Source organism: Xanthomonas sp. LMC-A-07 (assembly GCF_030208825.1).
Classification (GTDB): Bacteria; Pseudomonadota; Gammaproteobacteria; order Xanthomonadales; family Xanthomonadaceae; genus Xanthomonas; species Xanthomonas campestris.
Genome location: NZ_JARVTF010000008.1, coordinates 346,030 through 403,700, shown reverse-complemented (window position 1 = coordinate 403,700; position 57,671 = coordinate 346,030). Strand labels below are relative to the sequence as shown.

Sequence of the window (57,671 nt, the reverse complement as noted above, 5' to 3'; positions counted from 1 at the left end):
CGTCCGTGTCGATGGCGCCGCAGTATGGCAGATGCGCTGGCTGCTCCTTCCTTCAGATCATCCAGCCCAGGGATGCAGCAGCCCACGCGTTGGGCCACGCGCCTGCATTGCTAGACTCGTGGCACTGCAAATGGAGCGCGCAGCGTGGAGATGGAAACCCTGAAGGCCGCGCGGCGGCCGCCGGTGTTCGGTGGGCTGTCGTTGCTGGCGGTGCCGGTGGGTGGTGGTGTCGGGATCATTGCCGCCGCCGGCTACGGCGGCTACGGCGCGGCGATTGCCGGGCTGATGGTCGCGGTCTGCGTCGCGGCCGTCATCGGGCTTGCGTGCCTGATGCTGTCGCGGCTCAACAACGAGCGCTATGTGCCGCTCGCATGGGCCGGTGCGGTGCTCAGCGTCATTCCCGGCGTGATGCTGCTGGTCCTCATCGTGCTGCGAGGTTGACGCTGATTGCATCAGGCCTGCATCACCGCCGTGGCGGCAGCACCGCCAGCACGCCATCGAGCGCCAGCTGGGTGCGAAACCCGGCCTTGCTCAGCCGCTTGCTCACTTCGTTGGGCACGTCGCGGCCGCTGGTGAGCTTGTTGGGCGCGCCGGTGTAATGGAACAGGCGCCCCCCCGGACGCAGCACGCGCGCCAGCTGGTCGTAGAACACTTGCGAATACAGCTCCCCGGCAATGCCGAAGCGTGGCGGGTCGTGCAGGATGGCATCGAATGCTGCATCGGCCAGCGTGGTGATGTGCTGCGCCACATCGCCATGGGTCAGGTGCAGGCGGCCGGCCGCTGCTGCCGCGTCCGGATCCGGTGACCAGGGGTTGAGCGTGCGCAGCCACAGCACGTCGGCGTTCTTTTCGAACGACTGCAGCTGCGCGACGCCGGCCTCCAGGCAGCAGGCCGCGAAGTAGCCGAGGCCGCCGCAGGTGTCGAGCACGGTCTTGCCGCGCGGTTCCACCAGCGCCACCTTGCGTTGCGCATCCTCGAACGGCGAGAGCTGCGCTGAAGGCAGCATCTTGATGCCGTCGATCTCGAAGGTGGGCGCGCCCCAGTCGGTGGGCACCAGCTTGATCAAGCTGCCGCCGAAGCGCGAGATGGGTTCGAAGTCGTCGCCATCCCAGAAATACAGCGTGCGGTCCTTGAGCTTGCCCGGATACGGGTAGCCCTTGCCCTGCCACTGCCAGGTCTGCGCATCGAGCTCGGCGGTGGCCGTGGTGCGGCCCAGGTCCAGCGAGCCGGTCCAGCGTGGGTGGCCGTGGTCGCGCGCGGCAAGCAGGGCGAGGGCGTCGGAGCGGGTCAGCAGGGGGCCGGAGTAATGGGACACGATGACGGGTCTGCACCGGGCCGCGCCACACGCACGACCAGGCTGAAGGGGAGGGACCGGCATCGTACCTGAGCCATTGCGCCGCGGCATCGGGGCAGTGCGTGCGTGCTGGCGGCCGTTGTGCTGGCGTAGCGCTGGCGGCTTGGCCACCCTTGGGTGCGCGCGGCCGACGACCCGGTACGCAAGATGCGCTTGTGCACTGCGTGGCATGCACTTTCTTCGCAGCGGCAGCGCTCCGCAAGCGGGCCGCGCTGGGCCAACAAACCGCCGTGTCGCTGCTATCGCGGTACTGCCGTGCCCGGATTCACCGCGCGCCAATTCCGCTTGAGCGCATCGCACCGCATACTTGGCCATGCCGGCATCGACACCGCGTCGGATGCAGCGCCACTGCGGAGTGCCGTCCATGCTGAAGGGTGTGTTGTTGGGGTTTGCGTGCTACGCGGCGTATTCGATCAGCGATGCGTTTGTGAAGCTGCTGGAAGGCACGCTGCCGGCCTATGAAGTGCTGTGCCTGGGCGCGCTGCTGATGCTGGTGGCGGTGCCGTTCCTGAAGAAGCCCGAAGACCGCTTGCGCGAGCTGGTGATGGCCAAGCAGCCGGCGCTGTGGCTGTTGCGCGCGCTGACCGGCGCCATCGGCAACCTGACCTCGGTGATCGCCTTCACCACCTTGCCGATGGCCGAAGCGTTCGCGCTGATCTTCCTGATGCCGATCTTTGTGACCGTGCTGTCGGTGGTGTTCCTCAAGGAGGAAGTGCGCTGGCGGCGTTGGTCGGCGGTGATCGTCGGCTTTATCGGCGTGCTGATCGTGCTGCGGCCGGGCTTTCGCCACCTCACCCATGGGCATGTGGCCGCGATCGTGTGTGGCCTGGTCGGTGCGATTTCGGTGATCACCTTGCGCATGGCCGGGCACAGCGAAAAACGCCTCACCCTATACGGTGCCGGCGTGATCGGCCCGCTGGTGATGGGCGCGATCTTGATGCTGCCCACCTTCGTGTGGCCCACGCTGTATCAATGGGGGCTGCTGGCCGGCTACGGCCTGTTGGCGGGCCTGGCGGCGATCTGCCTGATGTACGCCACGCGCATGGCCCCGGTCAGCGTGGTGGCGCCCACCCAGTACAGCCAGATGCTGTGGGCGATCGCTTTCGGCTACCTGTTGTTCCATGACCACCTGGATTGGCCAATGGCGGTTGGCATTGCGCTGATCCTGGGCGCCGGGCTGTTCACCCTGGTGCGCGAGGAGCAGGTATCGCGTTGGTGGCGACGCACCAAGATTGTGTGAGGTGCGGCGCGTAGCGCCGCGGGAATGGGGAGTCGGGAATCGGGAATCGTAAGAGCAGCTGCTGGCGCTGATCATTACGGCGCAGCGCCTTTGCGATTCCCCATTCCCCATTCCCGACATCAAAGCGTGATCGTCAGCGCCCCCACCAATGCTCGACGATGCGCGCATAGTCGCCACTGGCCTTGCTCAGGTGCAGCCATTGATCCACGTACGCCTTCCACGCCGCGTCGTCGCGTGGGAGCAGGAAGGCTTTTTCGCTGTATTGCAGGGGCTGCTCGGGTGCGACTGCGCACAGGCCGGGCAGGCGTGCCTGCTGGAATGTGGCTTCGGAGGCGTCGGTAATCATCACGTCGGCGCGGCCCTGGCGGAGTTCTTCGAAGATGGTGGTGTTGTCTGCAAACAACCGCAGGTTCGCCTGCGGCAGTTGACGCCGTGCGAACGCCTCGTTGGTGCCGCCGGGCGGTTCGATCACACGCACCTCCGGGCGATTGATCTGGGCGACGCTGCGATAGCGCGCCTGATCGGCGCAGCGCACCAGCGGAATCTTGCCGTCGACATCCAGCACGCTGCTGAAACTGGCCTGGCGCTGCCGTTGCAAGGTCACTGAAATGCCGCCCACCGCCAGGTCGCAGCGATCGGCCAGCAGGTCGTGCATCAGCTGTGGCCAACTGGTACGGACGAACTGCACCCGCGCATCCAGGCTGTCTGCCAACGCCTGTGCCAGCGCGATATCGCTGCCCTCGAACTGCCCATCGGCGCGCAACAGCGAATACGGGCGGTAGTCGCCGGTGGTGCAGACGCGCAGCACGCCGGCGCGCACCACCGCATCCAGGCGCGAGGCCGGTGCTGCTGCCGTAGCGGTGCCGCACAGGAGCAGCAGCATGATCAGAAGACGTGGGCGCATGACAGCGGCCTGGAGGACGGAGCCCCATGATAGCCACTGGCCCGCAGGCAACCGCAGCGCAGCGGTGCGCGCTCAGCGTCAACGGCATGTCAGCGCGCACGCGTTGCGGCTCACGGCCTGCTAGCGCTGCGCACCCTAGCGTCGGGCACAGGTTCCCAGCCGGAGATGTCGCATGATCCTGTATTCGCTCAACACCGATCCACCTGCGTCGGTTGTCACGCAGTTTCGCTTGCACGGCACGCCGGGGCCGCAGCGCGACGACGAGTTGCCGCCCTCGAACGACCCCTCGCCACGGCGCGGCGGTATCGACGATGAAGTGGGCGATCTCGACAACCCCGAGGACGACGACGATCAGGCGTTGCCCGGGCGTGTTGGTGGTGGTCTGGCGGGTGGTTGATGCACGTGGAGTCGCACCGGCGGACACTACGCGAGTAGACGCCGGTGCGACGTTGTATAGAGGCCGCCCGTCACCCGCGGCCAGAGGCGGGATAAGTAACAGCATGAGCTCATTGCTGCTTACAACAGCGCCAGTTGGCGCATGCCGCTTCGCCGGTATTGCCGACGATTTACGGTGTTCCAATCGAGCCGCCAAGTGCCGGCCACACGCGCGCAACTGCGTAAGGCTGGCTCGCTGAAGCTGATAACAATGTGTCTCCGGCATTGCGTGAGTGAAGCGCTTGCATGCACAGCAACTTGCGTTTGCATGCACAGCAAATTGCGCTGCGAGCGCTGTTGCGCGCGGGTCTTGTAGTGAAAGCGAACCGCACGCACCGGATTGATCGCAGCGAGATCAACGAGGGGCCTCAATCAAACGGCGCTCGTTGCTCTAAAAAAGCCAACGACTAAAAAAGCCAACGACCGTTAACAATCCAACCATCAGTGCAGGCCAACCACCTGTCCGCGCTACGGAAACTGCACATGCCCCGGTTCGAAATACGCCGGCTTGCTGCCGTCCTCCGGTAGGCGTGGCAAGGTATCGGTGAGAACCTTGCCGCGAATGTCGGTGATGCGCAGGGTCAGCGGTTGGTCGCCCAGCTGCTCGCCCAGGAAGTGGTTGTAGTCCATCTTCTGCAGGTTCTTCCAGGTGCTGCCTTGCTTCACTTCCAGCTTCACCACCGGGTAGGCGTGGTTGCGCACCTGGATCGCCGCCCACCAGCGTGAGCTGCCTTCCTTGATGCGGTATTGCAGGTTGCCGGTGACCGGCGCGCGCACCACTTTCCAGCTGATCGGGATGCGCCCCTGCACCATGTCGCCGATCGCCGCGAACGCGTTGTGCGATAGATCCAGACCGCCGGTTGCGCCCTCCGGATATAGATCGGTCACGTAGACCGTGGTGGTGCCCTTGGGGCCGGTCACCTGCAGATAGGCGCCGGCAAGCGCGGCCTTGACGCCACCGAAGTTCAGTTGCACCGGGTTGAGTGCGGTGATGAAGGCGGTGCTGGGGATGGGATCGAGCAGCAATGCGCCGCCCGAATAGCCCGAGCCGGTGTAGGTCGCCGTACCGCTGAAGGTGCTGTCCCAGCCGGTCGCCTTGCTCGCATCGGCTGCGCTCGCGCGCTTGGCGGACGCGGTTGCGGGCAGGGCCGTCGACACGCCCCACGCACGGTGCAGCACCTGCAGTTTGTCGGCGCGCGGCGTGCCATCGCGGGCGAGCAGGCCGCCGTTGTTCGCATCGCCGATCTCCCAACTGCCGAGAAACGCGCTGCGCAGGCCGGTGGTATCCAGATAAGTGCTCAGCGCCTGTTGCCAGGCAGGGTCGCGCGGGTCGCCATCGCCCAGCCCGCCGCCCGTGCTGACCGGCAGCACGGCATGCGTGGCAACCAGCGTGCCGAAATCGCGCTGCCATGTGGCGGGTAGTGCATCGGGGAAATCGCGTGCTGCGAACGCCTCGGCCGCATCGCGGTCGGGCCCGGCCAGTTTGGGCATCAACACCAGGTTGGCAGCCGCAATGCGCGGCGGCACGCAAGCCAGCGGTTGCAGGTTGCTGCCAGGCGCCTTGCGCGCGGTGTCACTGCACACCGCGTTGCTGCCAACACCTTCCACGCCGATGACCCAGCGCGGCGCGTGTTGCAGCACCGCTGCCGCCGCGCGTGTGGCAACGCGGTTCCAGTCACTTGCAGGTGGATTGCCTGCCCACGTGGCGTTGCGGTACCCGCTACTGCCCAGGTCGACGCCGATCACGCCGGTGTTGGCGCGGTAGCGCTGTGCGAGCATGCTCAGGCCGCGTGTCCAGGTTGCCGTGTCTGCACCCAGCTGCGGTGCCTGGTCATCGCATCCGCCATTGGCGAACGCCAACATCACCTGCATGCCACGCTGCGTGCTTGCACGGACCACCGCGTCCAGCGCCTGCAGCGCGGTGGCACCACGCAATGTCGGCTCGCCGGCCACATCACGCGCGGCCAGTGGCTGGGCCTGCAGCGATGCGGGGCAGACCGGGATGCGGAGCGCATTGATTTGCGCGGCCTGCATCTGATCAAGTGCCTGCTGCAGCGTGGTGTCCTGCAAGCCACGCGCCACATGCGATGCGCCATCAAAGCCAGGCCAGGTCACGCCGCGTAGCTGCACTGCGTGGCCGCTGTTGTCGCGCAGCTGTCCGTGAGCGTCGACCTGGATGGCGCAGGCAACGACCGGGGCCAGTGCTACGCATGCGACCAGCCACTGAGCACGTGGATTCATGGAACTCTCCTGAGGATTGGGCCCGCGCAGGAGACCAGCTATCGCCTCGGCGGTCCGTGCGCGCAGTCAAGGAAGCGGGCAGGAGCATGCGCGGTGTGCCGAATGAAACAACGGCCTGCGACGCGCATCGCCTTTCGTCTGCGGTGGTGTCGTCGCTCTCCTGGTTGCAGGTTTCAGTGATCGTCGCCGGTGCATCGACATGGCGAGCATCGAATCGATACCAGCATCTGCGCAAGGCATCGTGTGCAACGACAGCTGCGCGTCATGCTGCTCGCCCCGTACGGGCCGCGACTGTGCGCTGCCGATCCGGACTGACACGCAAGGTGGGGCAGAAAGTTGCAGGTGCAAGTTATGTCGTCGCGCCATGGTCGTGTCGAAGCTCAGAGCGATAATGATGCAGGTCCATCGGTCGGCGCCGCATTGCGAAGCAAGCAAACAGCGTGTCATTCAGCCGCGAGCCCTCACCCGGGGCATCTTGAGTAACGCCCTTGCACGCCGCAACGCCGGCTAGCACTCACTCACCTCGCGTCATCCAATCTTGGTCACTGCCACCAGCAGTGCCACGCCGCAAAACCACAGCACCACCAGCCATGGCGTAGGAAACGCGCGCACCAAGCATTAGCGAATGTTGCGTTGCGTCCCTCGCGCCACACGACGCAGCTGCGCATATTGCTGGTGCGCGCCGGCGCGATCTCGTATTTTTGTCGGCTTGCTCACCGTTGGTGCCGTGCCCATGTCCGACCCGTCCGCGCCCGATCATCTGCAACGCAGTCTGTCCAACCGCCACCTGCAACTGATCGCGATCGGCGGCGCGATCGGCACCGGCCTGTTCATGGGCTCCGGCAGAACGATCAGCCTGGCCGGGCCGTCGATCCTGTTCGTGTACCTGATCATCGGCGTGATGCTGTTCTTCGTGATGCGCGCCATGGGCGAGCTGCTGCTGTCCAACCTGGACTACAAGTCGTTCATCGACTTCTCCACCGATCTGCTCGGGCCCTGGGCGGGGTTCTTCTGCGGCTGGACATACTGGTTCTGCTGGATCATCACCGCCATTGCCGATGTCATCGCGATTGCAGCGTACGCCCAGTTCTGGTTTCCCGAACTGGCGCCGTGGGTGCCGGCGGTGCTGTGCGTGCTGCTACTGCTGGCGTTGAACCTGGTCACGGTGAAGTTGTTCGGCGAGATGGAATTCTGGTTTGCGCTGATCAAGATCATCGCCATCTGCGCATTGATCATCACCGGTGCGGGCCTGGTGATGTGGGGCTTCCGGTCGCCGTCCGGCAACGTGGCATCGCTGAGCAATCTGTGGAACGACGGCGGCATGTTCCCGATGGGAATCGGCGGATTCTTTGCCGGGTTTCAGATCGCGGTATTCGCGTTCGTTGGCATCGAGCTGGTGGGCACCACCGCTGCGGAAACCGCTGACCCGCAGCGTAATCTGCCCAAGGCGATCAACTCGATCCCGGTGCGTATCCTTATCTTTTACGTGCTGGCGCTGATCGCGATCATGGCGGTGACGCCGTGGCGGCAGGTGGTGGCCGACAAGAGCCCGTTCGTGGAGTTGTTCGTGCTGGCAGGTGTGCCGGCGGCGGCTAGCCTGATCAATTTCGTGGTGCTCACCTCGGCCACCTCATCGGCCAATAGCGGCATCTTTTCCACTAGCCGCATGCTTTACGGCCTAGCCGAAGAACGCAACGCGCCCAGGGGTTTTGCCAAGCTGACGCGGGCAGCGGTGCCGGCGCGCGGCCTGCTGTTCTCGTGCATCTGCCTGCTGCTGGGCGCGATGCTGGTGTATCTGATTCCCGATCTGGTCACCGCATTCACGCTGGTCACCACCTTGTCGGCCGTGCTCTTCATGTTCGTGTGGTCGTTGATCCTGTGCGCCTACATCGCGTACCGGCGCAAGCGCCCGGAGCAGCATGCGGCTTCGGCGTTCAAGATGCCCGGTGGCGTGTTGATGTGCTACGTGTGCCTGGCGTTCTTCGCCTTCATCATCGTGTTGCTGACCTTGCAGCCCGACACGCTGCATGCACTGCTGGTGAGCCCGCTGTGGTTTCTGGTACTGGCGATTGCCTATTGGGTGAAGAAAAACCAGTTACCCACAGCCCGCTGAGTGTGCGCCGCCGCCGCCGCATGCGGGCGGCGCGTCGCCCTAGCGGTGTCGCGTGCACGTGAGGCAAAGACAACCGCCAGCTGAGTGCAGACAGCCGCCGGCGTTGACGCGGGTGAGGCGGCACCGGATGCTCGCCAGCAGTCTTCCGCCATGGCCCGCCGCATGATCACCATCCACTCCACCTCCGCCGCCGATCACACGCAGGGATGGTGGGTGGACCTGTGCCAGCCCAGCGCGCAGGAGTTGGCCGAGGCGGCCAAACGGGTGGGCTTCGCGCTGCCCGACCGCGCGGCGATCGGCGAGATCGAATTCAGTAGTCGGGTGCGGCACGAAGGCGATGTGCTGTTCCTCAACGTGCCGCGCTTCCAGGACGACGACGGCCCGACCGCGCCGCTGGGCTTTGCGGTCTCCCCCTACATGCTGGTCACCCAGCGCGAGCAGCCGATGGGCTCGCTGGATGCGGTGGCCGCGCGGCTGGCGCACGCGCCCTGCCGGGGCGGCGACGACCTGCTGCTGCGCATCTTCGATCAACTGGTCGGCCACCTCGCGGACCGTCTGGAAGCGCTGGAAGCAGAGATCACCGAAACCACCCGCGCGGTGTTCGACACCTCTTCCAAGACCAAGACGGGCGCGCTGGAGCGCATGCTGCACCAGGTGGGCGACATGGGGCGCCGTTTGGGTGGGCTGCACAATGCCGGGCAGGGGTTGCTGCGGCTGGTGACGTACCTGGATGGCGCCGCCCCCGAGTGGTTTGGCGACGATGCGCCCAGGCGCATCGGGCTACTGCACAAGGACCTGACCACCTTGAGCGAGTTCCAGCAGCACATGGACGACCGCATCGAGTTCCTGCTCGACAGCGTGCTCGGCATGATCAACATGGAGCAGAACAACGTCATGAAGGTGATGGCGGTGGCATCGGTGGTCGGCATTCCGCCCACGGTGCTGGTCGGCATCTGGGGCATGAATTTCGCGCATATGCCCGAGCTCAAATGGCACGACGCGTACTACTGGGCGCTGGGCGTCATCGCGCTGAGCGTGGTGGTGCCGCTGGCCTGGTTCCGCAAGCGTGGTTGGGTGTGAGGCCGACGTGTGCAGTTGCCTTCGGCGGATGGCCGCACGTAGCGTCTAAAAGTTTGGAGTTGGAAACATCGCGTTGAAGATGCGATCCATCACCCGCGCGGCATGGTCCGTACGCCGACACGTGGTGGGGTGCCCGGTGGCGAGCAGATGGGTCTCGCTCTCGGCCACGCCACTTGGACCGCTGTAGCGCCAGTGAGCTGCAACGTCGCATTGGCAGGTCCACTGCTCCGGCCCGTCCAGTGCGCTGTGCGCAGCCAAGCCCAACCCCGCGCCGGTGGCGAGCACGCCTGTCACCAGAGCTAGAGCGGCTAACAGAACGTAGCGAGCAGCCGTCAGGGAGGTGCGGACGGCGCGGAGGAACCGGAGTGTACGTGAGTACATGAGGATTTCGAGCACCGGCCGCGCCCGCCTGGCGGCTGCGCGGTAGTTTTGATAGCTGCTCTTAGTACAAGCATCTTCTGCAAGGCACGCGATCTCCGATCACCGCTGCAGTGCCCAGCCACGCGTCTGCGTAGCTGGGCAACGGGTATCAGCCCTTGGCCTGAAAGCTGGCTTCTTCGTACGGCTGCACCACCACCCAACCTTCGCCGGCGAAGCGCATCTGCAGGCTTTCGCCCGAGCCGCGGCCGAACAGCGTGCCGATCGAGACATCGGTCACCAGCTCCGGGGTCAGCGTGCCGGACCAGGCCACCGTGGCATTCGGGTCGGTGAACACCGGGCCGCTGGCGGCGGTGACCGGCAGCGTCAGCGGTTCGTAGTGCGAGGTGATCGCCACGATGCCGTGGCCGCTCAGGCGCACGTTGAACAGGCCACCGGAGAGCATGCCGGCCACCTTGCGCATCATCGTGATCTTGTGTTCGACGCCCGACTCGAATGCCAGCACATCGTTGCCATTGACGAAGATCGCTTCGCCGTTCAAGCGCAGCAGCGTGACCAGCTTGCCGAGGTCGGCCAGATACACGCGGCCCTGGCCTTCGGCCTTCATCAGCTGCATGCCTTCACCGCTGACTGCCTTTTTCAGCAGGTTGCCTAGCCCTTGTTCCAGCAGGCCCTCGCGGGTGAACTTGACGTTGCCGGTGCGCGCGACCATGGCGCCGGCTTTGGACCAGACCATGCCGTCCAGGCGCACCTCGAGCAGATGCGGGTTTTCCAGCTCGAACGGATCGGGGCTGACGTCCTTTTCCTTGGAATGGGCGAGAAATTCGTTGAGCGTGCGTACGGCCATGGGTCCGTCCTGGAGTGAAAGAGTGCGCATGATACGCGGCCTGGGTGTCGGCAGCTCCTGCGTGCGCACGCAGGCGCTTGTGCTTGCCGCAGCTCGACGCGGCATTGAACGCAGCGTTTCAATGCCGCAACCAGCCTCGCACGTTGCCGAACGCGTTTAAAGTGCGGTTCCTCTGACAGATGCGATTTGTATGGCAACACGACCCAGGCTGTGGATCTGTGCGGTGCTGGTGATCAGCACAACCGCGTTGCTGGCGATAGGGTGGTGGGTGCCTGCACCAACGGCATTGCCGCAGGCACACGGCCCGGTTGCGACGCCATTGGGGTGGTCGGCGCAACTGCAGTGGGTGGCCGGCAACGGCGTGCGTGGCGGGCAGGATGGCCGCGCGGCCGATGCGCAATTTGCCGATCCCTACGGGCTGGCGATCGATGCGCATGGCGCGCTGTACATCGCCGACGGTGGCGACAACAACCGTATTCGCGCCATGCTCCCCAACGGCAACGTGCAGACGCTGGCTGGAGGCCGCGAAGGTTTTGCCGATGGCATCGGCGCGGCCGCAGCGTTCAATACGCCATCGGGGATCGCCTTCGATATGGCTGGCAATCTTTATATCGCCGACACCGGCAATCATGCGATCCGCAAGCGCACGCCACAAGGCGTGGTGACCACGCTGGCCGGCGATGGCAGTGCCGGGTTTCGCGACGGTGCCGCTGCGCAGGCACGCTTCAACGGCCCGATCGGCGTGGCGGTGGATGCGCAAGGGCGCGTGTATGTCGCCGATACCTACAACGATCGCATCCGCGTGATCGCGCCAGATGGGCAGGTAAGCACCCTCGCCGGCGGCGCCTTGCCGGGCATGGCCGATGGTGTTGGCGATCAGGCGCGCTTCGATACGCCGACCGACCTCAAGGTGGATGCGCACGGTGTGGTGTGGGTGGCGGACATGCGCAACGACGCGATTCGTCGTATCGCACCGGATGGCAGCGTCAGCACCTTGATCGGTGGCGATCCTGCCGACCTCAGCCCGCTGTTGCATCGCCCGATGACTATTGCGCTCACCCACGACGGCGTGCTGTACGTGGGCGATGCAAGCGGGCGCGTGCTGCAGGTGACGCGTGCCGGGCATGTGGTGACAATGAGCGGCGAGGACGTGATGCAACGCCTGTCGCGCCCTGCGGGGATCGCGGTGGATGCGCAAGGTGCGGTGTACGTCAGCGATGCAGGCAGCGCACGCGTGCATCGGCTGGTGCCGGCCACTGCGGCGAACGCGAACGCCGCGCCCGTAGTCGGGCCGGCTGCCACGCAGCCGTTGCCCGTCACCCAGGGCCGCTGGCCGTTGCAGCCGCAGGCCGGCTGGCACGAGGTGGTCGGCACGCTCGGCGAGGTGCGGGGCAACTACCAGGGTCTCAGCCGCGATCATCTGCATGCGGGCCTGGATATCCGTGGCGATGTCGGCCAAACCGTGTACGCCATTGCCGATGCCAAAGTTTCCAGCCCGTACCCGACCTGGGGATTGGAGCAATTGGGCGAATGGTTGGCACTGGACACGATCGGCTACACCCATATGCGCGTGGGCCGTACCGCACAAGGCAAGCCACTGGATCCGCAACGCTTTCATCTGCTGACGGACGTGGACGGCAAGCCCGACCGCATGCGCGTGCTGCGCGGCACGCGTTTCCGAGCCGGAGATGCACTGGGTACGCTCAACGGCATGGCGCATGTACATCTGACCGCAGGTGCCAACGGCTTCGAACGCAATGCGGTGCAACTGGGCTTTATCGGTTATGCCGACCATGTGGCGCCGCATATCGATCGGGTGAGTCTGCTCGACTCAGCTGGCGAAGCCTTGCCGATGACCAAAGGCATGGTGCACGTGCCGCTCGGGACCGCGGTGCAGATCGTGGTAGAGGCCTGGGACCAGGTAGATCGCAATCTGCCGCGTCGTCGCCTGGGTCTCTATGCGCTGGGTTATCAGGTGCTGGATGCGCAAGGCGTGCCGCTGGCCGGCGAGGCGGAGCCACGCATGACGATCGTGTTCGACCGCATGCCGGCCGATCCGGCTGCGGTGCTCACCGCTTACGCGCCCGACAGCGGCATCACCGTGCATGGCAGCGCAGTGACGCGCTTCCGCTATCTGGTCACCAACACGGTGCGCGATGGTCGCATCGGCAATGGGCACTGGCAGGCGGGCGCGCTGCCGCCGGGCGACTACATACTCCGCATAACCGCGCGTGATTACAGCGGCAATGAGGCGAGTGCCAATCGGGATCTACGCGTGCGGGTGCAATGATGCGTAGAGCGTTGCGTTGGTGATGACGTAGCGCATCGGCGAGGCGTGCGGGGCGAAGGTACCTGTGCATCGCCTCGCTGCCATCGAGATTCGATCCACCTAATCACACCGGCACCCGGCTGCATCGCACGCTCGGTTACGAAGGCGCGTCGCAAAACGCAGTGCCAACCCGCCTGCACCTTGCTTCTGAGATCAGTGTCGGATTCATGGCATTGCTGCCGGGCTAGATTGCTCCTATAGAAAACGTCTTTACGTGTTCAAGGAGTGGGGCGATGCGCTTGGGTGCTGGCAATCGAGTGGAAGGGGGCTGGTCTGGAATGTCGCTGCGTGGTGGCGCGATCGCGTTGCTGATGGCCGTAATTGCCATTGCGCTTTGCATGCACGGCGCACCCGCGCGTGCGGCAGTGGGGCCGGGCGTGGTGAGCGGCGACACCATCGTGCACGATCCTTCGATGCTCAAGCTGAGCGATGGGCGTTACTACATCTATGCCACCACAGGCGTGGTCACCAGTACCGACCGGACCAGATTCAGCAATGCGGGTGCGATCTTCAGCACGATGCCGAGTTGGGTGCGCAGCTACAACGCAGACAATCAGGTGTGGGCGCCGGATGTGTCCTTCCACGGTGGCAAGTATCTGATGTATTACACCGCGTCCAAATTCGCCACCAACACCTCGGCGATTGGCTTTGCCAGCAGCAGCTCCGGCAAACCTGGCTCGTGGAAGGATCAAGGCATCGTCTACATGTCAAAGAGCAGCGACGACTACAACGCCATCGACGGCAATCTGGTGGTGGATGGCGGCGGCAAATGGTGGTTGGCGTTCGGCTCGTTCTGGTCGGGGATCAAGCTGATCCAGCTCGATCCCGGCACCGGCAAGCAGCTGTCCAGCAATACGGCGCGTTACAGCCTGGCGAGCCGGCCGTACCCGGGCGCGGTGGAGGCGCCCTTCATCCAGCAGGCCAATGGCTGGTACTACCTGTTCGTGTCGTTCGATGCCTGCTGCAAGGGCGCCAGCAGCACCTACAAGATTGCGGTGGGGCGTGCGCGCTCGGTGACCGGGCCGTATCTGGATCGCGCCGGTGTGGATATGCGCAACGGCGGCGGCACGGTGATCCAGTCCGGGTTGGGCAGCATGCATGGGCCGGGCGGGCAATCGGTATTTCGCGATGGTGACGGCGACATTCTGGTCTACCACTACTACGACGATCGCGGCGATGCGCGCCTGGGCATCAACCGACTGGGTTACGACGGCAGTGCGTGGCCGGTGGTGCAGTAGCAGCGATCACTGCAACGCGCGGGCGGACCCTGCAATGGCGCAACGATCGGGCAATGCTGGTTGCAGTGATCTGTCAGCGATGGCATCGCGCAGAAATGCGATACCGCCAGCGACGCCGAGCAATACCCGGCATCGCTGACGTACATTCAGCGCGCCGCCGCTTCGGGCTTGCGCGCGCGCTTGGCAGGCGGCGCCTTTGGCGCTTTGTCCGGGTATAGGTTCAACAGCATCAACGTGACGCCATTGGTCCAGCCAAAGCCGTCCTGCAGGGCGTATTCGCCACCGCCGCCGCCGGCTGCATCGGCGTCCAGGCCGTATTTTTCGACCAGCTTGTGCTCGCGCGCGAACAGCGCCTGCACCTGGGTGAGAAAGCGCTCGCCGATGGTGCGGGCCAGGCCGTCTTCGCCGTAGCGACGCAGGCCGTCCACGGCCACCCACTGCAATGGCGCCCAGCCGTTGGGTTCGTCCCACTGCTGGCCGGTCTTCAACGCGGTGGTGGCCAGGCCGCCGGGGCGCAGCAGGCGGGCACGCACGCTGGTGGCAGTGCGCTTGGCGTGGTCATCCGAGGCCAGGCCGGCGAACAGCGGGTACAGCGCTGCCGCGGTGACCTGGTTGCTCAGCGTGCGGGTCTGCCAGTCGTAGTCGGCGTAGTAGCCGGCTGCATTCCACAGGTGCGCGTCGATGGCCTGCTTGCGCTGCTGTGCGAGCGCAGCGTAGTCCTGGCTGCAGGCGGTGCCGGTGTGCGCGCAGGCCTGCGCCAGGGTGCGTTCCAGGTGATACAGCAGGCTGTTGAGATCGATCGGCACGATCGCGGTGGTGCGGATGGTGCTCAGCGTCTTGCCGTCGGCCAGCCAGCGGCTGGTGTAGTCCCAGCCACTTTCGGCACCGGCGCGCAGATCGCGGTAGACATCGGCGGCCGGGCGGTCATGTGCCTCGGCAGCGGTGCGGGTGTCGTGCAGCCAGGCTTCCGGACGCGGGGTATCGCGTTCGTCCCAATAGCGATTGAGCACGCTGCCATCGGCCAGGCGCACCACATGGCGTGCGGCCTGGCCGGGTTGCAGATCGTCGCCGCCCTGCATCCAGTACGCGTATTCCTTCTGCAGCTGCGGCAGGTAGCGCTGGTACACCGCCTCACCTTCCACGCCGGCCTGCAGTTCCACCATGTAGGAGAAGAACGGCGGCTGCGAGCGGCTCAGGTAGTAGGTGCGGTTGCCGTTGGGGATGTGCCCGTAGGTGTCGATCAGGTAGGCGAAGTTGTCCAGCATCTGCCGGCTCAGGGTGGTTTCGCCACTTTTCACCAGCCCCAGCATGGTGAAGTACGAATCCCAGTAATACACCTCGCGGAAGCGTCCGCCCGGCACCACATACGGGTGCGGCAACGCCAGCAGGCTGCTGTGTGCGGGCACGTTGGTCTGGCTGCGCACCAGCTTGGGCCACAGCGCGTCGATGTGCTCGCGCAGCGCGGTGTCCTGGCGGATCGCATCGGTCTGTACCGGCGGCGATTCCTCGAAGTTGGCATCCACGAACTTGCGCAGGTCAAAGCCGGCATGCTCGTGCTGCGCCAGATAGTCGGCGTTGATCAGCGCTGGGTCGCGCAGCGGCAGAAAGTCGACGAAGTGCTTCTGGTCGTCGAACAGCTCGCCGCGCTGCACGGCCTGGAACAGCTCCGGATACGCCAGGTCGGGCGTGGGCGGCGTGGGCGCGGGCGCGCTGACCACCGCACCTTCCAGCGGCGTGGCCGCCAGGGCGCAGGGCGCAACGAACATGCTCAGCGACAGACCAAGCAACGAGGTGCAGCACGGGGGCGCAGCAGCGCTCATGGCATCTCCAGAACGGGCGGGGGCGTGCGGCATGGTAAACGACCGAAGTGGCGGGTGGAGCCGCAGGCGCTGTGTCGGGGGACCGGCACGCCGCACGCGGCAAACGGGGTTCAGCAACGTGATCTCGCGCAATGCCGCGTGATGCAAGGCCACACTGCCGATTCAGGCCTATCGGCCTGTGCCAGCGCAGCTTGAGCACACGGCGGTGCGTGTCACATGTCAGGGCTGCTGCAAGATGCGCGCCACCGCGCGCTAGCGGCCGATTCCCAGCAGCTGTTGCAGCTGTAAGGCATTGGGCACGGCCAGCCCGGCAGCAGTGTTATCGAAAATCACCCACTGCTCGCTCGCCGCATGCGCGGCCATGCCGCTGCGGACCGCGGCCGCCAGGCGCTGCAAGGCCGCATTGTCGTATCCGCTGTAATAGACCTTGGGGGTGCCGTGCCAGCGCCAATATGCCGGCGCGCCGGGCATCCCTGGCGCGTCGGGCAGCGCGGCGGCAGGCACCGGTGCCGGGTCGGCCGCACAGCGCGCGATGCGGTGGCGGTGCAGCAGCGACTGCGCCTGGGCGGTGAACCAGCTGGGATGGCGCGGCTCGCATACCACTGCGCCGTCCCAGCGCCGGCGCAGGACGGCAAAGAAGCTGGCCGCCACGCGTGCATCGAACACCGCACTGGGCGGCAACTGCAGCAGCAGGCAGCCCAGGCGCTCGCCCAGCGCGCCCGCCTGCGCAAGGAACGCGTCCAGCAATGGCCCGGCCTGGTGCAGTCGCGCATCATGGCTGATGCTGCGCGGCAGCTTGACCGAGAAGCGGAAGTGCGTCGGCACGCTGTCGGCCCAACGCGCGTAAGTGGACGCGCGATGCGGGCGATAGAACGAGGAGTTGATCTCCACTGCATCCAGGCGCGTGGCATAGCGCTGCAGTACGCTGCTGCCAGCACCGAACTGTGCGCGCTCGGCTGCGGGAATCGACCAGCCTGCGCAGCCGCAGTACACCCGTGGCAGGGCGGCGGCAGCGGGCTGCGAAGGCGGTGCGGAGGTGGACACGCCGCACTGTATGCAGGCAGGCGCGTCTGCACGGTGTCTGCACTGCGCTCACGGCCGACTCACGCCACACTTCGATACTGATGGCATGCCTGAAGGTCCCTCCCTTGTCATCCTGCGCGAAGAAGCCGCGGCGTTTGTTGGCCGCAAGATCCTGCGCGTGCAGGGCAACAGCAAGCAGGACATCGCCCGCCTGCAACAGCAAAAAGTGCTGGCGCTGCGCAGCTGGGGCAAGCATCTGTTGATCGAATGCGCGCAGTTCAGCGTGCGCATCCACTTCCTGTTGTTCGGCAGTTACCGCATCAACGAAGACAAACCCAACGCGGTGCCGCGGTTGAGCCTGGAATTTTCCAAGGGCGAGACGCTCAATTTCTACGCCTGCTCGGTGCAGTTCATCGAACGCCCGCTGGATGAGGTGTACGACTGGAGCGCGGATGTGATGAATCCGCTGTGGGATGCCGCGCAGGCACGGCGCAAGTTGCGTGCCGCCCCGCAGCTGCTGGCCGCCGATGCGCTGCTGGACCAGAGCATTTTTTCCGGCGTGGGCAACATCATCAAGAACGAAGTGCTGCACCGCATCCGCGTGCATCCGGAAAGCCAGGTCGGCGCCTTGCCGGCGCGCAAGCTGGGCGAACTGGTCACGCAGGCGCGCGAGTACAGTTTTGATTTCTACACCTGGAAAAAGGCCTTCGTGCTGAAGAAGCACTACCAGGTACACACCAAAACCACCTGCCCGCGCGATGGCGCGCTGCTGCAATACCGCAAGCATCTGGGCAAGGCCGGCCGGCGGGCGTTCTTCTGCGAGGTGTGCCAGCGCCGCTACCGGCTGGAGGAAGCGTGACCGCCGTCGCAACGTGAATGGCGGCTGGCCCGATGCCGGCAGACAACGAATTCCAAACGCGCCGGTGCGCGTGGCCCGCTAGATTTGCGCGTTGCGCGGCGCCCCGAGGCGTCGACGCCCGCTTATCACCCCCCTTTTGGTCTGCCGCATTGTGATGACTCGCAAGCAGGAATCGCTTATCCCGCATGTTGCCGCTGCCGCATGCACGGGCGCGATCCTGTTCTTTCTTGCCTGTCTGTTGCTGTACATGCCGCCGCCGCGCGACAGCGTGCGACACGACGACAGCTTGCAGGTGTACTTCGTGCCGCGTGCGCTGCCGACCCTGCCGCAGGCCGTGCAGCCGCCCACACCGCAACAGCGTGCGCAACGCCCGCTTGCCGCCACCGCCGCGGCCCGCGCCGCACCGCCGCCCACACGCACGCCGCCGCCGCCCCGGCAGGTGGCCGCATCCACCGCGACCGCGCCTGCCGAGGCGTCGATGGCCGCCCAGCTGTACACCCGCGAAGGGCGCTTGCGCATGCCACCCGGCGCGCAGATCGATCCGCTGGCGCAGGCCGGTGCGGTGCCGCCGGGCATGGACGACGCCCGCGTGGCAGCCAAAACGCGCAGTGTGATGGAGCGGGTCAACCCGGTGCAGTACCAGGAAACGCGCTTTGCCAAGGACTGGAAGAGCGATGGCACGCTGGGCGATGTGGCGATGCAGGGACTCAATCGCGGCATGAAGAAGCTCAACGACAAGATCAACGGGCCGCAGACGCAGGTGGCCAAGGCGCGGCCGCCGCCGGAGGTGCGCTTCAACCCGGCGCTGGCCGGCAACCAGGCCGAGATGGGCAGCGCCGCCACCGGCGATGCCTACAAGGCCGCACCAATCGCGCATGAGAGCCTGCCCGATCTCAAGGGCGAGGCCAGCCGGCGCATCCGCGATGCATTGGCGGCGCTGGAGCAACGCAGCGCGCGTTGCGAAGCGGCCACGCGCACGCCGTTGCTCAGCACGGTCCGCGGCCACCTGGCCGACCTGGAGCGTGCCGAGCATGCCTTGAACAACGGCGCCGATCCGGTCCTGGCCGCGCAGTTGCTGCCGCGGCAGGCCGACAGCGCCTACGACCTGGCGCGCCGCGCGCTGTGGTACGCGGATCGCCAACTCAAGCAGTGTGCGGCTGGCTGATCCGCGCGGCCAGCGCATAGGCGCGTTGCAAAGGCGGTTGGCCAGCGTTAGCTGTCACTGGGCATGGCGTTGAGTGCGCTGGCGTCGCGTTTTTGTGTGGTGCGCTTGTTTCGGTGCGCCTCGTCGTTGCGAATGGGAGCGCCGATGCCGCATGTGGATGACGTAGGCGTAGCGTCTTACACCTTCCATCGCCACCGCCACCGCCAACGCCAACGCCATCGCCATCGCCATCGCCAGGCACGTACCTTGCCGGCGCTGCGAAGGTCCTTGGTCATCGATACGTGCAACGAAGCAGCGCATCTCAGCTGCTTGCGGGCGCTTAAGTGCGCGCAGTTCGACTGGACGACGGCGTGGCGGTGCAGGGTGATCGCTGCATCAGCGCATCAATGCAACTGCGCTTGCGCCGTTAAGAGTGCGGTTGCTGTCTGGCGTGAGTGCCGAGCAAGGACGTGCGCAGGGGGGCGTCAATTTTTCTAAAGTTGCGCGATACCTGAGACGACGCAGGTCCAGATCTGCAGCGTTCTGCAAATGCGGATGTGTCAGTGCTTCGACGGGACGCGTTGGTCAAACCGATGCAGCGTTACGCCTGGCTGAGAACAAACACCCCAGTCGCCACTACCACCGCACACATCCACAACGCTGCGGATGCGTGCCTGCGTTTCTCTGGCGCTACTGCGCCAGTCCCTGCCGGTAGCGATCCTTCTCCGCGCTCAGCGCCACCTCGGCACGCAGGAAGACCTGACCAATCGGCTCGTCGGCGCGCCCGGCGTAGGCCTCGCCTACCAGCACGGTCAGGCCATGCGCGCGCTGCTGCTCGGCGATCTCGCGCAGCCCCTGCAACTTGCGTTCGGCATCGTTGCCGCGCAGCACCGCGATGAACTCGGCGCTGTCGGTGACCCGGTCCACGCTGTCGCCGCTGGCCTGCAGAAAGCTGGCCAGGGTCTGGTCGAGCTGTTGCAACGCACGTCCGAGCAGGCGCTCGCTTTGCTGCTGGGCTAGGGCGGCCAGTTCCTGCACTTCCAGAATCACCAGGTGATAGCCGGTGTCGGCATCGGTAATGGTCGCGGTGCCTGCCGCCGCCGCAGGAGCGGCCGGTTGCAGGATGGCGTCACGTTCGCGCTGCAGTTCGCGCTGGCGTTCGTCCAGCAGGCGCATGGCGACGCGGGCCAGCGCTTGCAGCCCGGTGCGCTGGGCCTCGTTGAGGGCGCGCGGTTCGGTGTCCAGCACGCAGACCGTGCCCAGCGCCACGCCTTCGGAGGTCACCAGCGGCATGCCCGCGTAGAAACGCGCGCCCACCTCGCCGGTGACCACCGAAATATCGGTGAAGCGCGGGTCCTTGCTCAGGTCCGGCACTTCCATCAAGTGGTCCGGGCTGCGGATCGCGTGGTCGCACACCGCCTGGCTGCGGTCGGTCTGTTGCAGGTCCAGGCCTAAGCGGGCCTTGAACCACTGGCGGTCGCGGTCCACCAGCGACATCAGGGCGATCGGCGTCTCGCACAGCGAGGCGGCCACCTGCACGATGTCCTGGTAGGTGTCTTCGGGCAGGCTGTCGACGATGCGATAGCCGTCCAACACCTGTTGGCGCGACGCTTCGTCTGCCATCGGCATGTCTTTCATTGAATGCGCCATGTCAGCAAAAGGAAGGACGCCACGCTAGCGGGCAGGCCGATAACGTGGCGTGGATATCACCCGCGCGCACGCAGGCAGTGAACGCGATCATGCACTAACGGTAACGCGCGCTGCAGTGCGCGTTGCCATGTGGCTGCAAGGCTCGGCGTTCGCACGGCTGCCGAGATCCTGCAGGCCACCGTCTGGACGCGTGCGGACTGCTCGCAGAAACCGCCGCTCACGTTGTGCCATCGGTTTCCACGGATCGGCCGCGCCTGCCTGTGAGGGCTGCGCGGCCGTGCCGATCAGCGCGCTCAGCGCTTGACCGGCTTGCCGTCGGTGTCCAGCACCTGCACCTCGCCCAGCTTGAGCGCGCGCACCGGGGCTTCGATCTTCTTCAGGTCGCCCACGATCACCCAGGTCATCGCATTGGGCGCGATGATGTCCTTGATGGCGGCTTGCGCGGCCGGCTGATCGATCGCTTCCAGGCGCGGCTTGAGCGTCTGCACGTAGTTGTCCGGGCGGTCGAACTGCACGATGCCTTCGATCGCACCGAGCACTGCACCGGTGGTTTCGAAGCTGCCGGGCAGGGCGCGGATGCGCTGGTTCTTGATCTTCTCGATTTCCTCGCCGGTCAACGGTTTGTCGCCGATGATGGCCGTGGCTTCCTTGAAGATTTCATTGGCGGATTCGGCGGTCTTGTCGGTCTGCACCGGCGCGGCAAACATGTACGGCCGCTGGCCCTGCGCATCCACCAGTTGGGTGCGCGCACCGTAGGCCCAGCGCTTGTTCTCACGCAGGTTCATGTTCAAGCGCGAGGTGAAGGTGCCGCCGAAGGCGCCATTGGCCACCGTAATTGCCAGGTTGTCCGGTGCCTTGGTCGACGGTGCCAGCAGGCCGGCCAGAATCACCGATTGCGGTGCGTCCGGGCGGTTGATCAGGTAGACGCGCGGCTTGGGCTGCGCGGCCACGTTGACCAGGTTCTTCTTCGGCAACGGTGCGGCCGGGGCCTTCCAGTCGCCGAAGGCGGCATCCAGCTGCGGGATGATCTGCGCCAGCGTGGTATCGCCGGCTACCAGGATGCGCAGGTTGTCCGGACGCAGCCACAGGCTGTGGAAGGCCTGCAGGTCCTTGGCATTGAGGCTTTTGATCGCCGCCTCGGTGCCGCTGCCGGTGAGCGGGATACCGTACGGATGCTTGTCGCCGTACATGAGCGGCGGCAGCGCCCGCAGGCCCAGGCTGTTGGGCTGGGTCTTTTCCTGCGCGATCCCTGCCAGCCACTGGCCACGGATGCGCTCGATGTCTGCCGCCTTGAAGGCCGGGTTGCGCACGATGTCGGAGAACAATTGCAGCGACGGCTGCAGCTGGTCGTTGAGGGCATTCAGTGAGGCGCTGCAGCTGTCCAGATCGCAGCCCACCTCGGTGATCGCGCCCAGGCGCTGGCGGCGCTGCGCCACTTCCACCGAATCCAGCGACGCGGTGCTCTCGTTCATCAGCGCGGCGCTGAAGCTGGCGGTGCCGAGTTTCTTGCCCTGGTCGGCGGCGTAGCCGGCGTCGAACAACAGCTCCACCTGGGTGACCGGGATGGTGTGGCGTTCGGCCAGGATCACTTCCACGCCATTCTTCAGCTTGCCGCGCTGCAGCTGCGGGAAGCTCAGGTCCGGGAAGCTGGCGGTGTCGGGCACGCCCTTGCTGCGATCGAGCTTGCTGGCGGTGACCTTGTACTTGGCCGCCGCCGGCAGCTTGGGCGCAGGCTTGCCCGGCTCGGTGCCGCGCGCGACCACGGCCTTGTCTTCGGCGGCGGGGTCGAAGTCCTTGCCGGCCGGCAGTACGGTGAGCAGGTAGTCGCCCTTGCCGAACCAGGTCGATGCGGCCTGCTTGACGCTGCCGATGGTGGCGGCCTGGCCGCGCTGCAGGTCCTGCTTGTAGGCACCCGGGTCGCCGCGATAGACCTGGCCCTCGGCCAGGATCACCGCCTTGCCACCGAAGCCGCCCACCTTCTCCAGCCCGCGCACGAAGCCGGCGCGGTAGGCCACCTGGGCGCGTTGCAGTTCGTCGGCGGTGGGGCCTTCGGCGAGGAACTTCTTCAGCTCTTCATCGATGATGGCCTCGACCTTGGCCGGGTCCACGCCGTCCTTCACGTCGGCCTGGATCTGCATCTGGCTGGCCAGCGCGAACGGCTGGATCGCCGCGGAGACGTCGTCCACCAGCTGGTCCTGATAGACCAGGCGCTGGTACAGCCGCGAGGTCTTGCCGCCGCCCAGCACGGTGGTGGCCAGATCCAGCTGGATCATGTCGTCGGTGCCCAGCTGCGGCGCGGCCCAGGTGCGGTAGATGCGCGGCTGCGACACATGGTCGTGCTGCACGCCGCGCTTCTGTGCGGCCAGCGGGGTCACCCACGGCTGCTGGCGCGCCACCGGCTTGCCGGACGGGATATCGCCAAAATACTGCTCGGCCTTGGCGCGGGCCTGCGCCACGGTGATGTCGCCGGCCAGCACCAGGGTGGTATTGGCCGCGCCGTAGTTATCGTTGAACCACTGTTTGACATCCGCAAGCGAGGCGGCGTCCAGGTCTTCCATCGAGCCGATGGTGTCGTGCTGGTACGGATGGTTGGCCGGGAACAGGTTGGACAGGATGTTCTGGTCCACGCGTCCATAGGGGCGGTTTTCGCCCTGGCGCTTTTCGTTCTGCACCACGCCGCGCTGGGTGTCGAGTTCTTCCTGGCCGATGGCGCCGAGCAGGTGGCCCATCCGGTCCGATTCCAGCCACAGCGCGGTATCCAGCGCGGTGGTCGGCACGGTTTCGAAGTAATTGGTGCGGTCGAACCAGGTGGTTCCGTTCATGTCGGTGGTGCCGACCTTTTCCAGCGGCGCGAAGAAGCTGCCCTTGTTGTTTTCCGAGCCGGAGAACATCAGGTGCTCGAACAGGTGCGCGAAGCCGGTCTTGCCAGCCGGCTCGTCGCCGGAACCGATGTGGTACCAGATGCTCACCGCCACCACCGGCGCCTTGTGGTCTTCGTGCACCACCACGGTCAGGCCGTTGGGCAGGGTGAAGCGGGTGTAGGCGATGTCGGGAATGGCGCTGCTGTTCGCAGTCTTGGACAGGCTGGCCGGGGCGGCCTGTGCGGCGGGCGGAACGGTACCGGCAGCAACGCCGAGCACGCCGGCGATCAACAAGGACAACGGACGCAGCATGTGACACTCCAGGGGCAGGACAATCGGCCGAGGGTAGTGGCTGCTTGGCGGCGTCGCAAATGCCGGTGGTCAGGGGAGGGCGGGCTGGCCGGATGCCTGGCAAACCTTCGGCACCGCAGCAAGCAGATGGGCGTGCATCGAGACCATGCCGGCCACGTGGGCACAGCGGCAATGGCCACGGGACTTAGAGCGGCTAACAAAACGTAGCGAGCAGTCGTCAGGTGGGTGCGGACGGCGCGGAGGAACCGGAGTGTACGGAGGTACATGCCGATTCCGAGCACCGGCCGCGCCCGCCGGGCGGCTGCGCAGTCGTTTTGATAACTGCTCCAAGCGGCCCCGGCCGCGCCGGCTCAAGTTGCCCGTCGCCTTGCCGTTACCTGGGGCGACCCACCGTCATCCGACCTGTCAGCCGATTCCTTCATGACCGCCCTGTCGCCGCCCGTCCCGATTCCCGCCAACGACGCCTTGCGCGTGGACGCGGTGCGCCGGCTGGGGGTGCTGGACACCGCGGCCGAAGCCGAATTCGACGACCTCGCCTGGCTGGCCGCGCATATCAGCGGTTCGCCGATGGCGCTGATTTCCCTGCTGGACGCCGACCGTCAATGGTTCAAGGCGCGCTGCGGCACCGATCTGGAAGGCACGCCGCGCAGCGTGTCGTTCTGCTCGTACACGGTGATGGGCACCGACCTGCTGGAAGTGCCCGATGCCATCGCCGACCCACGGTTCACGCACAACCCGTTGGTGACCGCCGCGCCGGGCATCCGCTCCTATGTGGGCGTGCCACTGATCGGCCGCGAGGGCTATGCCTACGGCACCTTGTGCATGCTCAGCACCAAGCCGCGTGTGCTCGACGAGAACCAGAAACAGGCCTTGATCCGGCTGGCGCGTCAGGCCGTCAACCAGCTGGAGGCGCGCCGCGACCGCCTGGATGCGCAGGCGCAGCGGCAGACCTTGAGCCTGTTGCTGGAAGCCATGCCCGATGGCGTGGTGGCCTGCGGCACCGACGGCCTGCTGCGCGAGTTCAATCATGCCGCACGGCAATGGCACGGCACCGACCCGCGCGTGCTGCCACCGGTGCAATGGGCACAGCACTTCGATCTCTACGACGCCGATGGCAACACCCTGCTGCCCACCGACGCGATCCCGCTGGTACGCGCCTGGCGCGGCGAGCATGTGCGCAACGCCGAGCTGGTGATCCGTGCCACCGGCCAGCCGCCACGCAGCGTGCTGTGCAACGCCGACCCCATCGATGGCGACCAAGGCGTGGCCCTGGGCGCGGTCTGCGTGATGCACGACATCACCCAGCTCAAGGATGCCTCCGCCGCGTTGGCAGCCGAGCGCGCACGCCTGCAGGCCCTGGTGGACGCCTCGCGCGATGTGGCCATCATCGTGTTCGACCCGCTCGGGCACATCGAGGTCTTCAACCCGGGGGCCGAACGCTTGCTGGGCTACAGCGCCGCCGAGGTCATGGGGCAGTGCCCGACACAATTCCATCTGCCCGAAGAACTCGCACGCCACCGCGCCACGCTGGCGGTGCCCGCACCTTCGTATGTGGCATTGGCTGCCGCCGCGGCCGGTGACCTGCTGGAGCAGGAAGTGTGGACGCTGCTGCGCAAGGACGGCAGCCAGCGCCGCGTGCGCTTGAGTTTCAACGTGATCCAGGACGCGCAGCAGGGCCTGACCGGCTACCTGGCAATGGCCATCGACGTCACCGCCGAACTGCAGGCGCAGGCCGCCGCCCAGCTGGCCGCCAAGCGCTTCAGTGGCGCCTTTGACACCGCGCCGCAGGGCATGGCCATCGTCTCGCTGGAGGGCCGCTGGAGCGAGATCAACTCCGCGCTCTGCACCCTGTTGGGCTACTCACGCACGCAGCTGCTGGGCATGACCTTCCAGGACGTCACCCACCCGGACGATCTGGATGTGGATCTGGCCTTGCTCGGTGAGCTGCTGGACGGCAGGCGCAACAGCTACACCTTGTCCAAGCGCTATGTCAGCCGGCAGGGCGCGGTGCTATGGACGCTGCTGTCGGTGTCGCTGGTGCGCGATAGCGACGGCGCGCCGGTGCATTTCGTCTCGCAGGTGCTGGACGTTACCGAACAGCATGTCGCCGCCGAACGGCTTGCCGAAAGCGAAGCGCGGCTGCGGGCGATCAGCGATGCCACGCCCACGCTGGTCAGCCAATTCGACGCCGCGCAGCGCTGCCTGTTCGCCAACGAGGCGCACCGCAGCTGGCTGGGCGTGGACCCGGCCAGTCTGGTCGGCTGTCACATCACCCGCCTGTTGGGCGATGACCTGGGCGAGCCGGTGTACGCCGCGCTCGCTGCGGCCGCCCGCGGCGAGCGCGCCACCTTCGATTACGTGCTGCAGGCCTGTGCGAGCGCACGTGACGTGGAGATCACCCTGGTGCCGGCAACCAAGGGCACGCAGGCGCAAGTGCAAGGGTTTTTCCTGATGGCGCAGGATGTCACCGCGCACAAGACGCTGCACCGCTTGATGCACGAACGCGCCACCCGCGACGCGCTCACCGGCCTGCCCAATCGGCACGCCTGGTCGGAGGCACTGCACACCGCGGTGACGCATGCACAGCAGCAGCACACCGCGGTGGCGGTGATGTTCCTGGACCTGGATGGCTTCAAGCGGATCAACGACGTGCACGGCCATCGCGCCGGCGACGCCGTGCTGGTGGCGTTCGGCCGCTGCCTGCAGCAGGCAGTAGGCACGCGCTATCTGGTGGCGCGGCTGGCCGGCGACGAATTCGTGGTGCTGCTGGACGACCTGCACGCCCCGGAGCGCGAATGCGCCGCCGTGGCCGAGCGCATCCGCAACGCCGTGGCTGCCGGCACCACCTTCGGCGAGCAATGGCTGCCGATCCAGCCCAGCATCGGCGTGGCCTGGCAACGCGGCACCACCGCCGACACCGCCAGCCTGATGCACGCCGCCGACGAAGCGATGTATGCCGCCAAGCGTGCGCGCTGTGGCGATGGCGATACACCCGCTGGGCGTGACGCGGCGCGCTGAGCTTCTGGGTGCGGTTGTATCGACGATGTCTGCATGCCGTGTCTCCTTTTCTCATCGGGAAAAGGGGGCCGCAGGGCGGATGAGGGTGCGGCGCTGGATCAATCGAACCGTTGGTACGCTGACAGCCGATCAATGCGTTGCACGCATGGGCCGCGGCACTACAAAGCAGCTATCACTTGCGTCACTACATGGCGAAACGCAGTCACCAACAGCCACTTAGAAGCAAGCCGATCAACCCACCCCTTCTCCCGTCGGGAGAAGGTGCCCGCAGGGCGGATGAGGGTGCGGCTGCTAGATCAATCACATCGGCGACGCGTTGCCGGCCGGTCAATGCGTTGCACGCATGAGCCGCGGCACTACAAAGCAGCCAGAAATTGCGTCAATACATGGCGAAACGCAGTCACCAGCAGCCGTTAGAAGCAAGCCGATCAACCACTTCCTTCTCCCGTCGGGAGAAGGTGCCCGCAGGGCGGATGAGGGTACGGGCGCCAGATCAATCGAACGGCAAGTCGAATGCACATAGAACGACTGCATTGCAAAAAGCAGCAATCAAACACGTAAGTGCATGCGAGGCGTTGCGGTTAGCAGTTACTTCAACGCAACCGAACAACTGCGTCCATCTCGCCTGGAGAAAATGGCAGAAGTGTGTTGCCAAGCGCGTTGGGGGTACGGCCTCCGCACGCGGTATGGATTGTCAATGCTTCGCAGGTAGCAGATGCAGCTGGCGAATTTGGTCTGACATTGCAAACGCCAGAAGTGAAACACCAACGCTCAACCGCAAGCGCGGCAGAAACCGTGGCACTTCATTGCAAGTCTGCCAGCGCCTCGGCCCCGGAAGCTTACTAAGCGCCTGCTAGCGCACTGCACACCAACATCCGCGGTGCGCAGTGCCTGCCTAATACAGAACGTCAGGCGGCTTGTACGTGCCGCTGCCGCTGCTCGGCCTGCGCAGGCACCAAGCGGAACACCGACACCGCACGCGTCAGCTCGGCGGCCTGATCTTCCAGGCTGCGCGCTGCGGCGGTGGCTTCTTCTACCAGCGCGGCATTTTGCTGGGTCATTTCGTCCAGCTGCATCACCGTGGTGCTGACCTGCTCGATGCCAGCACTTTGCTCGGTACTGGCGGCGGTGATCTCGGCCATGATGTCGGTCACTCGCTTCACCGAACTCACCACCTCGGTCATCGTGCTGCCGGCCTGTTCCACCAGGCCCGAGCCTTGCTCGACCTTTTCCACCGAGTCGGAGATCAGCTGCTTGATTTCCTTTGCCGCGCCAGCCGAGCGCTGCGCCAGTGCGCGCACTTCGCTGGCCACCACGGCAAAGCCGCGGCCCTGTTCGCCGGCACGTGCGGCTTCCACCGCGGCATTCAACGCGAGGATGTTGGTCTGGAACGCGATGCCGTCGATCACCCCGATGATGTCGGAAATGCGTGCGGACGATTGCGTGATCGCCAGCATGGTGCGGACCACTTCCTGCACCACACGGCCGCCGCTTTCGGCTACGTCACCGGTGCCCTTGACCAGTTGATTGGCCTGGCGCGCGTTGTCGGCGTTCTGGCGTACGGTGGAGGTGAGTTCCTCCATGGACGCAGCGGTTTCTTCGAGGTTGGCAGCCTGATGCTCGGTGCGCGTGGACAGGTCGGAGTTGCCGCTGGCGATCTCACCGGCCGCGGTGTTGATCATCTCGGCCGACTGCTGGATGCCTTGCACGATAGTAGTGAGCTGGATCGCGGTGCGGTTGGCCGCATTGGCCAGGCGCCCGAACGCACCTTCGTAATGCGATTCCACCCGCTGCGACAAATCGCCGTCGGCGATCGCAGCCATGATGCGGCCGACATCGTCCAGGCCGGCGTCGGCCTGCTGCATCAAACGGTTGAGCGCCTGCACCATTTCGGCGAACGCGAACTGATAGCGCGCCTGGTCGCCACGTGCGGAGAAATCGCCGCGCGCGGCGGCATCGGCAAGCCGCGCGATATCGCCATTGATCGCCGACAGATTGGTCTTCACCGTGTCCAGCGCCTCATGCAGCGCTGCGCGCTGGCCGGGCAGGCGGCGCATGTCGCGGCGCAGATCGCCACGGCCATAGTCGCTCATCACATCCATCGCTTCGTTGATGGCGTCCAGGTGCTCGAACACCACTGTGTTCACGCCATGCGCCAGGCTGCCGTAATCGCCGGGGAAATCCTCCGGGATGCGGTGCGCAATGTTTTCGCCCTGCTGCAGGCGGATCATGGTCTGCATCTCGCCGTTGAAGCGCTGCAGCTGGGTTTGCATCTGCGCCATGCTGTGCATCAGCTGGCCGGTTTCATCGCGCGACTCGACGCGGATGTCGTTGTCGAAGCGGCCTGAAGCAATCGCCTCGGCGGTGCGCGTTGCAGCACGCAGCGGTGCAGCCATGGCCGAGGCAATCAACCAGCACAGGCCGATCACCATGGCCACCAGCGCGCCGCCGATCAGCGTCAGCGTGCGGGTGAATCCCCACGCCTGCACCTGGATGTCTTCGGCGTACACGCCCATCACCAGCACCCAGTTCCAAGCCGGAAACACCTTGGCATAACTGATCTTGGGCAACTGCTCTTTCTTGCCGGGCTTGGGCGCGTCGTAGTAGCTGAAGCCATCGCCGCTGTCGATGGCGGTCTTGATGTCGCGGTAGACGTACTGCCCCGCGTCACTCTTGTAATCGGACATGTCCGTGCCGACCGGCCGCTTGGGATGCATCAGGATGCGCATCTGCGGGTCGACGATGAAGAAGTAATCCACGCCGTCATTGGTGCGCATATCCGCCAGCGTGGTACGCGCCGCTTCCATGGCCTGTTCCTTGCTCAGCTCGCCGGCCTTCACCTTGTCGGCGCAGTGCTGCATCACCGTCAGGCCCATTTCCACTTCGGTCTTGACGCTGAGCTTGCGTGCTTCCACCAGATCCAGGTATTGCAGGCGCGCTGCGGCAACCGCCAGCAGGATCACGCCAACGGCGAGCAGCGTGCACAACAGGACGAACTTGCGGGTGAGCGGGAGATTGGCAACATGCCGGCGCAACGAACTGACGAGATACATGAAGGATGTCCACAAAGACGCGGGAGCGTTGTCGTGGATATCGGCTGTTTCACGCGGCGATTTAATGCTATCTGCGGCCGCGCCTGCTTGTCTGCAGTCGCACGGAAACCGGTAGTAGCGCCCTCGGGCGCGATGGGCGTTATCGGGAATGCCTCATCGCGCCCGAGGGCGCTCCTACGGGGCATCGCGTGTGATTGGATTACTGCGTGATGCATCCGATCGAGCGGCGCCGTTGCCGTCACGACATGTGCGAATGCTGATTCGAACGCGCTCCGAGGTTGCAGCTTCGTAGGAGCGCCCTTGGGCGCGATTGGCTTTATCGGGAATGCCCATCGCGCCCAGGGGCGCTCCTACGAGGTCGTGGGTTAGGCGCTGCAGGTGATCATCAACCTGCTACGCAGCGCCTCCACAATTCCACTGCATGTTGCAGAGGTAGCGGGCACGAGAAGTGTGCCCGCCACGCTGCACTCAGCTCGCGGCGCAGAAGCCGAACTCGGCGGTGGCGCCGGCTGCCAGGGTGCGGTTGAAGTCCACGCCGCTGGCCCTGAGCGTGCTGCCGCTCTGCGACCAGGTCGCATTCCAGGCGTTGTTGACCGTACCGGTGACCGGCACTGCGATCGACCAGGTGCCGCTGGCAGTGCCGGTGTTGGTGACCTGCACGCGGTTGCAATAGCCGCCATTCCAGCTGTTGTCCACGATCACCTTGGTGCTGAAGGTGCTGGTGCCCGGGGTGGGCGTTGGCGTGGGGGTAGGCGTCGGTGTCGGTGTGGGCGTAGGTGTGGGAGTCGGCGTCGGCGTGGTATCGCCGGCGGTGCCCCACAGCGTGCGCAGCAGGGTCATCTTGTCCTGGCGCACGCTGGTCCAGTCATCGCGCAGGATGCCGCCGGTGTCGCCGCTGTTGGGATTCCACGACCAGTAGAAGCCCTGGTTGATGCCCTTGCTGCGCAGGTACTTCACCAGCGCGTCCTGCCAGGTCTTGTCGCGCGCATCGCCTTCGCCGTACTTGCCACCGAACTCGCCCAGCAACAGCGCATGCGTGCCGGCGAACTGGCCGAAATGGCGGTCCCAGATGGCCGGCATGTTGTTGGGGAAGTTGCTGTCGTTGAAGTACGACTGCACGAACACGTCCGGGCCGTACACGTGCGGGGCCAGCAGCAGGCGGTTGGCCGGGATGTTGAGCGGGGTGCAGGCCAGCGGCTGCAGGTTGCCGCCCCAGAAGATGCCGCCGTTGGTGGAGCACACCGGGTTGTCGGTGATGCCTTCCACCGCGATCAGCCATTTCGGCGCGACCGCCAACACCGCGGCCGAGCCGCGCTCGGCAGCCTTGTTCCAATCGGTGGCAGCGTTGCCGGTACCCCAGGTGGCGGCGCCGTGCGGTTCGTTCTTCAGATCCAGGCCGAGTACATACGGCACGTTCTTGTAGCGGTTGGCCACAAAGCGCAGGTCGGCCAGCCACTGTGCCTCGGTATAGGAGCCGGTGTACCAGAGCTCGGAAATGCCGGCGCAATCGGGGGTGTGGTGATCCAGCAGCACATACATTCCGCGCGCGTTGAATTCGGCGATCACCTTGTCGAGGATCTGCAGCGAGGTCAGGCCCTGCAGGTCGGCGTTGCGGCTGTAGTCGATGCTTGTCGGCATGGTGTCGCTGCGCAGCGTGGCCGGGCAGAACGGCAGGCGCACGGCGTTGAAGCCCAGGCCCTGCATTTGCACGATCATGTCCTTCCAGTTGCGTGCCCACAGGCCATGCATCACGTGGTTGCCGGTTTCGAAGCCGAACACGTTCACGCCCTTGAGCTGCACGACCTTGCCGCTGTCGTCGACGATCTGCCTGCTGCTGTTGATGGAATAGCTGAAGGCCGGCCCGGCGGCCAGTGCGAGGGCGGTGGCCAAAGCGAGCGTGCTTGCGGTCCTGAACATGGACATGGTGATCTCCCTAGAGAACCGGGCTCGACACCCGAGCGCGGTAAGGCGGGCATCTTGGTCTGTGCGCGCGTCGGGTGGCGTGATCGTCCCCACAGAAAACACCATTGCCGCACCGATCACATCGCGGCTGCGGGAGCGGTCGCTTTCCCGCACACTAGTGCCCCCTGCGCGCTGTCCGCAGGACTGTCGTTCTTGTCCCTGGAGTGTCCCCCATGTCCTTCCTGCGCACCGAACTGGCGCAATGGCGCGCCTCGCCTGCGCGCGAACTGATGGCTGGCGCCGTTGCCACGTTCGCCCTGATTCCCGAAGTCATCGCCTTTGCGTTCGTCGCAGGCGTAGATCCGCAGGTCGGCTTGTTCGCGTCGTTTGTGATCGGCATCGTGATCGCCTTTTGTGGCGGACGGCCGGCGATGATTTCCGCAGCCGCCGGCTCGGTGGCGCTGGTGGCTGCGCCGCTGGTGGCCACGCACGGGCTGCCGTATCTGCTCGCCGCCGGCCTGCTCGCCGGGCTGGTGCAGATCGTGTTTGGGCTGCTGCGCCTGGGCGTGCTGATGCGCTTTGTCAGCAGCTCGGTGCGGACCGGATTCGTCAACGCGCTGGCGGTGCTGATCTTCGCCGCGCAGCTGCCGCACCTGCTCGGTGCCAACCCCACCACCTGGGTCACGCTGGGCGTGGGCCTGGCCATCATCTACGGCCTGCCGCGGTTGCGGCTGCCCGGTGTCTCGGCCATTCCCTCGCCGCTGCTGTGCATCCTGCTGCTCACGGTGGCCAGCAGCGCGCTGCACCTGCCGCTGAAGACCGTGGCCGACCTGGGCAAGCTGCCCACCGCGCTGCCGTTCCTGCAATGGCCCGGCGTGCCGTTGACGCTGGAGACCTTGCGCATCATCGCGCTGCCGGCGCTGGCCATTGCAATGGTGGGCCTGCTCGAATCGATGATGACCGCGCGCGTGGTTGATGAACTCACCGACACGCCCAGCAACAAGAACCGCGAATGCACCGGCCTGGGCCTGGCCAATGCGGCCGCCAGCCTGTTCGGCGGCATCGCCGGCTGCGGCATGATCGGGCAGACCGTGGGCAACGTAAAATACGGCGGCCGCGGCCGGCTGTCGACGCTGTTTGCCGGCGTGTTCCTGCTGATCCTGATGGTGCTGCTCAAGCCGTGGGTGTCGCAGGTGCCGGTGGTGGCGTTGGTGGCGATCATGGTGATGGTCTCGGCCGAGACCTTCGACTGGCGCTCGCTGCGCACCGTGATCACCCACCCGCGCACCTCCAGCGTGGTGATGCTGGCCACGGTGGCGGTGACCCTGGCCACCCACAACCTGGCCGCTGGCGTGGCGGTGGGCGTGCTGCTGAGCGGGGTGTTCTTCACCTTCAAGGTGTCCGGGCTGCTGCAGATCGTCCCCAGCGACGCGGCCAACGGGCTGCGCACCTACAGCGTGCGCGGGCAGGTGTTCTTCGCCTCGGCCGATGTGTTCATCGACGCCTTCGATGCCCGCGACGTGCCCGGCCAGGAGGTCATCATCGACGTGACCCGCGCGCACTTTTGGGACATCACCGCGGTGGCGGCGCTGGACAAGGTGGTGCAGCGCCTGCGCCACCACGGTTTGCAGGTGCAGGTGCAGGGCCTGAATGCCGCCAGCCGGCGGCTGATGCAGGCCCACGCCCTGGGCGAGGATGCGCTGGAATCGGCGCTGCCCTGAGCCAGGCCGCAGCCCCTGCAGCCGCACGGCGTCAGGGGCCGGCAACGACGGGATTGACCTTGCTGGCCGCGCGCTGAGCGGGGCCGGGCAGCGGACTCAAGTTCGCCCCCCGGACGCCGATGAACCGACATCTCTGATTGCGGTGATCTGTCGTGATGCCAGTGCGTACCCGCCAAAGGCCTGAGCCAGCCTGCCACCGGTGTTCCCGGCGGGCGGCCGTGCGTGCGGTGCCGCCACCATGACCGAAGCGCCCCTGCTGGAACGGATGGTCGACCTCACCGCCATCCGCGACGCCGACCTGCTCGATCTCACCCTGTTGCGCACCGTGCGCGAGGTGTGTGCGGCCGAAGAATTGTCGCTGCTGCGCATCGCCCCCGATGGCCGCAGCATGGCCGAAACCCGGTTGCGCGAGGACGGCCGGCTGTCGCTGACGGTGGCCGAGATTCACGACGCCGCCACGCGCGCGCTGCTGGCAGACGTCCGCGGCCCGGGCGAGGTGGTGCAGCTGCAGCACGACGGCCGCGCGCTGCTGGTCTACCCGATGATGGAAGCGCGCGGCATCCGCACCTGCCTGCGCGTGGGCGGCACGCAGGCCCCCGGCGCTGCCGAACAGCTCTTGCTGCAGGGCTTTGCACGCTTTTTCCAGAACTACCGCAGCCTGCTCGACGACGCCCAGCGCGACGCACTCACCGGCCTGCGCAATCGCAAGACCTTCGACGACATGATCCTGCGCCTGTTCGCCGCCAACGCGGATGGCGCGCAGGAGGACGCGGTGTGGCTGGGCATCGTGGACATCGACCATTTCAAGCGCGTCAACGACACCTTCGGACATCTGTATGGCGACGAGGTGCTGCTGCTGGTGGCCCAGCTGATGCAGCGCTGCTTCCGCCAGGACGATCTGCTGTTCCGTTTCGGTGGCGAGGAGTTCGTGATCGTGCTGCGCGGGGTGGACCGCGACACCGCGGTGAGCCTGTTCGAGCGCTTCCGGCTCGCGGTGGCCGAGCATAGTTTCCCGCAAGTGGGCACGGTGACCTTGAGCACCGGTATCGTCGAACTCAGCGATGGCCGGCTGGTCAGCCAGATGCTGGACGAAGCCGACAAGGCGCTGTACTGGGCCAAGCAGCACGGCCGCAACCGCGCTGCGGTGTATAGCGAACTGATTGCCAGCGGGCACATGCAGCGGGTGGACCAGCAGACCGGCAGCGTGGATCTGTTCTGAGCCTGCATGGCGCGCCGTTGACGGCACGCCATGCGCTTAGAAGTTCGCGCGCAGGTTGAACAGCAGCCGCCGTGGTTCGCCCCAATAGCCGGAATTGAAGAAGCCCACGTTGCGGTAATAGACCTTGTCGAACAGGTTGGTCACCGTCACGCCCACGCTCAGCTGCTCGTTGATGCGGTAGCGGCCCATCAGATCCACCAGTAGATAGCCGCCCTGGGTGACCCGCCCGCTGCGCGTGATCGGTGCGCCGGCCGCGGTGAAGCGCCCGGTGGGGATGGTCTGATTCTGATACACCGCGCTCTGCCAGCTGATCCCGCCGCCCAGCGTCCAGTCGCCGAACCGGTAAGTGGTGTTGAAGCGCGCCAGGTGCATCGGGCTGGTGGTGAACACCCGTGCGCCGCGCTGGTCGGTGCTGTAGGCGTAGGTGTAGCCGCCGGTCATGCTCCAGTCCGGGGTGATCGCGCCGGAGACTTCGAACTCGCCGCCCCAGGTTTCCACGCCCGACACCGCGCGATACGCCGAGCTGCCATCGGGCAGGCTGTTGGGCGCTACCTCCGGATCGATTTCGGCCACGTTGTCCTGTTGCATGTGGAAGCCGTTGAGCGCGGCGTAGAGCGCACCGCCAAAGAACTCGCCCTTGAAGCCGTATTCGAGATTGGCACCCACCACCGGATCCAGTTGCTGGTTGGTGCGGTCGCGCAGGTTCTGTGCCTGGAACACATCCGAATACGACACAAACGCCGAGAGGTGCCGGCTCAGATCGTAGATCGCGCCCAGATACGGGGTGAGCGCGTTGGCGTCGTAGTCGGTGCTGCGTCCGGTGAACTGATTGGCCGGCGAATAGTTGTCCGTGGCGGTGTTCCAGCTGGAATACCGCCCACCGCCGATCAGCTTCAACGCATCGGTGGGATTGAGCCGCACGGCCGCGTAATAGCCGGTTTCCTGCGTGTTGGTGATGCTGCTGGGGATGCCGGCATTGGTGGTGGTCGGCTGGCCCACATCGCCATTCCAGTCGAAGATGCTGGGGAAGGCGGTCAGGCTGTAGGGACGCGCGGTGATGGCGGTGCGCAGCGTGCCGAGATCGCGGTTGTAGTGGTTGGCGCCGACCACCAGCTCATGCGCACGGCCCAACCACTGAAACGGGCCGGAGGCGTAGAGATCCAGCGCGTTCTCGCGGGTTTCCGACACGCCGTAGGTGTCGGACACGCGCAATCCCAACCCGGTGCGCGCATCGGCGAACGAGGCGCTGTTGGAGCCGGCAAACAGCAGGCTGTCGGTATCGGTGGCGCGATGGTTGTAGGCCAGCCGCCCGCTCCAGCCGCCGGCAAACTGCTGTTCCAGGGTGGCGAAGACATTGGTGCTTTCGCGCTCCCAGCGGTTCCAGCGCGCCGCGGCGCTGTAGGAGCGCGGCAGCCGTGCCGGTGTGCCATCGCTGAAGAACAGCGGCGCCGCACTCCACGCACCGCCATCGGAATGCGTGGCGAGGTGGTCGATGCCCACGCGCAGCCGCGTGCTGTCGGTGAGGTCGGCTTCGAGCACGCCGTACACGCTGGGCGAGCGGTCCTGCTGGAAGCGCACCCAGCTGTCCTTTTCGGTGTAGGCGCCCACCACGCGGCCGCGCACGCGCCCGCCGGAAGTCAGCGGGCCGGCAACGTCCAGCTCGGCGCGGCGGTAGTCCCATGAGCCGACATTGAGGCTGGTACTGGCCTGGAACGCCGTGGTGGGGCGCTTGCGCACCATGTTGACGGTGGCCGATGGATTACCCGAGCCGGTCACCAGGCCACTGGCGCCGCGCACCACTTCGATACGCTCGTAGATCGAGGTGTCGCTGAGGATCGAATTGCCGCCCGCACCGGTGGTGTAGTTGGTCGGCACGCCATCGAACATGAAGTTGTTGATTGCAAATCCGCGCGCAGTGAACAGCGTGCGGTTGCTGTCGTAGGACTGCACGGTGACGCCGGGCGTCTGTTGCAACACCTCGGCGATGGTGATGAGGTTGAAGTCTTCGATGCGCTGGCGGGTGAACACCGTCAACGACTGCGGCGTCTCGCGCAGCGTCAGCGGCAACTTGGTGGCGGTATTGGTGCCGCGCACCTGGTAGCCCTCGGTGCGGCCGGTCACCAGCACCTGGTCCAGCGTGTTTGCTGTCGGCGCGGGGGCATTGTCCTGTGCATGCGCGGCGGTGGCACACAACGCACAGGCGCACTGCAGCGCCAGCAACAAGCGGGAGTGGGCGCGCACAGAGCGCAGCAGGGCAACGGGCATGGACACACTCGGCAACGAAGGGGACGACACGCGCATGCGGCAGGCACGGCCCTGCCGCCACTGGGTCAGGCACGTTGCGCAGCGCGTAAGTGAGAATGAATATTATTAAAGTTGCGCGCGGGCGTCGAGTACGTGCGTGCTGTGCAACCCATCCAATGGCACGTGGCGTCGCTGTGTGGTGGCCTACACTCCGGGGCTGTCTTTGATCACACCGGGGTGCTGCAGTGAAGCGAGTTGGACTGGGAATGCTGGCAATGGTGGTCTCCACCGCACTGATGGCGGCAACGCCGACATTCGATGGCGCGCGCATCTCGCGCGACGTCAAGGAGCTGGCCTCCGACGCCTACGAAGGCCGCGGCCCGGCCACTGCCGGCGAAGAAAAGACCATTGCCTACCTGAGCACGCAGTTTGCCGCAGCCGGCTTGCAGCCCGGTGGCGATCTCGCCGATGGCAAGCGCCTGTGGACGCAGGCAGTGCCGCTGCGGCGCGCCGATATCGTGGGCACGCCGCGTATTACGGTGCAGGGCGGCAGCGCGCCGCAGACCCTGACCCAAGGCAAGGAGATCGCGATCCGCGCGGCAATGGACGGCTCATCCAAGGTCGATATCGCCAACGCGCCGCTGGTCTTCGTCGGCTACGGCGTCAAGGCGCCGGAGCGCGACTGGGACGACTTCAAGGGTGTCGACCTCAAGGGCAAGATCGCCGTGGTGCTGATCAACGACCCGGATTTCGAGACCGGCAAGGGCGCCTTCGATGGCAAGGGCATGACCTACTACGGCCGCTGGACCTACAAGTACGAAGAAGGCGCGCGCCAGGGCGCACTCGGCGTGCTGGTGGTGCATGAAACCGCGCCGGCCTCCTACGGCTGGGACACCGTGGCCAGCTCCAACACCAACACCATGTTCGATGTGGTGCGCGACAACCCGCGCGCCGCGCATCCCACGCTGGAAGGCTGGGTCCAGCGTGATCTGGCCGCGCGTCTGTTCACGCAGGCCGGCCTGGATTTCGACACCTTGAAGAAGCAGGCGCAGACCCGCGAATTCAAGCCGGTGGAACTCAAGGGGCAACGCTTGAGTGCCAGCTACACGGTCAAGTCGGATGTGATCACCTCGCACAACGTGGTCGCGCGCCTGGAAGGCAGCACCCATCCCGACGAGACGCTGATCTACAGCGCGCACTGGGACCACATCGGCGTGGGCAAGCCCGATGCACGCGGCGACACCATCTTCAACGGCGCGCTGGACAACGCCAGCGGCACGGCCGCATTGCTGGAGCTGGCACGCGGTTTCGCCAAGGGGCCGAAGCCGGAGCGCTCGGTGGTGTTCCTGGCGGTCACCGCCGAGGAAAAAGGCCTGCTCGGTTCGGAGTTCTACGCCTCCAAGCCGCTGTACCCGCTGGCGACCACGGTAGCGGTGATCAACATGGACGGCATGAACCCGTTCGTGCCCTCGCGCGATTTCGGTATCTACGGCACCGCCAAGCTGGAGTTGCTGGATCAACTCAAGACCGTCGCCGGGCAGTGGAAGCTGCGCTACACGCCCGATCCCAAGCCGGAGGCGGGCTACTTCTTCCGCTCCGATCATTTCTCCTTCGCCAAGCGTGGCGTGCCGGCGCTGTCGTATGCGGCCGGCCAGGATTGGGAAGTGGGCGGCGTGGCCGCAGGCAAGGCGGCATCGGACGACTACACCGCCAAGCGCTATCACCAGCAGGGCGACGAGTGGAAGCCGGACTGGAGCTTCGCCGGTGCCGCACGCGATCTGGGCATCCTCTACGCCCTGGGCCAGCAGCTGGCCGATGCGCGTACCTGGCCGAACTGGAGCAGCGATTCGGAGTTCCGCGCCACCCGCGACACCAGTGCCGACGCGCGCAAGTAACGCCATGTAGCGACGCTGCTGCGTCGATATATGGAGCTGTACGCTGCCGGCGCTGCATTGCGCCGGCAGTAGCGCGCAGAGTTCGCCTGCGCGTTGCGGAGTGGTAGGCAAGGTTGCGTCAGCAATGGAGCACGCAGTGCGGCAACGTGAAGCCGTCCTGTGTGCATTGCCCCAGGGCGTGCGTGGCATTGCGACGCACGGGCGAAGCCAGCTCCGCAATAGAACTGACGCCGCAATGTAGTTCGCGTGCTACCACCGCTGCCGATTGCACGGCCGGGATTCGGTGCATGCGTCCCAGGCGAGCGAGCTACCGCCACGCGCATGTTCTGCAGTCTATGAACAACAAGCAGTCTCCAAGCAACAAGCCTTGGAGAAAGGCATCCGCACAACCACAGCACCGTGGTGAGTGGATTGTGGCGCGCATCCTCATCGCCGCCGCTCGGCAGCATGCGCATGAGCTGGCCTGCGCGCTCAGCTATCCAGCCCAACCGCAACGTAGTGAGGGATGACGCCCCACCCACAACACCCACATCTGTCCAAGGTGCATGCGTGCAGCACGCCATCGACACGGCGCAGCCGCTGGCATCCGCAGACACAAGGCAACTGCCGCAGCACGCCCGCACACACGCAGTTGCTCCCAAACGTGACCACGCGCATGTCGCCTTCACCGCGCTCAGGTAAGGTCGGCGCAATCGCAGGCGGTGAGTGGAATGGAACAACAGCAACTCGTGTTTTTGGTCATCCTTGTGGTGGCACTGGTGCTGTTCATCAGCGAGAAGCTGCGGGTCGACCTGGTGGCCATGCTGGCGACACTCGCGTTGACCCTCACCGGCATCCTCACCCCGACCCAGGCCTTGTCCGGGTTTTCCAGTGAGCCGGCGATCATTGTCGCGGCGGTGTTCGTGTTGTCGGCCGGCTTGTCGGCCACCGGCATCACCGACCGCATTGGCGCGGCGATCGGGCGCGCCGCCGGCGGGCGCGAGTGGCGCGCCATCGCGGTTACCATGCCGGCCACCGCGGCCCTGGCGGCGTTTTCGCACCATCTGATGATCACCGCGATGATGTTGCCGGTGATGATGCGGCTGGCCCGCGAGCAGAAGCTGGCTGCCTCGCGGCTGTTGATGCCGATGTCGCTGGCGGCCTCGCTGGGCACCACCTTGACCCTGATCAGCGCGCCGGCCTTTCTGCTCGCCAATGCCGCGCTGGAACGCGGCGGCCACGGGCGGCTGGACCTGTTCGCCATCACCCCGATCGGCGCGGTGCTGGTCGGCGTGGGCATGCTCTACATGCTCGCCGGGCGCTGGCTGCTGCCCAAGCGGCAGGGCGAAGACGATGGCGGCGCGGACTATCTGCGCCTGGAGCGCTATTACACCGAACTGCTGGTCGACGCCGACGCGCCCTGGGTCGGCCGGCCGTTGGCCGAGTTCGAGGCCGCGTTCACCGAACGGCTGCAAGTGGTGGATTGGTTGCGCAACGGCATGCGCCGGCGTCGCAGCAGCAACGAAGGCCTGCTGCGCGCCGGCGATGTGCTGCTGGTGCGCGCCTCGCCGGACGAAATCGCCTCGGTCAAGGATGAGCCGGGTTTGTCGTTGCATGCGGTGGCCAAGTACGGCGAGCAGCCGCGCGAGGATCGCACCGACCCGCAGCGTCCACACGAGGCACTGGGCGAAGAGCAGCTGGTGCAGGCGGTGGTGGCACCGCATTCGGAATTCGTCGGGCGCTCGGTGTCGCGCATCGATTTCCTGCACACCATGGGCGTGGTGGTGGTCGGGCTGTGGCGCAAGGAAGGCTGGCTGCATGGCGAGTTGTCCGAGCTGCAGCTGCAGGAAGGCGACCTGCTGGTGCTGTGGGGCCGTCAGCACACCTTCCAGCAACTGTCCCAGCACCGCGGCTTCTTGATGCTGATGCCGTTCGACGGCCGCCGCAGCCGGCGCGCACCGTTGGCAATGGCCATCATGCTGGCCGCCGTGGCGGCAGCCGCGGCCGAATGGCTGCCACCGCATATCGCCTTCCTGCTCGGCGCGGTGGCGATGGTGCTCACCCGTTGCGTGAGCATCGAACAGGCCTATGCCGAAATCGACGTGCGCATCTACGTGATGATTGCCGGGGTGATTCCGCTCGGCATAGCGATGGATCAGACCGGCACCGCGCGCTGGCTGGCCGAGCATGTGCTCGCGCACGCGCACGGCCTGTCGCCGCTGAGCCTGCTGCTGTTGATGTTTGCCGCCGCCGCATTGCTGACGCAGGTGTTGTCCGATGCCGCCACAACGGTGCTGTTGACGCCGGTGGCGCTGGCCCTGGCGCAGGGGCTGGGATTGCCGCCGATTCCGTTCGTGGTGTGCACCGCGATGGGCGCGGTGGCCTCGTTCCTCACCCCGATCGGCCACCACGGCAACCTGCTGATCCTCAATCCCGGCCAGTACCGGTTTGCCGATTTCCTGCGCGTGGGCGTGCCGCTGACGGTGCTGATCGCGTTTGCCTCCGCATGGATGGCGCGCTATCTGTGGCTGGGCGGGCCATTGCTGCCCTTCGCCTGGCCGTGACAGCCGGCGCGCCAGGCTGCAATCTGTTGGGGTAGCGTTCGGTCGCTGCGGCGTAGTCTGCCGCGCGGTCCTCGTCGGGAGGGGCGAAGACTGCAAACGGTGGCCTTCGGTTCCTTTAACGAACGATTCTTTAGGATGAGCCGCGACGTGAAGTCGCAGCCAGGAGAGCTTGTGCATTGGAGTTGTTCTACTGCGACGTGGTCGCACACCGTCGGGATCGCCCGTAACACGGTGCGCGTGGCAACGTTGCCGCGCACGCCATTGGCCATCTCGTTTCAGCCCGCAATGTCGCCGCAGATGCGCGACGGGCAGCCCTGATGGACGGCACCGTGACCCTTTCCCCCGCACCAACCGATCTACCTCCCGTCTCCAGCCTCGATGCCGGCCAGCCCACGCTGCCGCCGGAAGCGCCGCTGGCAATGCCCGAACAATCCCTGCGCGAAGGCAGCCTGCAGGTACGCCACCAGCGCACCTCGCCGATGGGCATCGGCCTGCGCCGCTTCTATCTGATCGGCGGCACGCTGACCGCCACCGCGGTGGCGGTGTGGGTGATGCTCAGCGTGCTGTGGCCCGGCGGCTTCAGCGTGCTGGAAGGCTGTTTGCTGGGCCTGTTCGTACTGCTGTTTGCCTGGATTGCGATGTCCTTCGCCAGCGCGGTGGCCGGCTTCATCACCGTGGTCGCACGCGCCGGGCGCAAGCTCGGCATCGATCCGGATGCGCCGTTGCCCAGCCTGCACACGCGCACCGCGTTGCTGATGCCCACCTACAACGAAGACCCGCGCCGCCTGTTGGCCGGCCTGCAGGCGATCTACGAATCGGTGGCCGAGACCGGGCAGCTGGAGCACTTCGATTTCTTCGTGCTCAGCGATACCACCCGCGAGCACATCGGCCGCGCCGAAGAACAGGTGTATGCCGAACTGTGTGACAGCGTCGGCGGGCATGGCCGCATCTTCTACCGCCGCCGCGCCGACAACGCCGCGCGCAAGGCCGGCAACGTGGCCGACTGGGTGCGCCGTTTTGGTGGCAACTACCCGCAGATGCTGATCCTGGACGCCGACAGCGTGATGACCGGCGACACCATCGTGCGCCTGGTCGCCGGCATGGAAGACAACCCGGACGTGGGCCTGATCCAGACCTTGCCGGCGGTGGTGAACGGGCAGACCCTGTTCGCCCGCATGCAGCAGTTCGGCGGCCGCGTGTACGGGCCGATCATCGCCTTCGGCGTGGCCTGGTGGCATGGCGCGGAAAGCAATTACTGGGGCCACAACGCCATCATCCGCACCCAGGCGTTTGCCGATCACGCCGGGCTGCCGTCGCTGCGTGGGCGCAAGCCCTTCGGCGGCCATGTGCTCAGTCATGACTTTGTCGAAGCGGCATTGATGCGGCGCGGCGGCTGGGCCATGCACATGGTGCCGTACCTGCAGGGCAGCTACGAAGAAGGCCCGCCCACGCTCACCGACCTGCTGGTCCGCGACCGCCGCTGGTGCCAGGGCAACCTGCAGCACGCCAAGGTGGTGGGCGCCAAGGGCCTGCACTGGATCAGCCGCATGCACATGATGATCGGCATCGGGCATTACTTCACCGCGCCGATGTGGGGCATGTTGATGCTGGTGGGCATCGGCATTCCGCTGGCGGGCGCCGGTATCGATCTTGCGCAGGGCCTGCCGTTCTCGCCGGCGCGCTACTGGCACGGCAGCAGCGACGGCAACGCGATCTGGATCTTCGTCTGCACCATGTTCGTGTTGCTCGCGCCCAAGCTGCTTGGCTATATCGCCTTGCTGCTCAATCCGCGCGAACGCCGCGCCTGCGGGGGTGCGATCCGCGCCGCGTTGAGCATCCTGCTGGAAACCGTGCTGGCGGCCTTGATGGCGCCGGTGGTGATGTACCTGCAATCGCGCGGCGTGTTCGAAGTGCTGGCCGGCAAGGATTCGGGCTGGGACGCGCAGGTGCGCGACGACGGCAAGCTGTCGTGGCCGGCGCTGATCCGCAGCTATGGCGGCCTGAGCGTGTTCGGCCTGTTCATGGGCACGCTGGCCTACCTGGTGTCGCCGTCGCTGGCGGCGTGGATGGCGCCGGTGATCGTGGGCATGGTGGTGTCGATCCCGGTGGTGGCGGTGACCTCGCTGCGCCGCACCGGACTGGCACTGCGCCGCGCCGGCATCTTCTGCATCCCTGAAGAACTCGACCCGCCCAAGGTGCTGGTGCGTGCGTCCGAACTGCGCCGCGCCGCCGCACTCGAACCGCCGCTGATCTGAGCGGCCCACGGCGCGTGCCGCCGCGGCCGCGCTCGCTGGCAGGCAGCACCCGGCGCTACCGGTGGCCTTGCGCAGCGCGCTGAGCGCACAGGGGCGCAAGGCATAATGCCCAGCCCTGTCACCGGAAGGTGGATGATGCTGGACGTGATTGAACGCGAGACCGGACCGAACCCACAGTGGGCGGTGATCTGGCTGCATGGCCTGGGTGCGGACGGCAGCGACTTCGCGCCGATGGTGCCGGAACTGGTGCGCCCGCAGTGGCCGGCGCTGCGCTTCGTGTTCCCGCATGCGCCAATCCGCCCGATCACCATCAACAACGGCGTGCGCATGCGCGGCTGGTACGACATCGTCGGCATGGACTTTGCCCAGCGCGCGGACAAGGTCGGCATTGCCGAGTCGGTGGCCCAGGTCGAGGCCTTGATTGCCAACGAACAGGCGCGCGGCATTGCGCCCGAGCGCATCCTGCTGGCCGGCTTCTCGCAAGGCGGCGCCGTCACCCTGGCGGTGGGCCTGCAGCGCCGCGTACCGTTGGCCGGGTTGATCGCCATGTCCACCTATCTGCCCGATCCGGCCGCCGCTGCCAGCCAACTGCAGCCGGGCGCGCTGGCGCAACCACTGTTCATGGCGCATGGCAGCGCCGACCCGGTGGTGCCTTACCGCGCCGGCGAACAGAGTGCGCAGGCCCTGCAGGCACTGGGGTTCACGCTGGAATGGCATAGCTACCCGATGGGCCACCAGGTCTGCGTGGAAGAAATCGACGCCCTGCGCGACTGGATGCAGGCGCGCTTCACCGCCGTCTGAGCCATGGCCCACACCGCGCCGCAGATCGCCTGGATGCCGGACCTGTGCCGGCTGCCACGCCTGGGCGCGATGCTCGGCCTGGCCGAGCTGGTGGTGCTGGTGGTGACCCTGGTGCCCGAAGCCGGCGCCGCGCGTAGCCTGACGCTGTCGCGCTTTGTCTCGGCCAGCGGCCTGGCGTTGTGGCTGGCCCTGGCGGTGAGCGTGCTGCTGTGCGTGCTGCGGCCGTCCTTGTCGCGGCTGCCGCCACGGCTGGGCGGGCTGGCTGCGTTGTCGATCGCCGCAGTGGTCGCCATGCTGGGTGCTGGCATCGTGCATGGCCTGTACGCGGTGCTCGACCAGGCCCCGCTTGGCCCGCTGGTCGGGTTCTGGCGTTTTACCCTCGGCAGTGCGGCCACGGTGGTGCTGATCACCGCGCTGGCGCTGCGCTATTTCTACGTCAGCGACCGCTGGGAAGCGCAGGTGCAGGCCAACGCCCGCGCCGAAGCCGATGCGCTGCAGGCGCGCATCCGCCCGCATTTCCTCTTCAACAGCATGAACCTCATCGCCAGCCTGCTGCGGCGCGACCCGGTGGTGGCCGAACAGGCGGTGCTGGACCTGTCGGACCTGTTTCGCGCCGCGCTGGGGGCGGGCGAGGGCGTGTCCACGCTGCGCGCCGAATGCGAGCTGGCCGAGCGTTACCTGGCCATCGAATCGCTGCGCCTGGGCGATCGTCTGCAGGTGCGCTGGCACAAGCAGGAACCGCTGCCGTGGGCGTTGCCGATGCCGCGGCTGGTGCTGCAGCCGCTGGTGGAAAACGCGGTGCTGCACGGGGTGTCGCGCATGCCCGAGGGCGGCACCTTGTACCTGTCGCTGCGGCAGCGCGGCAGCCAGTTGCAGATCCGTATCGTCAATCCGGCACCGCAGCCCGGCACTCAGGCGCCGCTGGTGGTGGCGGGCGCCGGGCATGCCCAGGCCAGCATCTCGCACCGGTTGGCGTTTCAATTCGGTGCCGGGGCACGGATGGCGGCCGGCTGGTCGGAGGGCTACTATGCCTGCGAGATCACATTACCGTTGAAGTGAGGGGGAATCACTTCAGCGAGGGGGATGTCCATGACGGCCACGCAAGTGCGGGTCCTGATCGCCGATGACGAGCCACTGGCGCGCGAGCGCCTGCGCCTGCTGCTGGGCGAGCATCTGCACGTGCAGGTGGTGGGCGAGGCCGAGAACGGCGAGCAGGTCCTGCAGCTGTGCGAGCAGCAGCAACCGGACCTGGTGCTGCTGGACATCGCCATGCCCGGGGTCGACGGCCTGGAAACCGCGCGCCTGCTGCGCCAGCGCCCGCAACCGCCGGCGGTGGTGTTCTGCACCGCCTACGACCAGCACGCACTGTCGGCCTTCGATGCGGCCGCACTGGACTACCTGATGAAACCCGTGCGCCCCGAGCGCCTTGCTGCCGCGCTGCAACGTGTGGCCACCTACCTGGCCGGGCGCACCCCCAGCCTCGCGCCGGCCGCGCCGCTGCGCACCCACCTGTGTGCGCGGCTGCGCGGCAGCCTGCGGTTGATCGCGATCCAGGACATCCGCTATCTGCAGGCGGAGGAGAAGTACGTCATCGTCCACCACGCGCGCGGCGAGGACCTGATCGAAGAGTCGCTCAAATCGCTGGAAGACGAATTCGCCGAGCGCCTGGTGCGCATCCACCGCAATTGCCTGGTCGCCCGCGAGGAGCTGGTGGAGCTGCGCCGCAGCGGCGATGGCCAGGTGCATGCGGTGCTGCGCAACGTGCCGCAGACCCTGGAAGTGAGCCGGCGCTGCGTGGCCAGCTTGCGCGAACAACTGCGCCAGGTATGAGTTGGGCGTCGTGTCCGCGATAATGGCGGCATGACCACGCTGCGCATCGCCACCCGTAAGAGCCCGCTTGCCCTTTGGCAGAGCGAACACGTCGCCACCGCGCTGCGCCAGCACCACCCCGGGCTGGAGGTCGTGCTGGTGCCGATGAGCACCCGCGGCGATGAAGTGCTGGACCGCTCGCTGGCCGCCATCGGCGGCAAGGGCCTGTTTCTCAAGGAACTGGAGCTGGCGATGCTGCGCGGCGAGGCCGATTGCGCCGTGCACTCGCTCAAGGACGTGCCGATGGAGCTGGACGCGCCGTTCGTGCTGCCGGCCATCCTGGAACGCGGCGACCCTGCCGATGCGCTGGTGTCCAACCTCTACGCCACCTTGCAGGCCCTGCCGCTGGGCGCACGCGTGGGCACCTCGTCGTTGCGCCGCCAGGCGCAGCTGCGCGCCGCGCGCCCGGACCTGGAATTGATCGACCTGCGCGGCAACGTCAACACCCGCCTGGCCAAGCTCGACAACGGCGGCTACGACGCCATCGTGCTGGCCTGCGCCGGCCTGCAGCGGCTGGGCCTGGAAGCCCGCATCACCGCGCGGCTGGACGCACCGGAGTGGCTGCCCGCCCCGGCGCAAGGCGCGGTGGCGGTGGAATGCCGCGGCGACGATGCCCGCATCCACGACCTGCTGGCAGTGCTGGATGCCGGCCGCACGCGTGCCTGCGTGGAGGCCGAGCGCGCGATGAATCGCGCCCTGCACGGCAGTTGCCACGTGCCGGTGGCCGCGTTCGCGCGCTGGGAAGGCGAGGACCTGTTCCTGCAGGGCATGGTGGGCAGTGCCAGCGACGGCCGCCTGATCCACGCCGAGGCGCACGGCAGCCCCGACGCCACCGAAGACCTCGGCCGCCGCGTCGCCGACGGCCTGTTCGAAAAAGGCGCCGCACAGCTGCTGGCGGAGTTGTAAGCGCTAGCCAGGGCGTAGGAGCGACCGCGGCCGCGAACGCGTTATCGATACCGATCACGCTGACACTGACACTGACACCTTAGCGGCAAAGCCCTCGCGGCCAAGGCCGCTCCTACGCCAGCGGTCCATTGTTGCTGCATGGCCGGTGGCGAGATGCACGCTTGTCTAAGACATCACGCCATCGCCGATGGCGTGCTTGAGGTGCGCCCACCGCAGCTGCTGGCGGAGCTGTAAGCGCTAGCCAGACCGTAGGAGCGGCCTTGGCCGCGAACGCGTTACCGATAACACCGACGCTGACATCTGATCGGCAGAGCCCTCGCGGCCAAGGCCGCTCCTACGCTAGCGGTTCATTGTTGCTGCATCGCTGATGGCGAGATGCAGAGATTTGCCTAGGACATCATCGGCATCGCCGATGGCTTGCTCGAGATGCGCCACCGCAGCTGCCGCGGCGCTGCAAGCCGCCAGCCAACTCGTAGGAGCGGCCTTGGCCGCGAACGCGTTACCGATAACACCTGCACGTAATCGATAAAAACCCTCGCAGCCAACGCCGCTCCTACGAAATGCAATGGCTTACTTGAACGTGTAGACCAGGTTCACTGTGGTCAGCGTGTCGGTCTTCTTGTCGCCCTCACTGACGTCGCTGTTGTGACGCATCTGCCAGGCGGCCTTGAGCGCGAAGTGCGAATTCATGCTGACCTGCACGCCGAAATCGTTCTGCGCGTAGGTGTTGTATTCGCCCGATTCCACCAGCAGCGTGTTGATCAGATCGGTGTTGTCGGTGACGGTGTATTTCAGGTCGAACAAACCACGGCCGATCAGCCCGGTCTCGTTGCGGTCGTCGTCGCTGTTGTGCGCGCGGCGGATACCTGGGCCGATCTGCGCATCCAGATAAAAACGATCGGCATCGATCAGGCGCGTGCCGTAACCGATACCGAAGGTGGCCAGGCGGTCGTAGGTGGCGAAGTCATCGTGTTCGTAGCGGCCGGTTGCGGTGAGCTGGCGGTGTTCGCCCAGCTGCAGTGCGCTGCCGGCACTGCCGGTGTAGCGCTCGGCGGTGGTCTGGCGCTCGCGCGTCACGCTGCCGTCGTCGTTGGTATTGGTGTATTCCGAGCTCGAGCGTAACGCGGTGGCATCCAGGCTGTGGATCCAGTCGCCATCGGTATAGCGCAGGCGGATGCGCCCGTTGAGGCTGTCGGTGGTGCTGTTGCCGTGCGCGGACGCATAGCCGAGCTCGCCACTGCTGCCGCTCCAGGGGGAGGGCATCAAGGCGGCGGCCGGGTCTGCCGGCGCCGGTGCGACCGCCTGGGCCCAGACGGTGGGCGTGATCAACAACAGCGGCAACAGGGCAGACAACGGGGCACGGCGTGACATGGGCGGCACTCTTGGAGACGAAAGGGAGGGCAGAGAGGTGAAAGCGATTTCATGATAACGGACTGGGCGACCGCGTCAGGACCGGGTGAAGCCGCGCTTCATTGGCGGTTCGGGCGATCGGCGCGCCGCGCGCCCCGCGTCGGGCCGGGTAGGCAGGCCTTGCGCGGGGCGTGGATGCTCACCCCGCCGCGCGAAGACTCGGACATAATCAGCGCATGGACCGCTACGAACGTATCAACGCCCTGCATCGCCTGCTCAAGTCGGCCCGCTACCCGGTCACGGTGGCGCGCCTGCAAGATGAGCTGAGCTGTTCCCGCGCCACCGTTTACCGCGACCTGGCCTTTCTGCGCGATGCGCTGATGGCCCCGGTGGAGGGCGACGGCGAATCCGGCTTCCGCTATCTGTCTGGCGAAAGCGACCGCTTCGAGCTGCCGGGCCTGTGGCTGAGTTCCGAAGAACTGCACGCCTTGCTGGCCTCGCAGCAGCTGCTGTCGCGGACCGGCGGCGGCGTGCTCTCCTCGATGCTGGCACCGCTGCAGCAGCGGATCGAAGGCCTGCTCGCCGCCCAGGCGGGCGTCTCGCAGTGGCCGGTGGACCGGGTCCGGGTGATCCCGCACCGCGGCCGCAAGCTGGACGAAGCCAGCTTCCGCAGCGTGGCTTCGGCGGTGCTGGAGCGCAAGCAGTTGAGTTTCGACTACCGCGCCCGCTCCACTGACGAATCGACCAAGCGCACGGTGTCGCCGCAGCGCATTACCCATTACCGCGACAACTGGTACCTGGATGCGTGGGACCACGGCCGCGAAGGCGTGCGCAGCTTTGCGGTGGACCGCATCAACCACGCCCGCATCATCGATACCACCGCCCGCGACGTGCCCGACAGCGAACTGGATGCGCAGCTGGGCGCCAGTTACGGCATTTTTTCGGGCGCGCCCAAGGGCTGGGCCACCATCGTGTTCAGCGCCAAGGCCGCGCGCTGGGTGGCCGACGAACACTGGCATTCCAAGCAGCAAGGGCGCTTCCTGCCCGACGGCCGTTACGAACTGAAGGTGCCGTACAGCGTCTCGCGCGAGTTGCTGATGGATGTGCTGCACTACGGCTCGGACGCGGAAATCGTCGAGCCGATGTCGTTGCGCGAGCAGGCCAAATCGCTGCTATCGCTGGCGTTGAGTAATTACGACTAAGCGCGGCTGACAAAACGTAGCAGGCAGTTGTCAGGTGGGTGCGGACGGCGCGGAAGAACCGGACCGTACGTGGGGACACGCCGGTTTCGAGCACCGGCCGCGCCTGCCTGGCGGCTGCGCAGTCGTTTTGATCGCGGCTCCAAGCCCGGCGGGCAACGCCGGGGAGCGCTCGCCGGCATGGCTGCGTGCGCCGGCGCCAATCAGCGCTTGTCTGGGACTTCGAAGCCCAGCCGGCCTACCTGCTCGGGCAGCTGCGGCACGCGCTTGAGTTTGTCGGTGTAGATGGCGTAGTCGTCGCGCATCTTGTTGACCAGGGTGCGGTATTGGTCGCGGCTCATGTCCGGCTTGCGCGCGAAGATCCAAGCCAGGTCGCGGCCGGGGTAGGAGATCAGCATCCACGACCCGTCAGGTGCAATTTCCAGGATGCGCTGCTTGGCCGGAATGACCTTGTAGAACCACACCCGCCAATCGCGGTTGCCGCTGTCCGCATCCACCGAGGCGCGCGCGTTGACTTCTTTTTCCGGCTCCTCGAAGCCTTCGCGGTAGCGATAGCGCACTGCCACCTTGCCGTCTTCCACCAGGGTGTATTCGTCGCGGCTGGCCACATGGCCGCGCTCGACCGGGTTGGGCATGCGCGCAATCACGTACCAGGTGCCCATGATCTTGGACAGGTCGATCGGCCGCTCCGTGGTCGGTGTGTCCTTGGCCTGCGCGGTGGGCAGGCCAAGCACGAGCAGGAAAGCGAGGGCGATCGAAACGGTCAGGCGCATCGCAAAGTCACAGAGGGTCAGTTGGGTCAGCACACTACCGCATGCAGGGGGCAAGTTCGCGTCAACGGTTGCGCCTGGCGTCGACAAACGCCGCTGGACCGGGCGGGCGCGCGTGCCAGCCGCGCCAGCGGACGGCATCCAGATGACGGAGCCGCGACAGTGGCGGCGCTGACCGCGGGCCGGTGGATGCGGCTGCGCATGCCACATCAGCCTGATCTGGCTGATCAGCCCGCGTGACCGGTGACGCGTTGGGGAGGGCTGGGGGTGGTTGATGCATGTACCGGGACAGCGCGGGTGCTGGGGTCCGCCGCCGCCTGTCTTGGATGGCCCTGCGCATTGCGGCACTTAGGTAAAACTGCGCTACTGGCGACGCGTGGGTAACGGCCGTGGTGTGCGGTTGGTGCCGGAACCGGACACCGCGCGAGTGCTGGTCCAGCCAGGCTTGCTCGGCGTTGCGCGGCCTACGCACGGCGGAAGTCGATCAGTGGCGCTTCGGCGGCGGGAACACCGCGAGCCGCCAGCTGCGGGCGTGCAGCATTCAGCGAGCAATGCCGCCGCCAACCTGCCACACGCATGGAAATAGCGGCGCTGTCACCGGTGTCGTACAGGTCGCAGCCGGTGAGATGGCCGCAGGCAATTCTGCCGGCCTGTCCTCATCCATCCCGCCACGGAGTGCCGCCATGTCGCATCGCCTTTCCCGTCGTTCCGAAACTCCCGACCCGCGCGTGCTGCGTCCGGTGCGTCAGGTCGCCCTGGCCGGGCTGGCGCTGGTATTGGTGTGGCCGGCGGCACGCGGCCACAGCGAGTGGATCGGCTGGTTGCCGCTGTGGCTGGTTGGTATGCCGATGCTGGCGTGGTGGAGCCTGTACCGGTTCGCCTTGCCGACATTGCCGCGCCGGGGCGAGCGGCGAGCAAGGACACGGCGGCGGGGGCCGCAGGCGCAGCGCCGTCGCGTGGCTTCGCGCACGGCGACGCAGGTGCGCGCGGCCTGACCTTCGGCAGGGGAAGCCGCCGAACGGCTATGTTACGGTCCGGCGGCTCGCTTTCTTAGGGAACCCCCATGTCCAAATTCGCCTCGATCTGCCTGGTTGCTGGCCTGATCACTGCTGGCGCCGTCTCTGCAGAGGAAACCGCCGTGTCCAATGATCCGTATGCCTGGCTGGAAGATGTCACCGGCGCCAAGCCGCTGGACTGGGTCAAGGCGCAGAACGCCAAGACCGAGGCGCGGCTGGCAGTCACCCCGGCCTTCAAGCAGATGGAATCGAGCATCCGCGAGGTGCTCGACTCGGATGCCAAGATTCCCGCTGTGCAGAAGATCGGCCCGTACTACTACAACTTCTGGAAGGACAAGCAGCACGAGCGCGGCCTGTGGCGGCGCACCACGCTGGACGAATACCGCAAGGCGGCGCCCAAGTGGGAAACCGTGCTGGATCTGGATGCGCTCAACAAGGCCGAGAAAGAGAACTGGGTCTGGCACGGCGCCGATTGCCTGCGCCCGGGCTACCAGCGCTGCCTGATCGCGCTGTCGCGCGGCGGTGCCGACGCGGACGTGACGCGTGAGTTCGACCTGTCCACCAAGCAGTGGGTCAAGGACGGGTTCTTCCGCCCCGAAGCCAAGGGCGGGCTGGGCTGGATCGATCAGGACACCGTCTACGTCTATACCGATTTCGGCGCCGGCGCGATGACCAGCTCCGGCTACCCGCGTATTGCCAAGCAGTGGAAGCGCGGCACGCCGCTGAGCACGGCCAAGGTGGTGTACGAGGGCAAGCCCACCGACATGTACATCATGGCGATGCATGACGACACGCCTGGATTCGAGCGTGATTTCGTCAGCCGCACGCTGGCCTTCTACAACGACGAGCTGTATTTCAAGAAGGCCGATGGCGCGCTGGTAAAGGTGGATGCGCCGAACTCCGCCAACAAGAGCGTCAAGCGCGAGTGGCTCACCCTGGAGCTGCGCGAGCCGTGGACGGTGGGCGGCAAGACCTACAAGGCCGGCTCGTTGCTGGCCACGCGCTTTGATGCCTTCATGCAGGGCAAGCGCGACTTCGATGTGCTGTTCGAGCCCACCGACACCACCTCGCTGGCCGGCATGACCTGGACGCGCTCGCACCTGGTCTTGAACGTGCTGGAAGACGTCAAGAACCGCCTGAGCGTGATCACGCCGGCGCAGGATGGCTGGAAGAAAAGCGCCTTTGTCGGTGCGCCAGCCTTCGGCACCGTGGATGTCGGCGCCGTGGACAGCGATGACAGCGATGCGTTGTGGCTGACCGTCACCGACTACCTCACGCCGACCACCTTGTCGTGGGTGGACGTAGGCACCGCGCCGCAACCGCTGAAGACCATGCCGGCGTTCTTCGATGCCGGCAAGGACAGCATCGAGCAGCACTTTGCCACCAGCAAGGATGGCACTCGCGTGCCGTACTTCCTGGTGCGGCCGAAGGATCTCAAGCTCGATGGCAGCGCGCCGACCCTGCTGTATGGCTATGGCGGTTTCGAAATCTCGATGACACCGAATTATTCCGGCGCCCTGGGCCGTGCCTGGCTGGAGAAGGGCGGCGTTTACGTGGTGGCCAACATCCGCGGCGGTGGCGAATATGGCCCACGCTGGCACCAGGCCGCGCTCAAGCAGAACCGCCACAAGGCCTACGAAGACATGGCCGCAGTGGCCAAGGATCTGGTCGCGCGCAAGATCACCTCGACCAAGCACCTGGGCGTGCAGGGCGGCAGCAACGGCGGCCTGATGACCGGCAACATGCTGACCCAGTATCCGGAGCTGTTTGGTGCGGTGGTGGTGCAGGTGCCGCTGCTGGACATGAAGCGCTACAGCCATCTGTTGGCGGGCGCCTCGTGGATGGCCGAGTACGGCAATCCTGACACCGACGACTGGACATTCATCCAGACCTTCTCGCCGTATCACCTGTTCGACCCGAAGAAGACCTACCCGCCGGTGATCTTCCTGACCTCCACGCGCGATGACCGGGTGCATCCGGGCCACGCACGCAAGATGGCGGCCAAGATGATTGAGGCGGGCAAGGACGTGACCTACTACGAGAACATCGAAGGCGGCCATGGCGGCGCAGCCAACAATGCGCAGGCGGCGCATATGTCGGCGCTGGCCTACAGCTTCCTGTGGGAGCGTTTGGTGGATTGAAGCGCCGGCCGGAAGTGGTTATGTAAGTCGAGTTGCTTTCGTTGTGTCTTGCTCTGAAGAAAGCCCTGGGTCGATTGGCTCAGGGCTTTTTTATGCTTCCTTCTCCTGCGGGAGAAGGTGCCCGAAGGGCCGATGAGGGTACGGTTGCACGTGGTGATTGATGCGTGTTTGATAAGCAACTGCAAAACAAAGCCCTGAGCAAAGTAGCAAGCAACAGCTTCCGCGCCTGTCGGCGCTGGTTACGTTTGTTTCGGCAAAAGTAACCAGCACCATGTCGCCTGACGCGATCCGGTGTGATGGAGCTGCACCGGTGCCCTGCGCTGCTCGCCACGCGCGGCACGGCGCCCGAACGCGCTACGCTCAGACAGGGCGCCTCTTCGGCCACGCGTGACTGCGGTGCTCGGCTCGCTCCAGGGCGAGGGGAGGCGCAAGCCAGTAGCCATAGCAGAACCGCAAAAGAAAAAGCGCAGAGGCAGAAAAAACAGTAGCTACAGCTGTTTATATCGACAGCAATGCGTGCGCTGCTGCCGCTCTAAACGCAGCCGCGGAGATGAACCGTGCTCATCGCGTAGTGCGAAATCAAAGATGCCGCAACCCACGCGCAATGCGCTCCACTGCCTGTTCCAGGCGCGGCAGGCTTTGCGTATAGGCGATGCGGACGTGCTGGTTGGCGCGGTGGAAGCCGAAGTCGATGCCGGGAGTGAAGGCAACATGCTCGGTTTCCAGGAAGTGCGTACAGAAGGCCTGCGCGTCCTTGGAGAATGCGCTGATGTCGGCATACAGATAGAACGCGCCTTGTGGCTCGACGGCAATGTCGAAGCCCAGTGCGCGCAGTGCAGGCAACAGGTAATCGCGGCGTTGCTGGAACTCGGCGCGGCGCGCTTCGAAGATGGCGATGCTCTCGGGCGTGAAGCAGGCCAGGGCCGCGTGCTGGGCGATGGACGAGGCGCTGATGTAGAGGTTCTGCGCGAGTTTTTCCAACTCGGGCACCGCAGAGTGCGGGGCGATCAGCCAGCCCAGGCGCCAGCCGGTCATGCCGAAGTACTTGGAAAAACTGTTCAGCACGAACGCGCTGTCGTCCACTTCCAGCACGCTGTGCGCGTCCAGGCCGTAGGTCAGGCCGTGGTAGATCTCATCCACCACCAGGTGGCCACCACGCGCCTGCAAGGCCTGCGACAAAGCGGCCAACTGCGCACGCGAGAGCACGCTGCCGGTGGGGTTGGCCGGTGAGGCCACCAGCGCGCCAACGCTGTCGGCCGTCCAGCAGGCATCCACCAGCGCCGGGGTCAGTTGGTAGTCGCTGTCCGGGCCCACCGGTACCAGCTGCGCGCCACCTTCGACCAGGCGCAGGAAGTGACGGTTGCACGGATACCCCGGGTCGGCGAGCAACCAATGCTTGCTCGGGTCGACCAACAGGCTGCTGGCCAGCAGCAAGGCGCCGGAGCCGCCCGGGGTGACCAGCACGCGCTCGGGATCGATGCGGCAGCCGTAACGCTGCGCGTAAAACCCGGCAATTGCCTCACGCAACGCAGGCAGCCCGCGTGCGGCGGTGTACCGGGTGTGGCCTGCCGCCAATGCAGCCTGGCCGGCGGCCACCACGGGCGCAGCGGTGGTGAAGTCCGGTTCGCCGATTTCCAGGTGGATGACATCGTGGCCGGCCTGTTCCAGTGCGTTGGCGCGGGCCAGCAGGGCCATCACATGGAAGGGCGCGATGTCCTGGCTGCGGCGGCTATAGCCGGACACGGGCGAAAGCAGTGAGTCCATTGCGAAGATGATAGACCAGCATGACCTCGGACACATGACGCTCCCCGGCGGCCTCTTCCACACTCGCGCGCTGGGATGGCATTGCGTTCATCCAACGGACCCCAATCTGATGAAACCTGTTCTGACCTTGTTGATCGCCAGCCTGATGACCAGCTCTGTTCCTTCCGCACTTGCCGCCCTCCCGACGCCGCCGGACGTGGCCAAGCATCCGCACGTGGTCAAGGCCCCGTTCGGTGCCACCCGTAACGATGACTACTACTGGCTGCGCGACGACAAGCGTGAGAACAAGGCCATGCTGGCGTATCTCAACGCCGAAAACACCTACACCGACGCCTTGATGGCGCCGCTGAAGCCGCTGGAAGACACGCTGTACACCGAGATTGTCGGGCGCATCAAGCAGGACGACGCCAGCGTGCCGTACCGCGAGCGCGGCTACTGGTATTACACGCGCTACGAGGCCGGCAAGGACTACCCGATCCAGGCGCGCCGCAAGGGCAGCATGGACGCACCGGAAGAGATCCTGCTCAACGTCAACACCTTGGCCGAGGGCAAGGGCTATTTCAGTGTTGGCGATGCCGAAGTCAGCCAGGACAACCGCATCCTGGCCTGGGCCGACGATGCAGTGGGCCGCCGCCAGTACACCATCCGCTTCAAGAACCTGGAGACCGGCGAGGTCTATCCGGACACCGTGGAGGGCGTCTCGGCCAACGTGGTGTGGGCCGACGACAACAAGACCTTGTTCTATGTAGAAAACGACCCGGAAACGTTGCTCACCGTGCGCGTCAAGAAGCACGTGCTCGGCACGCCGGCCAAGGACGATGTGCTGGTCTACGAGGAAAAGGACGACAGCTTCTACATGGGCATCTCCCGCACCCGCGACGACAAGTACATCGTCATCGGCGTGGAGAGCACGGTGTCCTCGGAAACCCGCTATGCGCCAGCCGATAAGCCCGAGACCTTCACCGTGCTGGCCAAGCGCGAGCGCGACGTCGAATACCAGCCCGAGCATTTCGATGGCCGCTGGGTGATCCGCACCAATGCCGATGGCGCCAAGAACTTCAAGCTGGTCACAGCGCCCACTAATGCGACCACGCGCAAGCAGTGGACCGACTGGGTGGCGCACGACCCGAACGTGTATATCGAAAGCTACGAACTGTTCGACGGCTTCACCGCCATCGAAGAACGGTCCGGTGGCCTGGAGCGCGTCCGCCTGCTCAAGCGCGATGGCAGCCACGAATACGTCAAGGCCGACGAGTCGGCGTATTCGATGGGGTTATCCGTCAACTCCGAGCCGGATACCGCGTGGTTGCGCTACACCTACACCTCGCTGACCACACCGGCCACCACCTACGAACTCAATACCCAGACCGGCGAGCGCAAGCTGCTCAAGCAGCAGCCGGTGATCGGTTACGACGCCGGCAACTACGTGACCGAACGCGTCTGGGTGACCGCGCGCGACGGCGTCAAGCTACCGGTTTCCCTGGTCTACAAGAAAGGCTTCAAGAAAGATGGCACTGCCGCGTTGTTCCAGTACGCGTACGGCAGCTACGGCATGTCGATGGACCCGGCGTTCAACCTGCCGGCGGTGAGCCTGCTGGATCGCGGCGTGGTGTATGCCATCGCGCACATCCGTGGCGGCCAGGAAATGGGCCGGCAGTGGTATGACGACGGCAAGCTGCTGCACAAGCAGAACACCTTCAACGACTTCGTCGACATCACCCGCGGCCTGGTGGCACAGGGCTATGCCGCCAAGGACCGCGTTGCGGCTTCCGGCGGCAGCGCAGGCGGCTTGCTGATGGGCGCGGTGGCCAACATGGCCCCGCAGGACTACCGGGTGATGGTGGCGCAGGTGCCGTTCGTGGACGTGGTCACCACCATGCTCGATGCCAGCATCCCGCTGACCACCAACGAATACGATGAATGGGGCAACCCGGAAACCAAGGATTACTACGACTACATGCTGTCGTATTCCCCGTACGACAATGTGCGCAAGCAGGCCTACCCGGCGATGTTCGTCGGAACCGGCCTGTGGGATTCGCAGGTGCAGTACTGGGAACCGGCCAAGTGGGTCGCCAAGCTCCGCGACGACAACACCGGCACCTACCCGATCGTCTTCCGCACCAACATGGAAGCCGGCCACGGCGGCAAATCCGGCCGCTTCCGCCGCTACCGCGAAC

General features: G+C 66.1%; 36 protein-coding genes, 3 other RNA genes and 1 pseudogene (1 of these 40 running past the window's edge). 23 read left to right on the top strand and 17 right to left on the bottom strand.

Translation table 11 applies throughout. The features are described from left to right. Positions 1 to 150: 150 nt before the first annotated feature. Entirely contained in the window at positions 151 to 441 is a 291-nt protein-coding gene (locus QRM89_RS09120) for a hypothetical protein (RefSeq protein WP_115571928.1), read from the top strand. 22 nt (positions 442 to 463) lie between these two features. On the opposite strand, the gene QRM89_RS09115 is transcribed toward QRM89_RS09120, so the two are convergent. Continuing rightward, positions 464 to 1,378 carry an MnmC family methyltransferase gene (locus tag QRM89_RS09115; protein WP_343237677.1) on the bottom strand — a complete coding sequence of 305 codons (915 nt, stop codon included), beginning with the start codon at positions 1,376 to 1,378 and terminating at the stop codon, positions 464 to 466. A gap of 340 nt (positions 1,379 to 1,718) precedes the next feature. Between QRM89_RS09115 and QRM89_RS09110 the strand changes: the two genes are divergently transcribed. Then, the gene (locus QRM89_RS09110; RefSeq protein WP_012437301.1) at positions 1,719 to 2,594 is read left to right on the top strand and encodes a DMT family transporter; all 876 of its coding nucleotides are present in this window, start codon (positions 1,719 to 1,721) and stop codon (positions 2,592 to 2,594) included. Between the two features lie 133 nt (positions 2,595 to 2,727). Here the strand turns inward: QRM89_RS09110 and QRM89_RS09105 are convergent, their stop codons facing one another. After that, positions 2,728 to 3,498, bottom strand: a complete 771-nt coding sequence (locus tag QRM89_RS09105; RefSeq protein WP_285447834.1) for a transporter substrate-binding domain-containing protein — start codon at positions 3,496 to 3,498, stop codon at positions 2,728 to 2,730. Positions 3,499 to 3,670: 172 nt separating this feature from the next. Here QRM89_RS09105 and QRM89_RS09100 point away from each other — a divergent pair, with 172 nt between their 5' ends. Further along, positions 3,671 to 3,895: a hypothetical protein gene (locus QRM89_RS09100; protein WP_285447833.1), complete on the top strand. Its 225-nt coding sequence runs from the start codon at positions 3,671 to 3,673 to the stop codon at positions 3,893 to 3,895. 506 nt (positions 3,896 to 4,401) lie between these two features. Here QRM89_RS09100 and QRM89_RS09095 read toward each other — a convergent pair. Beyond that, positions 4,402 to 6,174: an expansin EXLX1 family cellulose-binding protein gene (locus QRM89_RS09095; RefSeq protein WP_285447832.1), complete on the bottom strand. Its 1,773-nt coding sequence runs from the start codon at positions 6,172 to 6,174 to the stop codon at positions 4,402 to 4,404. A gap of 733 nt (positions 6,175 to 6,907) precedes the next feature. On the opposite strand from QRM89_RS09095, the gene cycA reads away from it, so the two are divergent. Continuing rightward, positions 6,908 to 8,287: a D-serine/D-alanine/glycine transporter gene (gene cycA / locus QRM89_RS09090; protein WP_285447831.1), complete on the top strand. Its 1,380-nt coding sequence runs from the start codon at positions 6,908 to 6,910 to the stop codon at positions 8,285 to 8,287. A gap of 162 nt (positions 8,288 to 8,449) precedes the next feature. Further along, complete coding sequence (locus tag QRM89_RS09085; RefSeq protein WP_285447966.1) at positions 8,450 to 9,367, top strand: CorA family divalent cation transporter; 918 nt, start codon at positions 8,450 to 8,452, stop codon at positions 9,365 to 9,367. A 306-nt stretch (positions 9,368 to 9,673) separates the two neighbouring features. Here the strand turns inward: QRM89_RS09085 and QRM89_RS09080 are convergent. Both QRM89_RS09080 and QRM89_RS09075 read right to left on the bottom strand, forming a co-directional pair. Beyond that, a non-coding RNA gene (locus QRM89_RS09080) (sX9 sRNA) lies at positions 9,674 to 9,748 on the bottom strand. A gap of 148 nt (positions 9,749 to 9,896) precedes the next feature. Further along, positions 9,897 to 10,592 (bottom strand): AIM24 family protein, encoded by a 696-nt coding sequence (locus QRM89_RS09075; protein WP_012437307.1) that lies wholly within the window; start codon positions 10,590 to 10,592, stop codon positions 9,897 to 9,899. A gap of 190 nt (positions 10,593 to 10,782) precedes the next feature. Here QRM89_RS09075 and QRM89_RS09070 point away from each other — a divergent pair, with 190 nt between their 5' ends. After that, on the top strand, positions 10,783 to 12,882 hold the full coding sequence (locus tag QRM89_RS09070; RefSeq protein WP_285447830.1) for an NHL repeat-containing protein: 2,100 nt from the start codon (positions 10,783 to 10,785) through the stop codon (positions 12,880 to 12,882). A 377-nt stretch (positions 12,883 to 13,259) separates the two neighbouring features. Continuing rightward, entirely contained in the window at positions 13,260 to 14,159 is a 900-nt protein-coding gene (locus tag QRM89_RS09065; RefSeq protein ID WP_285447829.1) for an arabinan endo-1,5-alpha-L-arabinosidase, read from the top strand. 146 nt (positions 14,160 to 14,305) lie between these two features. On the opposite strand, the gene treA is transcribed toward QRM89_RS09065, so the two are convergent. Together treA and QRM89_RS09055 are read right to left on the bottom strand one after the other, a co-directional pair. Beyond that, positions 14,306 to 15,979, bottom strand: a complete 1,674-nt coding sequence (gene treA, locus QRM89_RS09060; protein WP_285447828.1) for an alpha,alpha-trehalase TreA — start codon at positions 15,977 to 15,979, stop codon at positions 14,306 to 14,308. A gap of 252 nt (positions 15,980 to 16,231) precedes the next feature. Next, entirely contained in the window at positions 16,232 to 17,023 is a 792-nt protein-coding gene (locus QRM89_RS09055) for a DUF72 domain-containing protein (protein ID WP_285447827.1), read from the bottom strand. Positions 17,024 to 17,108: 85 nt separating this feature from the next. On the opposite strand from QRM89_RS09055, the gene QRM89_RS09050 reads away from it, so the two are divergent. Both QRM89_RS09050 and QRM89_RS09045 read left to right on the top strand, forming a co-directional pair. Next, the gene (locus QRM89_RS09050) at positions 17,109 to 17,861 is read left to right on the top strand and encodes a DNA-formamidopyrimidine glycosylase family protein (RefSeq protein WP_285447826.1); all 753 of its coding nucleotides are present in this window, start codon (positions 17,109 to 17,111) and stop codon (positions 17,859 to 17,861) included. A gap of 151 nt (positions 17,862 to 18,012) precedes the next feature. Further along, positions 18,013 to 19,026 (top strand): hypothetical protein, encoded by a 1,014-nt coding sequence (locus QRM89_RS09045; protein WP_285447825.1) that lies wholly within the window; start codon positions 18,013 to 18,015, stop codon positions 19,024 to 19,026. Between the two features lie 669 nt (positions 19,027 to 19,695). Here QRM89_RS09045 and QRM89_RS09040 read toward each other — a convergent pair. From QRM89_RS09040 to QRM89_RS09030, 3 genes are all read right to left on the bottom strand, one after another. Further along, positions 19,696 to 20,643, bottom strand: a complete 948-nt coding sequence (locus QRM89_RS09040; protein WP_285447824.1) for a GAF domain-containing protein — start codon at positions 20,641 to 20,643, stop codon at positions 19,696 to 19,698. 305 nt (positions 20,644 to 20,948) lie between these two features. Continuing rightward, a complete protein-coding gene (locus QRM89_RS09035; RefSeq protein ID WP_115541073.1) occupies positions 20,949 to 23,828 on the bottom strand; it encodes a pitrilysin family protein in 2,880 nt (959 codons plus the stop codon). A gap of 191 nt (positions 23,829 to 24,019) precedes the next feature. Further along, positions 24,020 to 24,094: non-coding RNA, sX9 sRNA (locus tag QRM89_RS09030), on the bottom strand. A 35-nt stretch (positions 24,095 to 24,129) separates the two neighbouring features. Between QRM89_RS09030 and QRM89_RS09025 the strand changes: the two are divergent. Beyond that, positions 24,130 to 26,846: pseudogene (locus QRM89_RS09025) on the top strand (PAS domain S-box protein). A 908-nt stretch (positions 26,847 to 27,754) separates the two neighbouring features. Here QRM89_RS09025 and QRM89_RS09020 read toward each other — a convergent pair. Next, a complete protein-coding gene (locus QRM89_RS09020; RefSeq protein WP_285447965.1) occupies positions 27,755 to 29,881 on the bottom strand; it encodes a methyl-accepting chemotaxis protein in 2,127 nt (708 codons plus the stop codon). A gap of 486 nt (positions 29,882 to 30,367) precedes the next feature. Continuing rightward, entirely contained in the window at positions 30,368 to 31,822 is a 1,455-nt protein-coding gene (locus QRM89_RS09015) for a glycoside hydrolase family 5 protein (RefSeq protein ID WP_115556809.1), read from the bottom strand. A gap of 212 nt (positions 31,823 to 32,034) precedes the next feature. Between QRM89_RS09015 and QRM89_RS09010 the strand changes: the two genes are divergently transcribed. Both QRM89_RS09010 and QRM89_RS09005 read left to right on the top strand, forming a co-directional pair. Continuing rightward, positions 32,035 to 33,522, top strand: a complete 1,488-nt coding sequence (locus tag QRM89_RS09010; protein ID WP_223646718.1) for a SulP family inorganic anion transporter — start codon at positions 32,035 to 32,037, stop codon at positions 33,520 to 33,522. Between the two features lie 238 nt (positions 33,523 to 33,760). Further along, a complete protein-coding gene (locus QRM89_RS09005) occupies positions 33,761 to 34,741 on the top strand; it encodes a GGDEF domain-containing protein (protein WP_181921891.1) in 981 nt (326 codons plus the stop codon). A gap of 36 nt (positions 34,742 to 34,777) precedes the next feature. On the opposite strand, the gene QRM89_RS09000 is transcribed toward QRM89_RS09005, so the two are convergent. Then, positions 34,778 to 37,006 carry a TonB-dependent siderophore receptor gene (locus QRM89_RS09000; RefSeq protein ID WP_285447823.1) on the bottom strand — a complete coding sequence of 743 codons (2,229 nt, stop codon included), beginning with the start codon at positions 37,004 to 37,006 and terminating at the stop codon, positions 34,778 to 34,780. Positions 37,007 to 37,230: 224 nt separating this feature from the next. Between QRM89_RS09000 and QRM89_RS08995 the strand changes: the two genes are divergently transcribed. The 7 genes from QRM89_RS08995 (at position 37,231) to hemC (ending at position 47,254) form a co-directional block, all read left to right on the top strand. Beyond that, complete coding sequence (locus tag QRM89_RS08995; protein WP_285447822.1) at positions 37,231 to 38,880, top strand: M28 family metallopeptidase; 1,650 nt, start codon at positions 37,231 to 37,233, stop codon at positions 38,878 to 38,880. A gap of 710 nt (positions 38,881 to 39,590) precedes the next feature. After that, positions 39,591 to 41,423, top strand: coding sequence for an SLC13 family permease (locus QRM89_RS08990; protein ID WP_285447821.1), 1,833 nt, complete (start codon positions 39,591 to 39,593; stop codon positions 41,421 to 41,423). A gap of 317 nt (positions 41,424 to 41,740) precedes the next feature. After that, the gene (gene mdoH / locus QRM89_RS08985) at positions 41,741 to 43,678 is read left to right on the top strand and encodes a glucans biosynthesis glucosyltransferase MdoH (protein WP_012437319.1); all 1,938 of its coding nucleotides are present in this window, start codon (positions 41,741 to 41,743) and stop codon (positions 43,676 to 43,678) included. A gap of 132 nt (positions 43,679 to 43,810) precedes the next feature. Next, positions 43,811 to 44,479: an alpha/beta hydrolase gene (locus QRM89_RS08980; RefSeq protein WP_014509047.1), complete on the top strand. Its 669-nt coding sequence runs from the start codon at positions 43,811 to 43,813 to the stop codon at positions 44,477 to 44,479. A 3-nt stretch (positions 44,480 to 44,482) separates the two neighbouring features. Beyond that, positions 44,483 to 45,538 carry a sensor histidine kinase gene (locus QRM89_RS08975; RefSeq protein WP_011038605.1) on the top strand — a complete coding sequence of 352 codons (1,056 nt, stop codon included), beginning with the start codon at positions 44,483 to 44,485 and terminating at the stop codon, positions 45,536 to 45,538. Between the two features lie 30 nt (positions 45,539 to 45,568). Beyond that, positions 45,569 to 46,309, top strand: a complete 741-nt coding sequence (locus QRM89_RS08970; protein ID WP_029217061.1) for a LytTR family DNA-binding domain-containing protein — start codon at positions 45,569 to 45,571, stop codon at positions 46,307 to 46,309. Positions 46,310 to 46,339: 30 nt separating this feature from the next. Continuing rightward, positions 46,340 to 47,254, top strand: coding sequence for a hydroxymethylbilane synthase (hemC, locus tag QRM89_RS08965; RefSeq protein ID WP_012437323.1), 915 nt, complete (start codon positions 46,340 to 46,342; stop codon positions 47,252 to 47,254). A 570-nt stretch (positions 47,255 to 47,824) separates the two neighbouring features. Here hemC and QRM89_RS08960 read toward each other — a convergent pair. Then, positions 47,825 to 48,625, bottom strand: a complete 801-nt coding sequence (locus QRM89_RS08960; RefSeq protein ID WP_012437324.1) for a DUF481 domain-containing protein — start codon at positions 48,623 to 48,625, stop codon at positions 47,825 to 47,827. A 215-nt stretch (positions 48,626 to 48,840) separates the two neighbouring features. On the opposite strand from QRM89_RS08960, the gene QRM89_RS08955 reads away from it, so the two are divergent. After that, positions 48,841 to 49,806: a YafY family protein gene (locus tag QRM89_RS08955; RefSeq protein ID WP_011038601.1), complete on the top strand. Its 966-nt coding sequence runs from the start codon at positions 48,841 to 48,843 to the stop codon at positions 49,804 to 49,806. Positions 49,807 to 49,810: 4 nt separating this feature from the next. On the opposite strand, the gene QRM89_RS08950 is transcribed toward QRM89_RS08955, so the two are convergent. Both QRM89_RS08950 and QRM89_RS08945 read right to left on the bottom strand, forming a co-directional pair. Continuing rightward, positions 49,811 to 49,885, bottom strand: a non-coding RNA gene (locus QRM89_RS08950) — sX9 sRNA. A gap of 121 nt (positions 49,886 to 50,006) precedes the next feature. Further along, the gene (locus tag QRM89_RS08945) at positions 50,007 to 50,576 is read right to left on the bottom strand and encodes a lipocalin family protein (RefSeq protein WP_011038600.1); all 570 of its coding nucleotides are present in this window, start codon (positions 50,574 to 50,576) and stop codon (positions 50,007 to 50,009) included. Positions 50,577 to 51,256: 680 nt separating this feature from the next. Here QRM89_RS08945 and QRM89_RS08940 point away from each other — a divergent pair. Next, the gene (locus QRM89_RS08940) at positions 51,257 to 51,568 is read left to right on the top strand and encodes a hypothetical protein (protein ID WP_285447820.1); all 312 of its coding nucleotides are present in this window, start codon (positions 51,257 to 51,259) and stop codon (positions 51,566 to 51,568) included. Between the two features lie 68 nt (positions 51,569 to 51,636). Next, positions 51,637 to 53,730: a prolyl oligopeptidase family serine peptidase gene (locus tag QRM89_RS08935; protein WP_285447819.1), complete on the top strand. Its 2,094-nt coding sequence runs from the start codon at positions 51,637 to 51,639 to the stop codon at positions 53,728 to 53,730. Between the two features lie 579 nt (positions 53,731 to 54,309). On the opposite strand, the gene QRM89_RS08930 is transcribed toward QRM89_RS08935, so the two are convergent. Beyond that, positions 54,310 to 55,494, bottom strand: a complete 1,185-nt coding sequence (locus tag QRM89_RS08930; protein ID WP_285447818.1) for a pyridoxal phosphate-dependent aminotransferase — start codon at positions 55,492 to 55,494, stop codon at positions 54,310 to 54,312. A 109-nt stretch (positions 55,495 to 55,603) separates the two neighbouring features. On the opposite strand from QRM89_RS08930, the gene QRM89_RS08925 reads away from it, so the two are divergent. Further along, a protein-coding gene (locus QRM89_RS08925; RefSeq protein WP_285447817.1) for a S9 family peptidase crosses the window boundary here: on the top strand, positions 55,604 to 57,671 show its 5' portion. It continues 47 nt past the right edge of the window; the window shows 2,068 of its 2,115 coding nt (coding positions 1–2,068); its start codon is at positions 55,604 to 55,606; the stop codon falls past the right edge of the window.

Excerpts from the sequence above, each read along its gene's own strand:
- QRM89_RS09120 (WP_115571928.1), top strand. The coding sequence starts at position 151 with ATGGAAACCCTGAAGGCCGCGCGGCGGCCGCCGGTGTTCGGTGGGCTG.
- QRM89_RS09115 (WP_343237677.1), bottom strand. The coding sequence starts at position 1,378 with ATGCCGGTCCCTCCCCTTCAGCCTGGTCGTGCGTGTGGCGCGGCCCGG.
- QRM89_RS09110 (WP_012437301.1), top strand. The coding sequence starts at position 1,719 with ATGCTGAAGGGTGTGTTGTTGGGGTTTGCGTGCTACGCGGCGTATTCG.
- QRM89_RS09105 (WP_285447834.1), bottom strand. The coding sequence starts at position 3,498 with ATGCGCCCACGTCTTCTGATCATGCTGCTGCTCCTGTGCGGCACCGCT.
- QRM89_RS09100 (WP_285447833.1), top strand. The coding sequence starts at position 3,671 with ATGATCCTGTATTCGCTCAACACCGATCCACCTGCGTCGGTTGTCACG.
- QRM89_RS09095 (WP_285447832.1), bottom strand. The coding sequence starts at position 6,174 with ATGAATCCACGTGCTCAGTGGCTGGTCGCATGCGTAGCACTGGCCCCG.
- cycA (WP_285447831.1), top strand. The coding sequence starts at position 6,908 with ATGTCCGACCCGTCCGCGCCCGATCATCTGCAACGCAGTCTGTCCAAC.
- QRM89_RS09085 (WP_285447966.1), top strand. The coding sequence starts at position 8,450 with ATGATCACCATCCACTCCACCTCCGCCGCCGATCACACGCAGGGATGG.
- QRM89_RS09075 (WP_012437307.1), bottom strand. The coding sequence starts at position 10,592 with ATGGCCGTACGCACGCTCAACGAATTTCTCGCCCATTCCAAGGAAAAG.
- QRM89_RS09070 (WP_285447830.1), top strand. The coding sequence starts at position 10,783 with ATGGCAACACGACCCAGGCTGTGGATCTGTGCGGTGCTGGTGATCAGC.
- QRM89_RS09065 (WP_285447829.1), top strand. The coding sequence starts at position 13,260 with ATGCACGGCGCACCCGCGCGTGCGGCAGTGGGGCCGGGCGTGGTGAGC.
- treA (WP_285447828.1), bottom strand. The coding sequence starts at position 15,979 with ATGAGCGCTGCTGCGCCCCCGTGCTGCACCTCGTTGCTTGGTCTGTCG.
- QRM89_RS09050 (WP_285447826.1), top strand. The coding sequence starts at position 17,109 with ATGCCTGAAGGTCCCTCCCTTGTCATCCTGCGCGAAGAAGCCGCGGCG.
- QRM89_RS09040 (WP_285447824.1), bottom strand. The coding sequence starts at position 20,643 with ATGAAAGACATGCCGATGGCAGACGAAGCGTCGCGCCAACAGGTGTTG.
- QRM89_RS09035 (WP_115541073.1), bottom strand. The coding sequence starts at position 23,828 with ATGCTGCGTCCGTTGTCCTTGTTGATCGCCGGCGTGCTCGGCGTTGCT.
- QRM89_RS09015 (WP_115556809.1), bottom strand. The coding sequence starts at position 31,822 with ATGTCCATGTTCAGGACCGCAAGCACGCTCGCTTTGGCCACCGCCCTC.
- QRM89_RS09010 (WP_223646718.1), top strand. The coding sequence starts at position 32,035 with ATGTCCTTCCTGCGCACCGAACTGGCGCAATGGCGCGCCTCGCCTGCG.
- QRM89_RS09005 (WP_181921891.1), top strand. The coding sequence starts at position 33,761 with ATGACCGAAGCGCCCCTGCTGGAACGGATGGTCGACCTCACCGCCATC.
- QRM89_RS09000 (WP_285447823.1), bottom strand. The coding sequence starts at position 37,006 with ATGCCCGTTGCCCTGCTGCGCTCTGTGCGCGCCCACTCCCGCTTGTTG.
- QRM89_RS08990 (WP_285447821.1), top strand. The coding sequence starts at position 39,591 with ATGGAACAACAGCAACTCGTGTTTTTGGTCATCCTTGTGGTGGCACTG.
- mdoH (WP_012437319.1), top strand. The coding sequence starts at position 41,741 with ATGGACGGCACCGTGACCCTTTCCCCCGCACCAACCGATCTACCTCCC.
- QRM89_RS08980 (WP_014509047.1), top strand. The coding sequence starts at position 43,811 with ATGATGCTGGACGTGATTGAACGCGAGACCGGACCGAACCCACAGTGG.
- QRM89_RS08975 (WP_011038605.1), top strand. The coding sequence starts at position 44,483 with ATGGCCCACACCGCGCCGCAGATCGCCTGGATGCCGGACCTGTGCCGG.
- QRM89_RS08970 (WP_029217061.1), top strand. The coding sequence starts at position 45,569 with ATGACGGCCACGCAAGTGCGGGTCCTGATCGCCGATGACGAGCCACTG.
- hemC (WP_012437323.1), top strand. The coding sequence starts at position 46,340 with ATGACCACGCTGCGCATCGCCACCCGTAAGAGCCCGCTTGCCCTTTGG.
- QRM89_RS08960 (WP_012437324.1), bottom strand. The coding sequence starts at position 48,625 with ATGTCACGCCGTGCCCCGTTGTCTGCCCTGTTGCCGCTGTTGTTGATC.
- QRM89_RS08955 (WP_011038601.1), top strand. The coding sequence starts at position 48,841 with ATGGACCGCTACGAACGTATCAACGCCCTGCATCGCCTGCTCAAGTCG.
- QRM89_RS08945 (WP_011038600.1), bottom strand. The coding sequence starts at position 50,576 with ATGCGCCTGACCGTTTCGATCGCCCTCGCTTTCCTGCTCGTGCTTGGC.
- QRM89_RS08940 (WP_285447820.1), top strand. The coding sequence starts at position 51,257 with ATGTCGCATCGCCTTTCCCGTCGTTCCGAAACTCCCGACCCGCGCGTG.
- QRM89_RS08935 (WP_285447819.1), top strand. The coding sequence starts at position 51,637 with ATGTCCAAATTCGCCTCGATCTGCCTGGTTGCTGGCCTGATCACTGCT.
- QRM89_RS08930 (WP_285447818.1), bottom strand. The coding sequence starts at position 55,494 with ATGGACTCACTGCTTTCGCCCGTGTCCGGCTATAGCCGCCGCAGCCAG.